The sequence below is a fragment of the Pseudomonas sp. P1_F1_2 genome, from assembly GCF_056405815.1.
Map to the genome: position 1 here is coordinate 1 of NZ_JBFUBK010000040.1, position 50,152 is coordinate 50,152.

46 protein-coding genes and 2 pseudogenes are annotated in these 50,152 nt (G+C 58.2%); 11 read left to right on the forward strand and 37 right to left on the reverse strand.

What is annotated here, in order from left to right:
* Positions 1–187, forward strand: a pseudogene (locus tag AC1D2P_RS13955) (IS256 family transposase); the annotation flags it as partial.
* Between the two features lie 124 nt (positions 188–311).
* On the opposite strand, the gene AC1D2P_RS13960 reads toward AC1D2P_RS13955, so the two are convergent.
* From AC1D2P_RS13960 to AC1D2P_RS13985, 6 genes and pseudogenes are all read right to left on the reverse strand, one after another.
* Positions 312–524: a tail protein X gene (locus AC1D2P_RS13960; protein WP_109788210.1), complete on the reverse strand. Its 213-nt coding sequence runs from the start codon at positions 522–524 to the stop codon at positions 312–314.
* Positions 517–774, reverse strand: a pseudogene (locus tag AC1D2P_RS13965) (phage tail protein); the annotation flags it as partial. The gene AC1D2P_RS13960 and the pseudogene AC1D2P_RS13965, both read right to left, overlap by 8 nt.
* Before the next feature lie 67 nt (positions 775–841).
* On the reverse strand, positions 842–1,453 hold the full coding sequence (locus AC1D2P_RS13970; RefSeq protein WP_223523877.1) for a phage baseplate assembly protein V: 612 nt from the start codon (positions 1,451–1,453) through the stop codon (positions 842–844).
* 3 nt (positions 1,454–1,456) lie between these two features.
* The gene (locus tag AC1D2P_RS13975; protein WP_223523875.1) at positions 1,457–1,978 is read right to left on the reverse strand and encodes a hypothetical protein; all 522 of its coding nucleotides are present in this window, start codon (positions 1,976–1,978) and stop codon (positions 1,457–1,459) included.
* Positions 1,979–2,025: 47 nt separating this feature from the next.
* Positions 2,026–2,376 (reverse strand): phage holin family protein, encoded by a 351-nt coding sequence (locus tag AC1D2P_RS13980; RefSeq protein ID WP_109788206.1) that lies wholly within the window; start codon positions 2,374–2,376, stop codon positions 2,026–2,028.
* 500 nt (positions 2,377–2,876) lie between these two features.
* On the reverse strand, positions 2,877–3,611 hold the full coding sequence (locus tag AC1D2P_RS13985; protein WP_109786100.1) for an XRE family transcriptional regulator: 735 nt from the start codon (positions 3,609–3,611) through the stop codon (positions 2,877–2,879).
* A 212-nt stretch (positions 3,612–3,823) separates the two neighbouring features.
* On the opposite strand from AC1D2P_RS13985, the gene mutS reads away from it, so the two are divergent.
* Together mutS and fdxA are read left to right on the forward strand one after the other, a co-directional pair.
* Positions 3,824–6,391 carry a DNA mismatch repair protein MutS gene (gene mutS / locus AC1D2P_RS13990; protein WP_477811476.1) on the forward strand — a complete coding sequence of 856 codons (2,568 nt, stop codon included), beginning with the start codon at positions 3,824–3,826 and terminating at the stop codon, positions 6,389–6,391.
* 142 nt (positions 6,392–6,533) lie between these two features.
* A complete protein-coding gene (fdxA, locus tag AC1D2P_RS13995) occupies positions 6,534–6,872 on the forward strand; it encodes a ferredoxin FdxA (protein ID WP_223523872.1) in 339 nt (112 codons plus the stop codon).
* Between the two features lie 463 nt (positions 6,873–7,335).
* On the opposite strand, the gene rpoS is transcribed toward fdxA, so the two are convergent.
* From rpoS to AC1D2P_RS14035, 8 genes are all read right to left on the reverse strand, one after another.
* A complete protein-coding gene (rpoS, locus tag AC1D2P_RS14000; RefSeq protein ID WP_059407844.1) occupies positions 7,336–8,343 on the reverse strand; it encodes an RNA polymerase sigma factor RpoS in 1,008 nt (335 codons plus the stop codon).
* A gap of 106 nt (positions 8,344–8,449) precedes the next feature.
* On the reverse strand, positions 8,450–9,307 hold the full coding sequence (locus AC1D2P_RS14005; protein ID WP_109785999.1) for a peptidoglycan DD-metalloendopeptidase family protein: 858 nt from the start codon (positions 9,305–9,307) through the stop codon (positions 8,450–8,452).
* Positions 9,308–9,518: 211 nt separating this feature from the next.
* A complete protein-coding gene (locus AC1D2P_RS14010; protein ID WP_175649021.1) occupies positions 9,519–10,154 on the reverse strand; it encodes a protein-L-isoaspartate(D-aspartate) O-methyltransferase in 636 nt (211 codons plus the stop codon).
* A gap of 41 nt (positions 10,155–10,195) precedes the next feature.
* Positions 10,196–10,945, reverse strand: a complete 750-nt coding sequence (gene surE / locus AC1D2P_RS14015) for a 5'/3'-nucleotidase SurE (RefSeq protein ID WP_046029231.1) — start codon at positions 10,943–10,945, stop codon at positions 10,196–10,198.
* The gene (gene truD / locus AC1D2P_RS14020) at positions 10,933–11,991 is read right to left on the reverse strand and encodes a tRNA pseudouridine(13) synthase TruD (protein WP_109786000.1); all 1,059 of its coding nucleotides are present in this window, start codon (positions 11,989–11,991) and stop codon (positions 10,933–10,935) included. Before truD ends, surE begins: the two co-directional genes overlap by 13 nt.
* Entirely contained in the window at positions 11,988–12,461 is a 474-nt protein-coding gene (gene ispF, locus AC1D2P_RS14025; RefSeq protein WP_046029226.1) for a 2-C-methyl-D-erythritol 2,4-cyclodiphosphate synthase, read from the reverse strand. The genes truD and ispF overlap by 4 nt, the downstream gene beginning before the upstream one ends.
* A gap of 53 nt (positions 12,462–12,514) precedes the next feature.
* Complete coding sequence (gene fghA, locus AC1D2P_RS14030) at positions 12,515–13,360, reverse strand: S-formylglutathione hydrolase (RefSeq protein ID WP_477811471.1); 846 nt, start codon at positions 13,358–13,360, stop codon at positions 12,515–12,517.
* 8 nt (positions 13,361–13,368) lie between these two features.
* On the reverse strand, positions 13,369–14,481 hold the full coding sequence (locus tag AC1D2P_RS14035; protein ID WP_477757770.1) for an S-(hydroxymethyl)glutathione dehydrogenase/class III alcohol dehydrogenase: 1,113 nt from the start codon (positions 14,479–14,481) through the stop codon (positions 13,369–13,371).
* A 107-nt stretch (positions 14,482–14,588) separates the two neighbouring features.
* Between AC1D2P_RS14035 and AC1D2P_RS14040 the strand changes: the two genes are divergently transcribed.
* Positions 14,589–15,485 carry a LysR substrate-binding domain-containing protein gene (locus tag AC1D2P_RS14040; RefSeq protein WP_046029220.1) on the forward strand — a complete coding sequence of 299 codons (897 nt, stop codon included), beginning with the start codon at positions 14,589–14,591 and terminating at the stop codon, positions 15,483–15,485.
* Here the strand turns inward: AC1D2P_RS14040 and ispD are convergent.
* The 23 genes from ispD to rpsB form a co-directional block, all read right to left on the reverse strand.
* Positions 15,482–16,189 carry a 2-C-methyl-D-erythritol 4-phosphate cytidylyltransferase gene (gene ispD / locus AC1D2P_RS14045; RefSeq protein ID WP_046029218.1) on the reverse strand — a complete coding sequence of 236 codons (708 nt, stop codon included), beginning with the start codon at positions 16,187–16,189 and terminating at the stop codon, positions 15,482–15,484. The genes AC1D2P_RS14040 and ispD overlap by 4 nt on opposite strands.
* The gene (gene ftsB / locus AC1D2P_RS14050) at positions 16,186–16,464 is read right to left on the reverse strand and encodes a cell division protein FtsB (RefSeq protein ID WP_109786003.1); all 279 of its coding nucleotides are present in this window, start codon (positions 16,462–16,464) and stop codon (positions 16,186–16,188) included. The genes ispD and ftsB overlap by 4 nt, the downstream gene beginning before the upstream one ends.
* Positions 16,465–16,635: 171 nt before the next feature.
* Complete coding sequence (eno, locus tag AC1D2P_RS14055) at positions 16,636–17,925, reverse strand: phosphopyruvate hydratase (protein ID WP_046029212.1); 1,290 nt, start codon at positions 17,923–17,925, stop codon at positions 16,636–16,638.
* Positions 17,926–18,088: 163 nt separating this feature from the next.
* Positions 18,089–18,934 carry a 3-deoxy-8-phosphooctulonate synthase gene (gene kdsA / locus AC1D2P_RS14060; RefSeq protein ID WP_046029210.1) on the reverse strand — a complete coding sequence of 282 codons (846 nt, stop codon included), beginning with the start codon at positions 18,932–18,934 and terminating at the stop codon, positions 18,089–18,091.
* Positions 18,935–18,939: 5 nt separating this feature from the next.
* On the reverse strand, positions 18,940–20,571 hold the full coding sequence (locus tag AC1D2P_RS14065) for a CTP synthase (RefSeq protein ID WP_046029209.1): 1,632 nt from the start codon (positions 20,569–20,571) through the stop codon (positions 18,940–18,942).
* Between the two features lie 274 nt (positions 20,572–20,845).
* A complete protein-coding gene (gene tilS, locus AC1D2P_RS14070; protein ID WP_477757769.1) occupies positions 20,846–22,159 on the reverse strand; it encodes a tRNA lysidine(34) synthetase TilS in 1,314 nt (437 codons plus the stop codon).
* A 123-nt stretch (positions 22,160–22,282) separates the two neighbouring features.
* On the reverse strand, positions 22,283–23,230 hold the full coding sequence (locus tag AC1D2P_RS14075) for an acetyl-CoA carboxylase carboxyltransferase subunit alpha (protein ID WP_477811472.1): 948 nt from the start codon (positions 23,228–23,230) through the stop codon (positions 22,283–22,285).
* Between the two features lie 152 nt (positions 23,231–23,382).
* Positions 23,383–26,904, reverse strand: coding sequence for a DNA polymerase III subunit alpha (dnaE, locus tag AC1D2P_RS14080; RefSeq protein WP_477811473.1), 3,522 nt, complete (start codon positions 26,902–26,904; stop codon positions 23,383–23,385).
* Between the two features lie 76 nt (positions 26,905–26,980).
* Complete coding sequence (gene rnhB, locus AC1D2P_RS14085) at positions 26,981–27,622, reverse strand: ribonuclease HII (RefSeq protein WP_046029204.1); 642 nt, start codon at positions 27,620–27,622, stop codon at positions 26,981–26,983.
* Complete coding sequence (gene lpxB / locus AC1D2P_RS14090; RefSeq protein ID WP_046029202.1) at positions 27,619–28,749, reverse strand: lipid-A-disaccharide synthase; 1,131 nt, start codon at positions 28,747–28,749, stop codon at positions 27,619–27,621. Before lpxB ends, rnhB begins: the two co-directional genes overlap by 4 nt.
* Positions 28,750–28,751: 2 nt before the next feature.
* A complete protein-coding gene (gene lpxA, locus AC1D2P_RS14095) occupies positions 28,752–29,528 on the reverse strand; it encodes an acyl-ACP--UDP-N-acetylglucosamine O-acyltransferase (protein ID WP_477757768.1) in 777 nt (258 codons plus the stop codon).
* Positions 29,525–29,965 (reverse strand): 3-hydroxyacyl-ACP dehydratase FabZ, encoded by a 441-nt coding sequence (gene fabZ, locus AC1D2P_RS14100; RefSeq protein WP_007907157.1) that lies wholly within the window; start codon positions 29,963–29,965, stop codon positions 29,525–29,527. The genes lpxA and fabZ overlap by 4 nt, the downstream gene beginning before the upstream one ends.
* Positions 29,966–30,073: 108 nt before the next feature.
* Positions 30,074–31,129: a UDP-3-O-(3-hydroxymyristoyl)glucosamine N-acyltransferase gene (lpxD, locus tag AC1D2P_RS14105; RefSeq protein ID WP_077430792.1), complete on the reverse strand. Its 1,056-nt coding sequence runs from the start codon at positions 31,127–31,129 to the stop codon at positions 30,074–30,076.
* Between the two features lie 2 nt (positions 31,130–31,131).
* Entirely contained in the window at positions 31,132–31,635 is a 504-nt protein-coding gene (locus tag AC1D2P_RS14110) for an OmpH/Skp family outer membrane protein (protein WP_008028980.1), read from the reverse strand.
* Positions 31,636–31,680: 45 nt separating this feature from the next.
* Positions 31,681–34,071 (reverse strand): outer membrane protein assembly factor BamA, encoded by a 2,391-nt coding sequence (bamA, locus tag AC1D2P_RS14115; RefSeq protein ID WP_223523860.1) that lies wholly within the window; start codon positions 34,069–34,071, stop codon positions 31,681–31,683.
* 74 nt (positions 34,072–34,145) lie between these two features.
* Complete coding sequence (gene rseP, locus AC1D2P_RS14120; protein ID WP_477757767.1) at positions 34,146–35,498, reverse strand: sigma E protease regulator RseP; 1,353 nt, start codon at positions 35,496–35,498, stop codon at positions 34,146–34,148.
* 53 nt (positions 35,499–35,551) lie between these two features.
* A complete protein-coding gene (gene ispC / locus AC1D2P_RS14125) occupies positions 35,552–36,742 on the reverse strand; it encodes a 1-deoxy-D-xylulose-5-phosphate reductoisomerase (RefSeq protein ID WP_477757766.1) in 1,191 nt (396 codons plus the stop codon).
* The gene (locus AC1D2P_RS14130) at positions 36,739–37,545 is read right to left on the reverse strand and encodes a phosphatidate cytidylyltransferase (RefSeq protein WP_109786010.1); all 807 of its coding nucleotides are present in this window, start codon (positions 37,543–37,545) and stop codon (positions 36,739–36,741) included. The genes ispC and AC1D2P_RS14130 overlap by 4 nt, the downstream gene beginning before the upstream one ends.
* Positions 37,545–38,300 (reverse strand): polyprenyl diphosphate synthase, encoded by a 756-nt coding sequence (uppS, locus tag AC1D2P_RS14135; RefSeq protein WP_046029189.1) that lies wholly within the window; start codon positions 38,298–38,300, stop codon positions 37,545–37,547. Before uppS ends, AC1D2P_RS14130 begins: the two co-directional genes overlap by 1 nt.
* A gap of 13 nt (positions 38,301–38,313) precedes the next feature.
* A complete protein-coding gene (gene frr / locus AC1D2P_RS14140) occupies positions 38,314–38,871 on the reverse strand; it encodes a ribosome recycling factor (protein WP_046029188.1) in 558 nt (185 codons plus the stop codon).
* Positions 38,868–39,611: a UMP kinase gene (pyrH, locus tag AC1D2P_RS14145; RefSeq protein ID WP_003172271.1), complete on the reverse strand. Its 744-nt coding sequence runs from the start codon at positions 39,609–39,611 to the stop codon at positions 38,868–38,870. The genes frr and pyrH overlap by 4 nt, the downstream gene beginning before the upstream one ends.
* Positions 39,612–39,820: 209 nt before the next feature.
* Positions 39,821–40,684 (reverse strand): translation elongation factor Ts, encoded by an 864-nt coding sequence (gene tsf / locus AC1D2P_RS14150; protein ID WP_027604480.1) that lies wholly within the window; start codon positions 40,682–40,684, stop codon positions 39,821–39,823.
* Between the two features lie 191 nt (positions 40,685–40,875).
* Positions 40,876–41,613, reverse strand: coding sequence for a 30S ribosomal protein S2 (gene rpsB / locus AC1D2P_RS14155; RefSeq protein ID WP_477811474.1), 738 nt, complete (start codon positions 41,611–41,613; stop codon positions 40,876–40,878).
* A gap of 371 nt (positions 41,614–41,984) precedes the next feature.
* On the opposite strand from rpsB, the gene map reads away from it, so the two are divergent.
* The 7 genes from map to AC1D2P_RS14190 form a co-directional block, all read left to right on the forward strand.
* Positions 41,985–42,767: a type I methionyl aminopeptidase gene (map, locus tag AC1D2P_RS14160; RefSeq protein ID WP_046029187.1), complete on the forward strand. Its 783-nt coding sequence runs from the start codon at positions 41,985–41,987 to the stop codon at positions 42,765–42,767.
* Positions 42,768–42,812: 45 nt separating this feature from the next.
* The gene (locus tag AC1D2P_RS14165) at positions 42,813–45,515 is read left to right on the forward strand and encodes a [protein-PII] uridylyltransferase (protein ID WP_046029186.1); all 2,703 of its coding nucleotides are present in this window, start codon (positions 42,813–42,815) and stop codon (positions 45,513–45,515) included.
* A gap of 153 nt (positions 45,516–45,668) precedes the next feature.
* Complete coding sequence (dapC, locus tag AC1D2P_RS14170; RefSeq protein WP_109786011.1) at positions 45,669–46,868, forward strand: succinyldiaminopimelate transaminase; 1,200 nt, start codon at positions 45,669–45,671, stop codon at positions 46,866–46,868.
* Positions 46,869–47,121: 253 nt separating this feature from the next.
* Complete coding sequence (locus AC1D2P_RS14175) at positions 47,122–47,862, forward strand: zinc metalloprotease (RefSeq protein ID WP_109786012.1); 741 nt, start codon at positions 47,122–47,124, stop codon at positions 47,860–47,862.
* Positions 47,863–48,179: 317 nt separating this feature from the next.
* A complete protein-coding gene (locus tag AC1D2P_RS14180; RefSeq protein WP_046029180.1) occupies positions 48,180–48,542 on the forward strand; it encodes an ArsC family reductase in 363 nt (120 codons plus the stop codon).
* Between the two features lie 33 nt (positions 48,543–48,575).
* Positions 48,576–49,610, forward strand: a complete 1,035-nt coding sequence (gene dapD / locus AC1D2P_RS14185; RefSeq protein WP_109786014.1) for a 2,3,4,5-tetrahydropyridine-2,6-dicarboxylate N-succinyltransferase — start codon at positions 48,576–48,578, stop codon at positions 49,608–49,610.
* Positions 49,611–49,747: 137 nt separating this feature from the next.
* Positions 49,748–50,152, forward strand: a 405-nt coding sequence (locus AC1D2P_RS14190) for an aminotransferase class V-fold PLP-dependent enzyme (protein ID WP_477811475.1), incomplete at its 3' end; no start/stop codon positions are given.

Sequence of the window (50,152 nt, forward strand, 5' to 3'; positions counted from 1 at the left end):
CGCTCAGCTGCGCAAGATCATCAAGACCCGAGGTCACTTCCCGACTGACGATGCGGCGACAAAACTGATCTGGCTTGGACTGCGCAATATCACAGCAAACTGGGGGGCCGCGGCCCATGACTGGAAAAGTGCGATGAATCAATTCGCGATTCTGTACGGAGATCGATTTATCAGGCCGACCTGGTAAAAGCATGGCCTGCCTAACGGCAGGCCGTTAACGGCCCGCACACAAAATATCTGACAGTCCCGAGTGTGGCGTTAGCACCGTAGATTTCCACGGCCGGCGTAAATCCAAGCGTCATACATCCCCCTTAATCCCAGGCCGAAACCGGGACAGTGACCTTAAGCTGCGTATCAACCTCGGGCACCGTTACCCAAATCCCCGCGGGCAGCACCGGCCCTTGTTCGGCCAGCAGTGGATTCAGGCGCCAAAGCGCCTCTTCTGTGGCGTCGTCGCACCGTCCGATCTCACGGAACAGCAGGAGATTTACCGAGTCACCGGCAATACTTCTGACCCTACGCATTGGCAAACTCCTTCAGCTCAATACTCCAATTGATCAACATCGCAGTCCCGTCATCAATCACAAAAGTTTGAGTCTCCGTTACATTATCGATCCGCCACAGGCCCCAATTACGCCCAATCCCGTCAATAAATGGCAGAGGCAGGCGCAAGGCCTGCAACGCCCGCAGTTCGTCGAGCCTGTCCATGGCCACTGCGTACATCGCCTTGCCAGTGACGGTCAAGGGAGTGGTCAGCGCCCGGGTCGCGCGCTGTACAAATTGCGGCCAGTCATCGACTGTCACGCCGGTGTTTCTTTCGATTCCGATCATGGAAAACTCTTTATGCAGAGCTAATGACTCGACCCTGGTGATCCACCAATGGGCCGCTCAGATGCACGCCGGCTGCGTCAATCAGCATGCCGACCGCCCCCAATTGCAGCTGGATTGCCTCAGGCGTCATGACCAACTTTGCCTCGCCGATGTTCAGTTCGAGCGATTCGCGAGAGCCGGTGAATGTTGCCGGGCCGTTATGCCAGCGCAGGGAATGACTGGCGTCGTCATAGCCACTTTCGGTGCCGTCCTGGTAGTGGCGACGCGTCAGCGAAGCCACTGTTGAGGCCGGAGGAAACTGACCACTATTGAGGCCGAATAGCGCGACGGACTGACCGCTGCTCTCGCCCCCCCCATGGTTCAGCAACACGCACTGTTCGCCGATGGAAGGAATGCGCGACTCGCTTTGCGCGCCGGCGCTTGGGTTGAAAAACCGGATAGCCGGGGTCAGCAACTCGCCGTGGCGAACCCGGCACGTGTTGCTCGCGGCATCGACTTGTTCGCACACGCCAATGCGACAGAGGCTGTCGGTACGCCGATTCAGGTCCTCGATCTCGGTTTCCATCTCGGCCAGACGCTCGATAATCGGGCCCAGTTGCTGGCTGATAAATGCATCCAACATGGGCTACTCCTCGAGTGTCGTGTATTGGTCCGGATCGTCGATATCCGACACCTCCCAGGTCCGGGCAAATTTCGGCGTGCCCAGCGGGTCGTCGAGCAGTAACGGTCCAAGGTACAAAGCCTGGGTAAATGAAACGGTCCAGGCGTTGTATTGCCGGGTTCCGCTGATGAATGTCGAGGCAACCCCGTCGATGTTCATCGGCAGGTCGCATTGGTCGCGGGGCAGGTTCCAGCGGTTATCGGTGATCAGGTTTTTCAACGCGCTGCCCAGATCACAAGCCTCCAGGCTGGAAGTGGGCAACACGGCTTGCAACGAAACCGTCATGACATGGGCGATGCGCCCGTCATTGGCGCGTTCACCCAGCGCATTGCGTTCCAGGGCAATCAAGACCCAGGCCGGATCACCCGTACTGTCAAAGTCTTGAAGACTCCCAACCCTCAAACCGGGAATGGCAATGCGCAATGCCTCGGCAATGGCGGTAAACAGCTGTGAAGGCTTTTCGATATTTTCAATAACAACAGGCATCAAAGGCCTCCTGTTCAGATTTCAGCGTGAAGGTCAGCGATGCTTGTTTACTGTTGATCGGGACGAGAATCGCGCGGCGGCACCTCGCAAACCCCGATCCGCTTGGCAGCCCAGCGTTCATAAAGCCCGATGGCGACATCCGCCCCGGCCATCGCGGTGAGGCATCCAAAAGCCCCCGCCGCCCAGATCGACACGCCGGCGGCGTACAGCAGCATGATTGCCGAGACCCCGCAGATCATGCAGGCCCCGGAACGCAAGGCCAGGCGCCGCAGCAGTGACCAGCCGCGAGCGCCGTCCTTGTCGGCGCGCCACATTTCGCCGGACACCCCGCCCACCAGGGCAAGGACGATGACGAGCCAGATCGGCATGTCCAGCAACGCTTGTTGCTCGTTTGTCATGTCACGCCTCCGGGAGTGATTGATGAGTGGTTCTTTAAAACGGTGTTTTCTTGAGGTGCCTGATGGAAGGTAGGCATTCCAAAAAGCCCGGCGTAGTTCCGGGCTTTTCAGTAATGCGGCCCTTCGTTGACCTTTCGGCGCTACTGGCGCGGTACGAGTCCATTCATATTGTTTTTCCGACCGCGGTCCCTGCCCGCCGGATAACTGCTTCTGGTGCTTTACGCTGCACACCCGGGTCAGTTGCCAACCCTCTGAACCGTTGAGGCCGGTTCATCGCTGCCTTTGTGGTGGAACTAAAGAACTTCGTTTCGAGCTGCTTTGTTGAGCGGCTTGAGACAAAGAATATGCATGGATGCATATACAGTCAATGCACAAATGCATTTATTTATGCACTGGAAATGCACTGACGCATTGAAACCCCCGCAAACAAAGGCGTTGCCGGTTTTCGATAGGCGAAAAAAAACCCGCCGGGTGGCGGGTTTTATCTGAACGTAGCGAGGTTAGCGGGCGTACATGCCCCACCAGAAGACATGGCCGAGGATGACGATCTGCTCTTCCTGGATTTCCTGGAAGGTGTAGTCCTCGTCCGGATGCTCATCGCGATTGAAGCTGCGCAGGCGAATGCCGGTCGGCAGGCGATATAGCTGCTTCACTCGCAGTTGGCCGTTATGGTTGATCGCATAAAGGTCGCCATCCACGATGTCGCCGATCCCGCACTTGCCCGCGTTCACCCCAACGGTTGCACCATCGCGCAGCACGGGCAACATGCTGTTGCCACGCACCGTCACGCATTTTGCCTGGTCGAATTGCACGCCGTTGTGGCGCAGGCTGCGTTTGCCGAAGCGCAGGCTAGAGCGCTCGCTCTCTTCGATGACGAATCTTCCTGATCCAGCAGCCAATTCAACCTCGCGAAGAAAGGGGACCGACACTTCGTCATCATCGACCGGCGTATCGTCGTCCCACAGACTTATGTCCTTGAGTTCGGAATGTGATTGATCGCGCCCGGCATTGGCGGTCGCCGACACGTCCGTACGGCCGCGCAACTGATCGGTGCTCACGGCGAAGTACTCGGCGATCTTCGAGATGTGTTTATCCGAGGGATCGACGATCTTCCCGCTGAGGATCCGCGAGAGAGTGGATTGAGGCACGCCGGTACGACGGTGAAGCTCCGTGGGGGAGATCCCGTGCTGATCGAGCAGTGCTCTTAAAACGGTAGAAACATTGCGTTTTTGCATAACGCGCATAGTGCTTGTTCTTTTCACTGAAGACAAATGCTGTTTTGCATAAAACGTGCATATCCAGCGCAAATGTGCCACAGGGCTTTCATGCCTGCGTCGGGCGGACCGCCCATGGTAATCTTGCGCCCATCGCGGAAAAGCCGGGCCAATGCCCCTCCTTTGCCCTACACCTTTCAACGAGTTTTCCTGAATTTCCGATGAATAAAGCCATCTCCGATTTGTCCTCTCACACGCCAATGATGCAGCAGTACTGGCGTCTGAAGAACCAGCACCCTGATCAGTTGATGTTCTACCGCATGGGCGACTTCTACGAGATCTTCTATGAAGACGCAAAGAAAGCCTCCAAGTTGCTGGACATCACCCTGACCGCTCGCGGGCAGTCTGCCGGCCAGGCGATTCCGATGTGTGGGATTCCTTACCATGCAGCGGAAGGTTACCTCGCGAAACTGGTCAAGCTTGGCGAGTCGGTGGTGATTTGTGAGCAGGTGGGTGACCCGGCCACCAGCAAAGGGCCGGTGGATCGTCAGGTAGTGCGGATCATCACGCCGGGCACGGTCAGTGATGAAGCGCTGCTGGATGAGCGTCGGGACAATCTGATCGCCGCGGTGCTGGGTGACGAGCGCCTGTTCGGCCTGGCCGTGCTGGACATCACCAGCGGCAATTTCACGGTGTTGGAAATCAAGGGTTGGGAAAACCTGCTCGCTGAACTGGAGCGGGTCAATCCGGTAGAGCTGATGATCCCGGATGATTGGCCAAAAGACCTGCCGGCGGAAAAACGTCGAGGGGTTCGTCGCCGTGCGCCGTGGGATTTCGAGCGCGACTCGGCGCTGAAAAGTTTGTGCCAGCAGTTTTCGACCCAGGACCTTAAAGGCTTTGGCTGCGAGAACCTGACCCTGGCCATCGGTGCCGCCGGTTGCCTGCTCAGCTACGCCAAGGAAACCCAGCGCACCGCCCTGCCGCATTTGCGCAGCCTGCGCCATGAGCGCCTGGATGACACCGTGGTGCTGGATGGCGCGAGCCGTCGCAACCTGGAACTGGACACCAACCTGGCCGGTGGCCGCGACAACACCCTGCAATCGGTGGTCGATCGCTGCCAGACCGCCATGGGCAGCCGTTTGCTGACCCGCTGGCTGAATCGTCCGCTGCGGGATCTGACCGTATTGCTGGCGCGCCAGACCTCGATCACGTGCCTGCTCGACGGCTACCGCTTTGAAAAGCTGCAACCGCAGCTCAAGGAAATCGGCGACATCGAGCGGATTCTGGCGCGGATCGGCCTGCGCAACGCCCGCCCTCGCGACCTCGCTCGTCTGCGCGATGCACTGGGCGCTTTGCCTGAGTTGCAAGTGGCGATGACCGAGCTGGAAGCACCGCACATCATTCAACTGGCCAAGACCACCAGCACCTACCCGGAACTGGCGGCGCTGCTGGAAAAAGCCATCATCGACAACCCGCCTGCGGTGATCCGTGACGGCGGCGTGTTGAAGACCGGTTACGACAGCGAACTCGACGATCTGCAATCGCTCAGCGAAAACGCCGGGCAGTTCCTGATTGATCTGGAAGCACGCGAGAAAGCCCGCACCGGCCTGTCGCACCTGAAGGTCGGTTACAACCGCATTCACGGCTACTTCATTGAACTGCCAAGCAAGCAAGCCGAATCCGCGCCGGCCGACTACATCCGTCGCCAGACGCTCAAAGGTGCCGAGCGTTTCATTACCCCGGAACTCAAGGCGTTCGAGGACAAGGCGCTGTCGGCCAAGAGCCGTGCCCTGGCCCGCGAGAAAATGCTTTACGAAGCGCTGCTCGAAGACCTGATCGCCCAATTGCCACCGCTGCAGGACACCGCCGCTGCGCTGGCCGAACTGGACGTACTGAGCAACCTGGCCGAACGAGCGCTGAACCTCGACCTGAACTGCCCGCGTTTCGTCGACGAGCCCTGCATGCGTATCACCCAGGGTCGTCACCCGGTGGTCGAGCAAGTGCTGAGCACGCCGTTCGTGGCCAACGACCTGAACCTCGACGACAACACGCGGATGCTGGTGATCACCGGTCCGAACATGGGCGGTAAATCCACCTACATGCGTCAGACCGCGCTGATCGTGTTGCTGGCGCACATCGGCAGCTTCGTGCCGGCGGCCAGTTGTGAACTGTCGCTGGTGGACCGGATCTTCACCCGGATCGGCTCCAGTGATGACCTGGCGGGCGGCCGTTCGACCTTCATGGTCGAAATGAGCGAAACCGCGAACATTCTGCACAACGCCACCGAACGCAGCCTGGTGCTGATGGACGAAGTCGGGCGCGGCACCAGCACCTTCGATGGCCTGTCCCTGGCATGGGCCGCCGCCGAGCGACTGGCGCACCTGCGGGCTTACACGCTGTTCGCCACCCACTACTTTGAGCTGACAGTGCTACCGGAGGCGCAACCACTGGTGGCCAACGTTCACCTCAATGCTACCGAGCACAACGAACGCATCGTGTTCCTGCACCATGTGCTGCCTGGGCCGGCGAGTCAGAGTTACGGCCTGGCAGTAGCGCAACTGGCCGGTGTGCCGAGCGAAGTGATCGTGCGTGCTCGCGAGCATTTGGGTCGCCTGGAAGCCACCGCCCTGCCCCACGAGGTTGCGCCACCCGTCAAAGGCAAACCGGCCGCGCCACAGCAAAGCGACATGTTCGCCARCCTGCCGCACCCGGTGCTCGACGAGTTGACTAAGCTCAACCTGGATGACATGACCCCGCGTCGTGCACTCGAAATGCTCTATACACTGAAGAACCGGATCTAACGCACTTGCCTGCAAGCTGTTAGAATCTCGCGCGGTTTGGGATGCTGCTGGCTAATAGCCTGGCCAGCAGACTATCGCTCCCAAACCTGGCGACCCCTACGTGAAGGGGCGCAGCAAGCCGCGCCTGAGGAGAAAATTAGAAATGACCTTCGTCGTCACCGACAACTGCATCAAGTGCAAGTACACCGACTGCGTAGAAGTCTGTCCGGTGGACTGCTTTTACGAAGGCCCGAACTTCCTGGTGATTCACCCGGATGAGTGCATCGACTGCGCATTGTGCGAACCAGAATGCCCTGCCGTGGCCATCTTCTCCGAAGATGAAGTGCCTGCCGGCATGGAGGAGTTCATTCAGCTGAACGTGGAACTGGCCGAAATCTGGCCGAACATCACCGAGAAGAAAGAATCGTTGCCTGATGCAGAAGAGTTTGATCGCGTCATCAACAAATCTGTAGGCAGTAAGCTCAAAGATCTCGAACGCTGATTACCCCCGCGTTCCGATAAAAGGCCCCACGAGGGCCTTTTTGCTTTTTTGCAGGCAAAAAAAGGGGCGGTTCGACCCGCCCACATTTTTTCCCTATTCCCTGTATTCCTTTTCATCGTCCTGATGAATCACTTCCTGTGATGTCCTTTCCCTTCATCCTTGAAAGGCGTGTCTGTCCGTCGACACAGTTCAGATAGTAGAGACTTCCTTACCAGGAGCAATCGGCCCGAATCAGGAAAACCTGTTGTCACATGCTCTTAACTTTAAAAAATATGCATACACATCAAATAGATAGATTTGATGTTGTAGGAAAATGGACGACTAGCGCCCTGTAAAAATAACGAACGCTTACGAAAGAGTAAGCAAAGACTTACAACGCAAGACTACAAACTTGCGGCAAACCCCCAGGCAATAAAAAACCCCGAACCAGTCGGGGTCTTTTACTACCGGTCAAGCGTATCGCCTATTGAAACAGCGACTCGCTCGACAGGCCGTTCTTCTCGAGAATCTCCCTAAGACGCTTCAGGCCTTCCACCTGAATCTGTCTGACCCGTTCCCGGGTCAGGCCGATCTCCAGGCCTACGTCTTCAAGCGTGCTGCTCTCGTGCCCCCGCAAGCCGAAGCGACGCACCACCACTTCGCGTTGCTTGTCGGTCAGCTCCGACAGCCATTGATCGATGCTTTGGGACAAATCGTCATCCTGCAGCAGCTCACAAGGGTCGGTTGGACGGTCATCAGTCAGGGTGTCCAGCAGGGTTTTATCCGAATCCGGACCCAGCGAGACGTCGACCGAAGAAACCCGCTCGTTGAGGCCAAGCATGCGCTTGACTTCGCCCACCGGTTTTTCCAGCAGGTTGGCGATTTCTTCGGGTGAGGGTTCATGATCGAGCTTTTGAGTCAGCTCCCGTGCAGCCCGCAGGTACACGTTAAGCTCCTTGACCACATGGATCGGCAACCGGATGGTCCGGGTCTGATTCATGATCGCGCGCTCGATGGTCTGACGAATCCACCAGGTTGCGTAGGTCGAAAAGCGGAAGCCGCGTTCAGGGTCGAACTTCTCCACTGCCCGAATCAAGCCGAGGTTACCCTCTTCGATCAGGTCCAGCAGCGACAGCCCACGATTGACGTAACGCCGGGCGATTTTAACCACCAGCCGCAGGTTGCTTTCAATCATGCGCTTGCGCCCGGCCGGATCGCCACTTTGCGACAGGCGCGCAAAATGAACTTCTTCTTCCGGGGAGAGCAATGGGGAAAAGCCGATTTCATTGAGGTACAACTGCGTGGCATCCAGTGCCCGCGTGTAATCGATGTACTTGTGCTGCTTTAGCGAAGCGGAGTGTTTGGATTTGGCACGAACGGAAGGTGGAGCTGCCCCTTCATCATTCGACATCGAATCCGTCCCGATGCCGGTCTCCATCAGGAGAACCTCATCGTCGATGTCAAACTCCGGCACTTCTTTACTGAGAGCCATTGTTATAGTCCTTTGGTGAGTTCGACCTCAAGCTCAAGCGGCGCCTTTATCCTTGGCAACGCTGGAGCCTGTTCCCTCTACGTGACGGAACAGGCTGGCTAACAAATCAACGACGTGGCAGGAATTGCAGCGGATCTACAGGTTTACCTTGCCGGCGAATCTCAAAATGCAGTTTCACCCGGTCTGTACCCGTTGACCCCATTTCGGCAATTGTCTGTCCGACCTTGACCTGCTGCCCCTCCCGAACCAACAGCCTGCGGTTATGTCCGTAGGCACTAACGTAGGTATCGCTGTGTTTGATGATGACTAATTCGCCGTAGCCCCTTAAGCCACTCCCGGCGTATACCACCGTCCCATCAGACGCAGCTAAAACAGGCTGTCCCAAATCTCCGGCGATATCAATTCCTTTATTCAAACTACCGTTTGAAGAGAATTTTCCAATCAGAATGCCATTAGATGGCCATCCCCAGCCGGTCGGGGCCGGTCCCGCAGGCGGCAATGGAGCGGGTGCCGGCTTGCTGGCGACGGACGGTGCAACCACCGTTGTCGTCGTAGTTGCGCCATTCGCCTGACGTCGGATTATCGTGGTTTTACTCGACGACGAAGGCGCCGAATCGGATGCGTTGGCCACCGCTGTCGGCGTTGATCCGGTGCGACCATCGAAGCGAATTATCTGACCCGGATGGATCGTGTAGGGCGTAGGAATGTTGTTCCGTGCGGCGAGGGCTTTGTAGTCCCATCCGTAGCGAAAAGCGATCGAGAACAGGGTGTCTTTTGGCCGAACGACATACTGACCCGTGGTCACTGCCGGACGTTGGGGCGTAGCGTTACTGCGATCGACGACACCGACGCTACTCGATTTGGTGCTGGAGCAACCGACCAGCAAGGTGCTCAAGACAAGGCCAGTCACCAGGCGCTGAAAGCTCGTTGTACTCATACGCTGCGCAATGACTGTGAGACTCACCCGCCGCTCCCTATGTGGTGGCTGAAATTGTGGTTTGCCGTGTCCCGGCTCGAGATGTCGCAAGTATAACGGGCCGAACAGGCTTTACCTTTAATGAAGCGAAATCGCGACGCGCACACGTTTGCTGACTGACGATAAATACCGTTTAACCAATCGATGCCGCTGTAAGACACGGCCAATCGAAGAGAATTCAGCGCGCCAAAACAAATGCTCAGGCCAGTGGTCCGTTGAGCAATGGCACGAAACGCACCGCCCCCAAAACCCGCCGGGAAAAGCCTTGTTCTTCGCGGATGATCAGCATCAGCTGTTGCACCTCGCCGGAGCCGACCGGAATCACCAGCCGTCCACCCGGTGCCAACTGATCGAGCAACGCCTGAGGCACATCGGTGGCCACTGCCGTGACGATGATGCCGTTGTAAGGCGCCAGCGCTGGCCAGCCCTCCCAGCCATCGCCCCACCGAAACACCACGTTGCGCAGGTTCAGCTCCACCAGGCGCTCCTTGGCCCGGTCCTGCAAAATCTTGATGCGCTCAACGGAAAACACCCGTTCGACCAACTGCGACAGCACCGCTGTCTGGTAGCCCGAGCCCGTGCCGATTTCCATCACCTTGTCCAAGGGACCTGCCTCCAGCAGCAACTCACTCATGCGAGCCACCATGTAGGGCTGGGAAATGGTCTGGTTGTGCCCGATAGGCAACGCCGTGTCTTCGTAAGCACGATGGGCCAGCGCTTCGTCGACAAACAGGTGACGCGGTGTACGACGGATGACTTCCAGCACCTTGGCATTGGAAACACCTTCTTCATACAGACGCTGAATCAGGCGCTCGCGGGTCCGTTGAGAGGTCATCCCGATGCCGCGACGCAGCATATCGTCTTGTTCACGAGACATTAGCGCAGCCCCTCCAACCAGCCATCGAGACTACTGAAGGCATCATTGAAGGTGCGATCCAGTTGCAGCGGGGTGATAGAAACATAACCCTGCATGACGGCATGGAAATCGGTGCCCGGGCCACCATCCTCAGCATCCCCGGCGGCGGCGATCCAGTAACCGGACTTGCCGCGGGGGTCGACCACTTTCATGGGTGCCGCGGCCCGTGCGCGATGCCCGAGGCGGGTCAGCTGAATACCGCGAATATGGTCCAGCGGCAAATTGGGAATGTTCACATTCAGTACCGTGCGCGGCGGCAGGTCGAGATCGCCATGGGCTTCGACCAGCTTGCGTGCAAAGTAGGCGGCTGTGGGAAGGTTCTCTACTTGTCGTGAGACCAACGAGAAGGCAAACGAAGGGCGCTCAAGGAAACGCCCCTCAAGGGCTGCCGCCACGGTGCCGGAATACAACACGTCATCGCCCAGGTTGGCGCCCAGGTTGATCCCCGAAACAACCATATCCGGTTCGCGCTCCAGCAAGCCGTTCAGGCCCAGGTGCACACAATCGGTGGGAGTGCCGTTCACGCTGATAAAGCCGTTGGCCAGAGTTTGCGGGTGCAACGGACGGTCGAGCGTCAGCGAGCTGCTGGCGCCGCTTTTGTCCTGGTCCGGGGCGATAACCACGCATTCGGTGTAATCCGCCAGCGCAGCATAAAGCGCGGCGAGACCGGGTGCGGTTACCCCATCGTCGTTAGAAATCAGAATACGCATGGGCTGTCCGTCTGCCCCACCGGCACCAGATCAACAAGCTCGCGCACCAATACGGTGGCAAAGCATCCGGCCGGTAGGACGAATTCCAGTTGCAGAATGTCAGGCTCGGGATAATGCCACGTCAACCCACCAATGGGCAGCCGCAGAATGCGACGTTCGTGGCTCATACCGGCGTTAATCAACCAATCACGCAAGTCCGCTTCGCGAGCGGCGATTTCCTGCTCCAGTACATGGACAACGCCGGTCGCCGGCGAGTCACCTTCGCCCCACTGCGGGCCTGTCGGATGCAGATCGAGTATCGCCAGTCGCGGGTCGTTGCATTCGGCCTCACCGGCTGGAAAGAAGCTGCGACTGTCGGTGAAGGCCAGCAGATCGCCGACCTGGGCCTGCTGCCAGGTACCATCGGCGACGCGTGCCGCCAACACCTGATTAAACAAAAAACTGCGCGCGGTGGAGAGCAGACGCGAGCGCACGTTGCGCTGCTCAGGCAACGCTTTGCGCGCGGCCCAGGCACGGGCATCGACCACATTGCCGCCGTCGAAGCCGAAACGTTGGGCACCGAAATAATTGGGAATACCCTGCTTGGCGATCAGTTGCAGTCGCTGTTCAATCGCCGTTTTGTCGCCAGCAAATTGAGTCAGGCGCAAGGTGAAACCATTAGCCGAATGAGCGCCGCGTTGCAGCTTGCGCTTATGCCGACCGGTCTTGAGAATTTTCAGCGTGTCGTTTTCGGCGGCCGACAAATCAGGATCAGCCTTGCCCGGCAGTTGCACGCTGAACCATTGGCGCGTCAGCGCCTGACGGTCCTTGAGCCCGGCATAACTGACGGTGCGCAATGGCACGCCCGCAGCCTTGGCGATACGCCGCGCCGCTTCCTCGGTATTCAGTCCGCGCTTTTCCACCCAGATCCACAAATGCTCGCCATCACCGCTGAGGGGGATATCGAGCACTTCATCGACCTGAAAATCTTCTGCCGTGGCTTTCAGAACCGCGGTGCCAAGCGCCTCACCATAGGCCCGCGGGCCAAGCAATTGCGATTCGTTCATGCGCGCAGCAACAAGGCAACGGAGTGCACGGCAATGCCTTCTTCGCGCCCGACAAAGCCAAGCTTTTCGGTGGTGGTAGCTTTCACGTTCACTTGATCCAGTTCAATTTGAAGATCCGCGGCAATCAGCGCGCGCATCGATTCGATATGCGGGGCCATTTTCGGCGCCTGGGCGACGATGGTGTTATCAACATTGCCGACTTTCCAGCCTTTGGCATGAATCAATGCGACGACATGACGCAACAGCACACGGCTGTCGGCGCCCTTGAAGGTCGGGTCGGTGTCCGGGAAATGCTTGCCGATATCACCCAGCGCGGCCGCGCCGAGCAAGGCATCGCTCAAGGCGTGCAGCAGGACGTCACCGTCGGAGTGAGCGAGCAGCCCGAAGCCGTGTGCAATGCGCACGCCGCCCAGAGTAATGAAATCGCCTTCAGCGAAACGGTGCACATCATAGCCGTGGCCAATACGCATAAAAAAACGCCCCGATTTTTGTCAGGGCGTGATTCTACCTGCTTTGTCGATCATTAGGCGCCTAGTGCACGCCCATGATGTTGCAAGTGATCGCCGATAAAACTGGCGATGAAGAAATAGCTGTGGTCATAGCCCGGTTGCAGGCGCAACGTCAGCGGATAACCGGCCAGTTTGGCCGCCTGTTGCAAGGCTTCAGGCTTGAGCTGGGTGGCAAGAAAATCATCGCGATCGCCTTGATCCACCAGCAGCGGCAACTGCTCGTCAGCCTCGGCAATCAATGCACAGGCATCCCATTCACGCCACTTCGAACGGTCTTCACCCAGGTAACGACTGAAGGCTTTCTGACCCCATGGGCAATCCATGGGATTGTTGATCGGCGAGAACRCCGACACCGATTGATAACGCCCCGGGTTGCGCAGCGCGCAGACCAGYGCGCCATGGCCCCCCATGGAGTGCCCGCTGATGCCACGCTTGTCCGATGCAGGGAAATGGGCTTCAACCAATGCCGGCAATTCCTGCACGACGTAGTCATGCATCCGATAGTGCCGCGACCATGGTTCCTGCGTGGCATTCAGATAAAACCCGGCACCCAGTCCGAAGTCCCAGGCCCCCTCCGGATCACCCGGCACATCCGGACCGCGCGGGCTGGTGTCCGGCGCCACAATAATCAGCCCCAACTCGGCGGCCATGCGCATGGCGCCGGCCTTTTGCATGAAGTTCTCGTCGGTGCAGGTCAGGCCGGACAACCAGTACAGCACCGGCAATTTGCCGCCCTGCTCCGCTTGCGGCGGCAGATACACGGCAAACACCATGTCGCAGCCGAGCACATCTGAACGGTGCCGATAGCGCTTGTGCCAGCCGCCGAAGCTTTTCTGGCAGGAGATATTTTCCAGGCTCATGACCGACCTCAGAAATGGATGACGGAACGGATGCTCTTGCCTTCATGCATCAGGTCGAACGCCTTGTTGATATCTTCCAGGCCCATGGTGTGGGTGATGAACGTGTCCAGCGGGATCTCACCGGTCTCGGCCATTTCAACGTAGCTTGGCAACTCGGTACGACCACGCACGCCGCCGAACGCCGAACCGCGCCAGACGCGACCGGTGACCAGCTGGAATGGTCGGGTGGAGATTTCCTGACCGGCACCGGCGACGCCGATGATGACCGACTCGCCCCAGCCTTTGTGGCAGCACTCAAGGGCGGCGCGCATCAATTGCACATTGCCGATGCACTCGAAGGAAAAGTCGACGCCGCCATCGGTCATGTCGACGATGACTTCCTGAATCGGACGGTCGAAGTCTTTCGGGTTCACGCAGTCGGTTGCACCCAGTTGCTTGGCGATCTCGAATTTGGCCGGGTTGATGTCGATGGCAATGATGCGTGCAGCCTTGGCTTTTACCGCGCCAATCACCGCCGACAGACCAATGCCGCCGAGGCCGAAAATAGCCACGGTGTCACCCGGTTTCACCTTGGCCGTATTGAGCACCGCGCCGATGCCGGTGGTGACACCGCAGCCCAGCAGGCAGACCTTTTCAAGTGGCGCTTCTTTTGCAATTTTGGCGACGGCGATTTCCGGCAGCACGGTGTATTCGGAGAACGTCGAAGTCCCCATGTAGTGGAAAATCGGCTGGCCCTTGTAGGAAAAACGAGAAGTGCCGTCGGGCATCAGACCTTTGCCTTGAGTCGCGCGAATCGCCTGACACAAGTTGGTTTTGCCCGACAGGCAGAATTTGCACTGGCGGCATTCCGGGGTGTACAGCGGGATCACATGATCGCCGACTGCAACCGAGGTCACGCCCTCGCCGATCGCTTCAACCACCGCGCCACCTTCGTGACCGAGGATTGACGGGAAGATACCTTCCGGATCAGCGCCGGACAGCGTGTAGGCATCGGTATGGCAGACGCCGGAAGCAACCACACGCAACAGAACTTCGCCGGCCTTGGGCATGGCGACATCGACCTCGACGATCTCGAGGGGTTTCTTGGCCTCGAAGGCAACGGCAGCGCGCGACTTGATCATGTGGGTTCTCCAGTGAATAAAAACGAGACAATGAGTGTAATACACCGTCGTTCGGTGAATAATCCGGACAAAAGCAAAACATTATTGCTACACAGGGATAATTCTAGGTGTCCGAGAATCGCTGGGAAGGTATCGACGAGTTCGTCGCCGTCGCCGAGTGCAGCCAGTTCACGGCTGCCGCTGAACGACTTGGGGTTTCTTCCTCCCATGTCAGTCGACAAATCGTACGCCTGGAAGAGCGCCTTCAGACACGACTGCTGTATCGCAGCACCCGCCGGGTCACGCTGACCGAAGCCGGGCAAACGTTTCTGCAGCATTGCCAGCGTTTGCAGGATGGTCGCGAAGAGGCGTTGCGCGCGGTGGGCGACCTGACCAGCGAGCCCAAGGGCATGTTGCGCATGACCTGCGCCGTGGCGTACGGCGAACGTTTTATCGTGCCGCTGGTGACGCGGTTCATGGGGCTTTATCCACAACTGCGTGTCGACATCGAACTGAGCAATCGCCCGCTCGATCTGGTGCATGAGGGCCTCGACCTGGCGATCCGCCTTGGGCGCTTGCAAGACTCCCGGCTGGTCGCCACTCGCCTGGCACCACGACGCATGTACCTGTGCGCATCGCCGTCCTATCTGGAGCGTTATGGTCGGCCACATAGCCTGTCGGAACTGAGTCGCCACAACTGCCTCATCGGCAGCTCGGACCTGTGGCAACTGGAACAGAACGGGCGGGAATTTTCGCAGCGGGTACAAGGAAACTGGCGCTGCAACAGTGGGCAAGCGGTGCTGGATGCAGCGCTGCAAGGCGTAGGGTTGTGTCAGCTACCGGACTATTACGTGCTGGAGCATTTGAAAAGCGGCGCATTGATTTCGTTACTGGACGCGCATCAACCACCGAATACCGCCGTATGGGCGCTTTATCCACAGCAACGGCATCTGTCGCCCAAAGTGCGCAAATTGGTGGATTACTTGAAGGAAGGGTTGGCCGAACGGCCGGAGTACGCGGCTTAGCGGCGATTGGCCCAACGCTGGCGCAGCCATTCAAGGTCTTCGGGACGAGTGACCTTGAGATTGTCGGATCGACCTTCTATCAACCGTGGCGCCATGCCCGCCCATTCCATGGCCGACGCTTCATCGGTGATGACCGCATCAGCGACGAGACTGTCCGCCAATGCCCGATGCAATGCGCCCAGGCGAAACATCTGCGGCGTATAGGCTTGCCAGATCACACTGCGATCCACGGTTTCGACGACACGACCGTGCTTGTCGACCCGCTTGAGGGTATCGCGTGCCGGCACCGCCAGCAGCCCGCCTACCGGATCATCGGCTAATTCACTCAGCAACTTGTCCAGATCATCACGATTCAGATTCGGCCGAGCAGCGTCGTGAACCAGCACCCAGTCTTCATCATCAGCACCCAGCGCATGCAAATGCAGCAAGGCATTGAGTACCGAACCGGAACGCTCGGAGCCACCCTCAACCCGCTGAATACGCGGATCGCAAGCACTTGCAAGGTTCGGCCAATACGGATCATCAACAGCAAGACTGACCACCACCCCCTTCAGGCAGGGATGATCAAGGAAACAGCCGAGGCTGTGTTCGAGAATAGTGCGCCCGCCCAGTTGCAAGTATTGCTTGGGACGGTCTGCGGCCATACGGGCACCTACACCCGCGGCAGGGATCACGGCCCAGAAGGCCGGTAACGAGGTGTTCATTGAGCCAACTGGTAAAGGGTTTCACCGTCCTTGACCATGCCCAACTCATGGCGAGCCCGCTCTTCAACGGTCTCCATGCCTTTTTTCAGCTCGCTGACCTCGGCGTCCATGACCCGATTGCGTTCCAGCAACCCTTCGTTCTCAGTCTGTTGATCCGCGATCTGCTGAGTCAGCTCAGCCACTTGCGCCAGACTGCCATTACCTACCCACAGGCGGTATTGCAGGCCAGCCAGCAACAGGAGCAAAACGAGGAACAACCAATTGGGACTGCGCATCGAATATCAGGTTTCCAGTGAAAAAAGACAGCCATGCAAAAACTTTGAAGCTTCTGATAGCACGAAGCCTGGAAAATCCAGGCTTGTGCTTATAAGGCATCAGATTAGTGGCAAAAACGTCGCTGTAGCGATTTTTCCGACACAATCCGGTGTCTTTTTACCATTTAGCAATTAACCGCGGAACTCGCTGCGGCCATTGTATTTGGCTTTGCCATTCAACTGCTCTTCGATACGCAGCAGTTGGTTGTACTTGGAAACGCGGTCCGAACGGCACAGGGAACCGGTTTTGATCTGACCAGCCGAAGTGCCCACAGCCAGGTCGGCGATGGTCGAATCTTCGGTTTCGCCGGAGCGGTGCGAGATCACAGCCGTGTAACCCGCAGCCTTGGCCATCTGGATGGCTTCCAGGGTTTCGGTCAGGGTGCCGATCTGGTTGAACTTGATCAGGATCGAGTTGGCGATCTTTTTATCGATGCCTTCTTTCAGGATCTTGGTATTGGTCACGAACAGGTCGTCGCCTACCAACTGAGTCTTCTCTCCGATCTTGTCGGTGAGGATTTTCCAGCCTGCCCAGTCGGACTCGTCCAGGCCGTCTTCGATCGAGATGATCGGGTAACGCTCGGTCAGGCCTTTCAGGTAGTCAGCGAAACCTTCAGCGGTGAACACCTGGCCTTCGCCGGACAGGTTGTACTTGCCGTCTTCGTAGAACTCGCTCGCAGCGCAGTCCAGAGCCAGGGTCACGTCGGTGCCCAGCTTGTAACCGGCGTTGGCTACCGCTTCGGAGATCACTTTCAAAGCGTCTTCGTTGGAGGCCAGGTTCGGTGCAAAACCACCTTCGTCACCGACAGCAGTGCTCAGGCCACGTGCCTTCAGAACAGCCTTGAGGTGATGGAAAATCTCGGTGCCCATGCGCAGACCTTCCGAGAAAGACTTGGCGCCAACCGGCTGAACCATGAATTCCTGGATGTCGACGTTGTTATCGGCGTGCTCGCCACCGTTGATGATGTTCATCATCGGAACCGGCATCGAGTAAACACCCGGGGTACCGTTCAGGTTGGCGATGTGAGCGTACAGCGGCAGGTCCTGGTCCTGTGCTGCTGCCTTGGCCGCGGCCAGGGAAACGGCGAGGATCGCGTTAGCGCCCAGGGAGCCTTTGTTTTCGGTACCGTCGAGCTTGATCATCGCGTGATCCAGCGCTTTCTGGTCGCTTGGGTCCATGCCTTTCAACAGATCGCGGATCGGACCGTTGATGTTGGCCACGGCCTTCAGAACGCCTTTGCCCAGGTAACGGCTCTTGTCGCCATCACGCAGCTCGAGTGCTTCACGCGAGCCAGTGGAAGCACCGGACGGCGCGCAGGCGCTGCCGATGATGCCGTTATCGAGAAGCACGTCCGCTTCCACGGTGGGATTGCCACGGGAGTCGAGAACTTCACGACCTTTGATGTCGACGATTTTTGCCATTGTTGTAAACACTCCAAAGTTGACGAAAACACTGTAGGAGCACGGCTTGCCGGCGATGGAGCCCTCAAGGACGCCATCGCTGGCAAGCCATGCTCCTACAAGAGCAGTGCGGCCAGCGGGCCAGAGCATAAATTCGTGCGGTACTTTACCGGAGAATTGAGGTTTACGCGGTTTCTACCGTCGGAAAACTCTTCACCAGTTCGTCCAACGCTTTGAGCTGGGCCAGGAATGGCTCCAGTTTGTCCAGACGCAAGGCGCAAGGGCCGTCGCATTTGGCGTTGTCCGGGTCCGGGTGGGCTTCGAGGAACAGGCCGGCCAGCGACTGGCTCATGCCAGCCTTGGCCAGATCCGTCACCTGGGCACGACGACCACCGGCGGAATCGGAACGACCACCGGGCATTTGCAGCGCGTGAGTCACGTCGAAGAACACCGGGTATTCGAATTGCTTCATGATACCGAAGCCGAGCATGTCGACGACCAGGTTGTTGTAGCCGAAGCTCGAACCGCGCTCGCAAAGGATCAACTGATCGTTGCCCGCTTCCACGCACTTGCTGAGGATGTGTTTCATCTCATGCGGTGCGAGGAACTGGGCTTTCTTGATGTTGATCACCGCACCAGTCTTGGCCATCGCGACCACGAGGTCGGTCTGGCGCGACAGGAAGGCCGGCAGCTGGATGATGTCGCAGACTTCAGCGACGATCGCGGCCTGATCAGGCTCGTGGACGTCGGTGATGATCGGCACACCGAAGGCTTGCTTGATGTCCTGGAAAATCCGCATGCCCTCTTCCAGGCCGGGGCCACGGTAAGAGGTCACGGAGGAACGGTTGGCCTTGTCAAAGCTGGCCTTGAACACATAAGGGATGCCGAGTTTTTCGGTGACCTTTACGTACTCTTCGCAGACCTGCATCGCCATGTCGCGGCTTTCCAGCACGTTCATGCCACCGAAAAGCACCATTGGCTTGTCGTTGGCAATCTCGATATCGCCTACGCGGATGATCTTCTGCGCCATCGGATTTACGCCTTCTTCTGGTGTTGAATCAACGCTGCTTTAACGAAACCGCTGAACAACGGGTGACCGTCACGCGGTGTCGAGGTGAACTCAGGGTGGAACTGGCAAGCGACGAACCATGGATGATCCGGAGCCTCAACCACTTCAACCAGCGCACCATCACCGGAACGACCGGAGATTTTCAGGCCGGCTTCCATGATTTGCGGCAGCAGGTTGTTGTTCACTTCATAGCGGTGACGGTGACGCTCGACGATGACGTCTTTGGCGTAGCAGTCATGTACCAGCGAACCCGGCTCCAGCAGGCAATCCTGAGCGCCGAGGCGCATGGTGCCGCCCAGATCGGACGATTCGGTACGGGTTTCGACCGCGCCGGTAGCATCTTCCCACTCGGTGATCAGGCCCACGACCGGATGGCCGCTGGCGCGATCGAATTCGGTTGAGTTGGCGTCTTTCCAGCCCAGCACGTTACGAGCGAACTCGATCACGGCCACTTGCATGCCCAGGCAGATGCCCAGGTACGGAACCTTGTTTTCGCGAGCGTATTGAACGGCGGTGATCTTGCCTTCCACGCCACGCAGACCGAAGCCGCCCGGTACGAGGATCGCGTCAACACCTTCGAGCAACGCAGTGCCCTGGTTTTCGATGTCTTCGGAATCGATGTAGCGCAGGTTGACCTTGGTGCGGTTGCTGATGCCGGCGTGACTCATCGCTTCGATCAGCGACTTGTAGGCGTCCAGCAGCTCCATGTACTTGCCGACCATCGCGATGGTGACTTCGTGTTCCGGGTTCAGCTTGGCGTCAACCACCGCTTCCCACTCGGACAGGTCAGCGCTGCCGCATTGCAGGCCGAAACGCTCGACCACGAAATCATCCAGGCCCTGGGAGTGCAGGATGCCCGGGATCTTGTAGATGGTGTCGGCGTCTTCCAGCGCGATCACCGCACGTTCTTCAACGTTGGTGAATTGCGCGATCTTGCGGCGCGAAGAGATGTCGATCGGGTGATCGGAGCGGCAAACCAGTACGTCTGGCTGCAGGCCAATGGAACGCAATTCCTTGACCGAGTGCTGGGTCGGCTTGGTTTTGGTTTCGCCGGCAGTGGCAATGTACGGCACCAGCGTCAGGTGCATCAGCATCGCGCGCTTGGCGCCGACTTCGAAACGCAATTGGCGGATCGCTTCCAGGAACGGTTGCGATTCGATGTCACCCACGGTGCCACCGATCTCGACCATCGCCACGTCGGCATCGCCGGCGCCCTTGATGATCCGGCGCTTGATTTCGTCGGTGATGTGCGGAATCACCTGGATGGTTGCACCCAGGTAGTCACCACGGCGCTCTTTGCGCAGCACGTGCTCGTAGACACGGCCAGTGGTGAAGTTGTTGTTCTGGGTCATGGTCGTGCGGATGAACCGCTCGTAGTGGCCCAGGTCCAGGTCGGTCTCGGCGCCGTCGTGGGTGACGAACACTTCACCGTGCTGGAACGGGCTCATCGTGCCCGGGTCAACGTTGATGTACGGGTCCAGCTTCAGCATGGTGACCTTAAGTCCCCGCGCCTCCAGGATGGCCGCCAATGAAGCCGATGCAATGCCTTTCCCCAATGAAGAAACAACACCGCCCGTGACGAATATGTAGCGCGTCATGAAAAACCCTAGAAGTCTGCGTTAAAGCGGTCCGAGCCGCCGGGGAAAGCGAAGGAAGGCCGAAGCCCCCGATCACCTGCATTAATCACAGTGCACCTTTCAAAAAAACCGCCGCGTTGGGACAGACCGGCAGATGAAACACCGGTACGTTGCTCGCTACACATTTTTTGGAATCGCCCAGCAAAGACTGCTTGGTAATCGGCAACTCCTGCAATTCAGGCGAATCCACAGAAGTTGTATCAAGAAGGGAGCGTAGTCTACCGGAAAGCCCCTTTCAGCTCAAACCTTGATCTTCGCTCGGCGGTTGCCAATGCAAATGCCAGCCATCTTGCCCACTGCCATTCAAGCCCCGTACGTTGGCCACTGCCAGCAATTGCCCCTCGCGGTAGACCAGCGGCAATCTGCCACGGATGAAGCCCGGAACCCCGCGTTCATTGAACAAACGCTTGAGATCGCGATGACCGCGATCGGGCAAATTCATGACCTCGCCTCCCTGACGATAGCGGATTTGCAGCGAGCCATCGGGGATTTGCCCGGTGAGTGTGAGCACGCCGTTATCCGGCAATTCCAGCGGTGTCGAAGGATCCGGCCAATCCACGGCAGGCGGCGAATTGCGGAGCCAACAGCCCGAGAGCCACCAGATACGTCCAGCCGAACGATGCACTTCGCCATCGGCCAGCTGCCAGACCGGACGGGCATCACCGGTGGCATCACGCAAATCCTCCCAACCCGACCAATGGTCACTGTCCGGCAACCGCGTCAGTGCTGTGAGCCAGTGGCTCAGCGCGTTACGCTGGCGAGCGGCAGAGTGCCTTGCAAGGCAAGCCAGCTCCAGAGATTGCACGCCCAGCCAGTCGAACTCATGGGCTGTTGCCGCTTCGACCAGATCAATTTCTGCCAACTCATCCAGCAAAGCCTGCGCTTCACTCAAGTGAGCAGCGCTACGCGCCATCGTCACCGCCGCTTGCGGCCAGCGCTCGGTCAATACCGGAAACACCTGATGCCGCAGGTAGTTGCGGGAGAACTGGCGATCCTGGTTCGAAGGGTCTTCGATCCAGCTCAGCCGGTGTTCGGTTGCGTAGGCTTCAAGTTCGGCGCGTGAGACATCCAGCAGCGGGCGCAGAAGATGTCCACGGCCCAAGACCCGCTCACGCGGCATTCCCGACAAACCTCTCACCCCGGCTCCGCGCAACAGTCGGAACAACAGGGTTTCAGCCTGATCGTCACGGTGCTGGGCGGTCAGCAGAATGTCCTCGGCATGAATCACCGCGCTGAACGCCCCGTAACGCGCCTCACGGGCGGCGCGCTCGATACTGGCGCCAGGTTGAACCTGAACACGAACCACCTGTAGCGACACACCGAGCGCATCACAGACCGACTGACAATGCTCCGGCCAGGCATCCGCCGCCGCTTGCAGGCCGTGATGAACATGAATGGCGCTGAGCGCCGGCAGGGATTCGGTTTTTGCCAGGTCGGCGAGAAGGTGCAGCAGGACGGTGGAGTCGAGACCACCGGAGAACGCGATGTGCCAGGTTGTGGCGTTGCGCCATGGAGCGAGTTGTTTGAGAAGCGTTGCACAAAGTGTCATTGACGCACCAAAACCTGTAGGAGCCGAGCTTGCTCGCGATGAACGTTAACGCGGTCGGTCTGTTAAACCGACGCGCCCCAATCGCGGGCAAGCCTTACTCCTACATGATGGAGGAGCGATCGATCAGAGACCGTAGCTCATCAGTCGCTCGTAACGACGGGCCAGCAGCGCATCATTGTCGAACTTCTTCAGCATCGCCAGTTGCGAGCTCAGCTCGGCACGGATCGACGCAGCCGCAGCAGCCGGGTCACGGTGTGCGCCGCCCAATGGCTCGCCGATCACCTTATCCACAATGCCCAGGCCTTTCAGGCGCTCGGCAGTGATGCCCATCGCTTCAGCGGCGTCCGGGGCTTTCTCGGMGGTTTTCCACAGAATCGATGCACAACCTTCCGGCGAAATCACCGCGTAGGTCGAGTACTGCAGCATGTTCAACTGATCGCAAACACCAATCGCCAAAGCACCACCGGAACCACCTTCACCGATCACGGTGGCGATGATTGGGGTTTTCAGACGCGACATGACACGCAGGTTCCAGGCGATCGCTTCGCTCTGGTTACGCTCTTCAGCGTCAATACCAGGGTAAGCGCCCGGGGTGTCAATGAAGGTCAGGATCGGCATTTTGAAACGCTCGGCCATTTCCATCAGGCGGCACGCCTTGCGGTAGCCTTCAGGACGCGGCATGCCGAAGTTGCGGCGAACCTTCTCGCGCACTTCGCGGCCTTTCTGGTGACCGATGATCATGACCGGCTGGTCGTCCAGACGGGCGATACCGCCAACGATGGCAGCGTCATCGGAGAAATGACGGTCACCGTGCAACTCATCGAACTCGGTGAAAATGTGTTCGATGTAGTCCAGGGTATACGGACGTTTCGGGTGACGCGCCAGGCGTGCGATCTGCCAGCTGGTCAGCTTGCCGAAGATGTCTTCGGTCAGCGTGCTGCTTTTGTCCTGCAGGCGGGAGATCTCATCGCCGATATTCAGCGAATTGTCGTTACCGACCAAGCGCAACTCTTCGATCTTGGCTTGCAGGTCGGCGATCGGCTGTTCGAAATCTAGAAAATTCGGGTTCATAGGCGTCCGTCTTGGGTCGACGTCCAAGAGAGCTTGGGCCGGCCGGTTGTCTATTCGCGCCCTACCTTAAGGGAGAGGCGCGTTCAGGTCGAGATTAAAAATTCGGGTCGAGATCAGGGCACGTTCCAAGGGGGACGAATGGCACCTGACCGTCAACGGTATTGGAGGAAGACGTTGTCTCGCCCGAACTGGTCACGCAAGGCTTGAATCAACGCATCCGCCGGATCGATTCGCCAGGTCTCGCCAAACTGCAGCAAGGCCTTAGCATCGGGGCTCGTGTACTCCATGGTGATCGGGCACGCACCGCGGTGACGCTTGAACAACTCACCCAGCCAGCGTAGCTGATCACCCTTCAAATCCTTGGTTTGCAGCTTCAGGCGCAGGCTCTCGGCGAGGTTGGTGCGCGCATCTTCCATGCTCATCACCCGCTTGACCCGCAGCTTCAGGCCACCGGAGAAGTCGTCATTACTGACCTCGCCCTCGACCACCACCATCGCGTCCGTCTGCAACAGCGACTGCGCCGTATGGAACGCCTCGGCAAACAACGACGCCTCGATCCGMCCSGAGCGATCRTCGAGGGTGATGAAGCCCATCTTGTCGCCYTTTTTGTTCTTCATMACCCGCAGGGCGATGATCATGCCGGCGACCGTTTGGGTATCGCGCGCAGGCTTCAAATCGATGATGCGCTGACGGGCAAAGCGACGGATTTCACCTTCGTATTCGTCAATCGGGTGGCCGGTCAGGTACAGGCCCAGGGTGTCTTTCTCCCCTTTCAACCGCTCCTTGAGGGTCAGTTCCTTGGCCTTGCGATGACTGGCGTAGACGTCCGCGTCTTCTTCGACAAACAGACCGCCAAACAGGTCGGCATGGCCGCTGTCCTGGGTGCGCGCGGTTTGTTCGGCGGCTTTGATCGCCCCTTCCATCGCGGCCAGCAAGATCGCACGATTCTGGTCGATGCTCGCCTGATAAGCCTTCGGTTCGTCATGGAAACAAGGCCCCAGACGATCCAGCGCGCCACTGCGGATCAAACCGTCCAGGGTGCGCTTGTTGATACGCTTGAGATCGACACGGGCACAGAAGTCGAACAGATCCTTGAACGGACCGTCCTGGCGCGCCTCGGTGATCGCTTCCACCGGACCTTCGCCCACGCCCTTGATCGCGCCGAGGCCGTAAATAATCCGGCCTTCGTCATTCACCGTGAACTTGAACTCGGAGGCATTCACATCCGGCGCGTCGAGACGCAGCTTCATGGTGCGAATTTCTTCGATCAAGGTCACAACCTTGTCGGTGTTGTGCATGTCCGCCGACAGCACCGCCGCCATGAATGGCGCCGGGTAATGCGTTTTCAGCCACGCCGTCTGGTACGACACCAGGCCATACGCCGCGGAGTGGGATTTGTTGAAGCCGTAGCCGGCGAATTTTTCTACCAGGTCGAAAATGTTACCGGCAAGGTCAGCGTCGATGTTGTTGGTCGCGCAACCTTCAATGAAACCGCCGCGCTGCTTGGCCATTTCTTCCGGTTTTTTCTTACCCATGGCACGACGCAGCATGTCCGCACCGCCGAGGGTGTAACCGGCCATGACCTGGGCAATCTGCATCACCTGTTCCTGATACAGGATGATGCCGTAAGTCGGCGCCAGTACGGGCTTGAGGCCTTCGTACTGGTAATCCGAGTGCGGGTACGCGAGCTCGGCGCGGCCGTGCTTACGGTTGATAAAGTCGTCCACCATGCCCGATTGCAATGGACCCGGACGGAACAGGGCCACCAGTGCGATCAAGTCTTCCAGGCAGTCGGGCTTGAGCTTTTTGATCAGCTCCTTCATGCCGCGCGACTCAAGCTGGAACACCGCCGTGGTTTCGGCTTTTTGCAGCAGTGTGTAGGTCGGCTTGTCGTCCAGCGGAATGAACGCGATGTCCAGCGGCGGTTCGTCGACCTTCGCGCGGTCGCGGTTGATGGTCTTCAACGCCCAATCGATAACGGTCAGGGTCCGCAGGCCGAGGAAGTCGAACTTCACCAAACCGGCCGCTTCAACGTCATCCTTGTCGAACTGGGTCACCAGACCGTCACCGGCCTCATCGCAATAAATCGGCGAGAAGTCCGTCAGTTTGGTCGGCGCGATCACCACACCACCGGCGTGTTTACCGACGTTTCGCACGACGCCTTCCAGCTTGCGGGCCATTTCCCAGATTTCGGCGGCTTCTTCATCGACCTTGATGAAGTCACGCAGGATCTCTTCCTGCTCATACGCCTTTTCCAGGGTCATGCCGACTTCGAACGGAATCATCTTCGACAGACGATCCGCCAGTCCGTAGGACTTGCCCTGCACCCGCGCCACGTCCCGGACCACGGCTTTTGCAGCCATGGAACCGAAGGTGATGATCTGGCTTACGGCGTTGCGACCGTACTTGTCGGCCACGTATTCAATTACCCGATCACGACCGTCCATGCAGAAGTCGACGTCGAAGTCGGGCATCGATACCCGTTCCGGGTTAAGGAAACGTTCGAACAGCAGGTCATATTCGAGCGGATCGAGGTCCGTAATCTTTTGTACATAGGCCACCAGCGACCCGGCGCCCGAACCCCGGCCGGGACCTACCGGGACGCCGTTGCTCTTGGCCCACTGAATGAAGTCCATAACGATCAGGAAGTAACCGGGGAACCCCATCTGGATGATGATATCCAGCTCGAAATTCAACCGGTCGACGTAGACCTGACGCTTGGCCTCGTAGTCTTCGGTGGTGTCCTTGGGCAGCAGAACGGTCAGCCGTTCTTCCAGGCCATCAAAGGACACCTTGCGGAAATACTCGTCGATGGTCATGCCATCGGGAATCGGGAAGTTGGGCAGAAAGTGTTTGCCCAATTTCACTTCGATGTTGCAGCGCTTGGCGATCTCGACTGTGTTTACCAGTGCCTCGGGCAGGTCACTGAACAACTCGGCCATTTCCTCGGCGCTTTTGAGGTATTGCTGATCGCTGTAATTCTTCGAACGGCGCGGATCGTCGAGGGCGCGGCCCTCACCGATGCAAACGCGGGTTTCGTGAGCGGCGAAGTCTTCCTGCTTGATGAAGCGCACATCGTTGGTCGCGACCAGTGGCGCACCGATTTTGTCGGCCAGGGCCACGGCACCGTGCAACTGCTCTTCATCGTTGGGGCGATTGGTGCGCTGGATTTCCAGATAAAAACGGTCCRGAAACACCGCCATCCATTCGCGCGCCAGGTTTTCCGCTTCAGCCGGGTTGCCACTGAGCATGGCCAGGCCAATTTCGCCCTCTTTCGCCGCTGAGAGCATGATCAAGCCTTCGCTGGCTTCGGCGACCCATTCGCGCTCGATGATCACCGAGCCATTGCGCTGGCCGTCGATGAAACCACGGGAAATCAGTTCAGTCAGGTTGCGATAGCCGACAGCGTTCATGGCCAGCAGGCTGATCCGGCTAAGGGCGTTGTCCGGATCCTTGTTCGACAGCCACAAGTCGGCGCCACAGATCGGCTTGATCCCGGCCCCCATGGAGGCTTTGTAGAATTTGACCAGGGAACACATGTTGTTCTGGTCGGTGACCGCTACGGCAGGCATGTTCATGCCGACCAGGGTCTTGACCAGCGGTTTGATCCGCACCAGACCGTCGACCAGGGAATATTCAGTGTGCAGGCGTAGGTGAACGAATGAAGCCGGCATAGTGATCCTGTCTAGAAACGTGAAGACAACAAGGCCCGGATTGTACCGGGCCTTGAGTAAAACATCAGCCTTGCGACTAACTCTCGATCAGACTTTCCCGCGCCTCGTACGCCAGGCGCACCGGGGCGAACGAGCGGCGGTGAATCGGCGTTGGCCCCAAGCGGGCCAGCGCTTCCAGATGAACGGGGGTCGGATAGCCTTTGTGCCCGCCGATGCCGTAACCCGGGTAAATCAGTTCGAACGCGGCCATTTCGCGGTCGCGGCTGACCTTGGCCAGAATCGATGCCGCGGCAATGGCTGGCACCTTGCCGTCGCCCTGCACCACCGCTTCAGCGCGCATCGACAGTTTCGGGCAACGATTGCCGTCGATCATGGCCAGTTTCGGCTGGATGTGCAGACCTTCGACCGCGCGCTGCATCGCCAGCATGGTGGCGTGCAGGATGTTCAGCTCGTCGATTTCCTCGACTTCGGCCCGGGCGATGCACCAGCTCAGGGCTTTTTCGCAGATTTCGTCGAAGAGCTTTTCGCGACGGGCTTCGGTGAGTTTTTTCGAATCGTTCAGACCGAGGATCGGACGGTTCGGATCGAGGATCACCGCAGCCGTGACCACTGCACCGCAGAGCGGGCCGCGACCGACTTCGTCGACACCGGCCACGAGGTCTTCGACTTCGGCGACCAGGGTGAAGTCCAGGCCCATCTGTGTGCTGGTTTTGCTCATTGTGTTTTGCCGATCAAGTTCAGTACTGCATCCGCCGCCTGATTGGAGGCGTCCAGACGCAAGGTACGGTGAATTTCGTCGAAGCCGCGAGTCTGTTCCTCGCCGCCTTCGATCAGAGGGAACAGCGTTTGCGCCAGCGCTTCGACTGTCGCGTCGTCTTGCAGCAACTCAGGCACCAACAGGCGCTGGGCCAAGAGGTTCGGCAAGGACACGTAAGGGCTTTTCACCATCCGCTTGAGGATCCAGAACGTCAGCGGCGCCAGACGATAAGCCACCACCATCGGTCGCTTGTAGAGCAACGCTTCCAGCGTAGCGGTCCCGGAGGCAATCAGCACCGCATCACAAGCGGCCAGGGCCAGATGGGATTTGCCGTCAAGCAAGGTCAGCGGCAGATCGCGACCGGCCAACAGCTCTTCAAGCTGCGCGCGCCGTTCAGGGTTGGCGCATGGCATGACAAAGCGCACACCTGGGCGCATGGCCCGCAAACGCTGGGCAGTATCAAGGAACAAGGCGCCGAGACGGCCCACTTCACCGCCACGACTGCCGGGCATCAACGCGACCAGAGGTCCCTCTGGCAATCCGAGCTCAGCCCGCGCGGCAGCCCTATCGGCCTCCAGCGGGATCGCATCGGCCAGGGAGTGCCCGACAAAACGCACCGGCACGCCCTTCTCTTCATAGAATTTCGCTTCGAACGGAAACAGCGTCAGCATCAGGTCGCAGCCTTCGCGGATCTTCAGCACGCGCTTCTGACGCCATGCCCACACCGACGGGCTGACGTAATGCACGGTCTTGATCCCGGCCTGACGCAGCTTGAGTTCGATATTGAGGTTGAAGTCCGGAGCATCGATACCGATGAACACGTCCGGCTTCTCAGCGATCAGGTCGGCGATCAGCTTCTTGCGACGCGCCAGCAGCTCACGCAACCGTCCCAGCACTTCCACCAGGCCCATGACCGAAAGCCGTTCCATGGGGAAGTATGAGGTCAGCCCCTCGGCCTGCATCAACGGACCACCGACACCGATGAATTCCACCGCCGGATGTCGAGCCTTGAGTGCGCGCATGAGGCCTGCGCCCAGAATGTCGCCGGAAGCCTCACCCGCTACCAGCGCAATACGCAGATTAGCCATGATTAACGAGTAATGCCGCGGGTCGAAGACTGGATGGAATCACGGAACACCGCGACTTCCGGGAACTGATCCGAAGGTTCGGTCAGTTCGGCAAGCGCTTGCTCGACGGTCAGGCCTTGGCGATAAACCACCTTATAGGCGCGGCGCAGCGCGTGGATCGCGTCTTCACTGAAACCGCGGCGACGCATGCCTTCGAAGTTCATGCTGCGGGCTTCAGCGGGGTTGCCAAACACCGTGACGTACGCTGGAACGTCCTTGCCGATGGCTGTACCCATACCGGAAAAGCTGTGGGCACCAATGTGGCAATACTGGTGAACCAGGGTAAAACCGGAGAGGATCGCCCAGTCTTCAACGTGTACATGGCCAGCCAACGCGGTGTTGTTGACCAGGATGCAGTGGTTGCCGATGACGCTGTCGTGGCCGATGTGGGCATAGGCCATGATCAGGTTGTGATCACCCAGGGTCGTTTCCGAACGGTCTTGAACGGTCCCGCGGTGAATCGTCACGCCTTCACGGATGACGTTGTGGTCACCGATGACCAGACGGGTTTCTTCGCCTTTGTATTTCAGATCGGGCGTGTCCTCACCTACCGAAGAAAACTGGTAGATGCGGTTGTGCTTACCGATACGGGTCGGGCCTTTGAGAATCACGTGCGGCCCGATCACTGTCCCCTCGCCGATTTCCACACCTGCGCCGACGATCGACCATGGGCCGACCTCAACGTCGTCGGCCAGTACAGCCGTCGGATCGATGATTGCGCGAGGGTCAATCAAACTCATAGTTTGCGTTCCGCACAGATGATTTCAGCAGAGCAGACTGGCTTGCCGTCGACCGAAGCCTGGCATTCGAACTTCCAGATCTGACGCTTGCAGCTCAGGAACTTGGCTTCAAGGATCAACTGATCGCCCGGCAGCACAGGCTGGCGGAAGCGCAGCTTGTCGGAGCCGACGAAGTAGTAAAGGGTGCCGTCCGCCGGTTTCACGTCGAGCATTTTGAAACCAAGGATCCCGGCAGCCTGAGCCATCGCTTCGATGATCAATACGCCCGGCATGATTGGATGCGCAGGGAAGTGACCATTGAAGAACGGTTCGTTGATGCTGACATTCTTGTAGGCGCGAATGCGCTTGCCTTCCACATCCAGATCCACAACCCGGTCCACCAGCAGGAACGGGTAACGGTGAGGCAGGTATTCGCGAATCTCGTTGATGTCCATCATTTCGGGGGGAAGCCTATGTAAAGATTGGGAACGCACGAGTGACGCGCGCTCCTCTAGCAAATCAAGGAGGCAGTCTAACGGCTGTGCACACTTGATATGGAAATGGTATCAGCCATCTGAAGAAGCATTACCGTCAGGGGTCACTTCCCCTACGTGCTTTTCCAGTTGTCGCAGTCGCCGCGCGATGTCATCGAGCTGACGGATGCGTGCCGCGCTTTTGCGCCACTCGGCAGCCGGTTGCATGGCTGTACCGGAAGAATAGGCGCCCTTTTCGGTAATCGAGTGGGTCACCATGGTCATCCCGGTGATGAAAACGTTGTCGCAAATTTCGATGTGCCCCACCAGCCCCACACCACCTGCGAGCATGCAATGCTTGCCGATCTTGGTGCTGCCGGAGATCCCCACACAAGCGGCCATGGCGGTGTGATCACCGATCTGCACGTTGTGGGCAATCTGGATCTGGTTGTCGAGCTTCACACCATTACCGAGAACGGTATCGGCCAACGCACCGCGGTCGATGGCGGTATTCACGCCAATCTCCACATCGTCACCGACCAACACGCCACCGATCTGGGCGATTTTCTGCCAGACACCTTTTTCGTTGGCAAAACCGAAACCTTCGCCACCGAGCACGGCACCCGACTGAATGACCACTCGCTTGCCGATGCGCACGTCGTGATACAGCGTGACGCGCGGGGCCAGCCAGCCGCCTTCRCCGATTTCGCAACGCGCACCGATGAAGCAATGAGCGCCGATGGTCACGCCCGCCGCAATACGCGCACCGCTTTCGATCACCGCAAAGGCACCAATACTCGCCGCTGGATCAACCACTGCATCCGCGGCCACTACCGCTGTCGGGTGAACACCTGCGGGCGCCTTGGGCTTGGGATCGAACAAATGGGAAATACGCGCGTAGGCCAGGTACGGATCCGGCACTACCAGCGCATCACCGGAAAACCCTTCGGCATCAGCGGCCTTCAGCAACAGCGCTGCGGCCCGGCAGTCGGCCAGGTATTTACGGTATTGAGGATTTGCGAGAAAGCTCAACTGAGCTGGGCCAGCCTCTTGCAAAGTGGCTAGCCCAGTAATTTCTTTCTCCGGGTCGCCACGTAGCGTGGCGCCGAGGAACTCGGCCAACTGGCCGAGCTTAATAGTCGCTGTCATGGTTACTTCAGCTGATTCATGCGCTCGATAACCTGGCGAGTGATGTCGTACTGAGGCTTGACATCAATCACTGCGCCACGCTCGAAGACCAGGTCAAAAGCACCTTTCTTGATGACTTCTTCCACAGCGCTGTCCAGTTTCGGCTTGAGCTGCTTCAGCATTTCACGGTCGGCAACGGCTTTGGCTTCGTTCAGTTCCTTGGACTGGAACTGGAAGTCACGGGCCTTTTGCTTGAACTCGAGTTCAAGGCGCTCACGCTCACCTTGTTGCATCTTGTCGCCACCGGCCATCAGACGATCCTGAATACCTTTGGCGCTGCTTTCCAGCGTCTTGAGCTTGGTCAGTTGCGGGCCAAATTTCTTCTCGGCATCCACGGCATATTTCTTGGCCGCGTCGGATTCCAGCAGAGCCATCTGATAGTTCAGAACGGCGATTTTCATGTCGGCAAAAGCCGGACCTGCTACCAGTACGGTCGCCAGGAGAACCAATTGAGTCAACTTACGCACGATGTACTCCTACAAAATCCATTGTCGTTATTTTGGGACAAACGCTTAGAACGTCTGGCCAAGAGAGAATTGGAACACCTGGGTTTCAGCGTTATCCGGTTCTTTTACTGGCATGGCCAATGCAAAGCTCAGAGGACCCAGCGCGGTGACCCATGTCACACCCACACCGACGGAACTGGCCAGGTTGCTCAGACTGATATCGTTGCACTGCGTATTGGACTTCACATTAGCGTTAGTGTTGGAAGTCTGCTGGCACTTGGAGTCGAAGACGTTACCCACATCCCAGAATACCGAGGTACGCAGCGAGCGCTGATCTTTGACGAATGGCAGCGGGAACAGAATCTCCGCACCACCTTGAATCAGGACGTTACCGCCAAATGGCAGTGGATCCTGATCCGGGTCAGCAAGCGTGCCCGGGTTGCCAGTGACGCCTTGACCGCGGCTCGGAGTACTACGCGGCCCCAATGTGCTGTCCTTGAAGCCACGAACCGAGTTGAAACCACCAGCATAGTAGTTTTCATAGAATGGCAAGCCATCGGTCGAACCGTAACCGTCGCCATAACCCAATTCAGTGTGCAGGCGCATGGTGTAGTTCTCGCTCAGCGGCTGGAACAACTGGCCACGGTAGTCGAGCTTGTAGAACGACAGGTCGCTACCCGGCACGGTCACTTCCGCTGTCAAGCTTTGAGAATGACCACGGGTCGCCAGCACACCTTTGTTCAGGGTGGACTCGGACCAACCGGCCGATGCCTTGAAGTTCAGGTACTGGTCGCCTTCGGTGTTTACGAAGTCGAAGATTTCATCGACGGTGTACTGACCGGTCTTGATCTTGTCTTGCTGTGCAGTCAGGCCAAAGGTCAGACGCGAAGTCTCACTGATCGGGTAACCGACACTTACGCCGGCACCCAGGCTATCTACGGCATAGCTCGCTACGTCGACATCAAGGTCTTTGTAGTCGGTGGTGCGATAGAAAGCGTTGTAACCCAGGCTCACGCCATCGGCTGTCCAGTACGGGTCGACATAACCGAAGTTATAGCGGCTCTGGTATTCGCTTTTGGTCAAGCCGATGCTGACCTTGTTACCGGTACCCAGGAAGTTGTTCTGAGTGATGGAACCACCGAGGATCAGGCCAGCACTTTGAGCGAAACCAACGCTGGCAGTGATCGAACCGGAAGCCTGTTCTTCAACGCTGTAGTTCACATCAACCTGGTCATCGACACCTGGCACAGCAGGTGTTTCGACGTTCACTTCCTTAAAGAAGCCCAGACGCTCAAGACGAGTCTTGGATTGGTCGATCAGGTAGGTCGAAGCCCAGCCGCCTTCCATCTGACGCATTTCACGGCGCAGCACTTCGTCTTCAGACTTGGTGTTGCCACGGAAGTTGATACGGTTCACGTAAGCACGCTTGCCTGGATCGACCGCGAAAGTAATGTCGACGGTGTGGTCGTCTTCATGCGGCTGAGGCACACCGCTTACGTTGGCGAAGGTATAGCCCTCGTTACCCAGACGGCGAGTAATCAGCTCCGACGTGGTGGTCATCAGCTTGCGCGAGAACACCTGGCCTTTCTGCACCAGCAGCAGGGATTTGATCTGGTCTTCAGGGACTTTCAGGTCACCGCTCAACTTGACGTCACGAACGGTGTACTTATCGCCTTCGTTGACGTTGACGGTGATGTAGACGTGTTTCTTGTCCGGAGTAATCGATACCTGAGTCGAAGCGATATCCATATTGATATAGCCGCGGTCCAGGTAGTAGGAACGCAGGCGCTCCAAGTCACCGGAAAGTTTTTCCCGCGCGTACTTGTCGTCGTTCTTGAAGAAGGACAGCCAGTTGGTGGTCTTCAGTTCGAACAGGTCGATCAGGTCTGCTTCAGGGAAGACGGTGTTACCCACCACGTTGATGTGCTGGATGGCAGCGACGGTGCCTTCGTTGATGTTGACCTTCAATCCGACACGGTTACGCGGCTGCGGGACCACCTCGGTGTCGACGGTGGCCGAGTAGCGGCCCTGAGCGACGTATTGGCGTTGCAGCTCGTTACGCACACCTTCAAGGGTGGCGCGCTGGAAGATTTCACCTTCGGCCAGACCGGACTGCTTGAGGCCCTTCATCAGGTCTTCAGTAGAGATCGCCTTGTTACCTTCGATCTCGATACTGGCGACCGATGGACGCTCGACTACCGTGATGACCAGGACGTTGCCATCGCGGCCCAGCTGGATATCTTGAAAGAAACCGGTTTTGAACAACGCACGAGTGGATTCCACCAGGCGACGATCGTCCGCCTGTTCGCCGACGTTCAACGGCAAAGCACCAAAGACGCTACCCGCGGAGACCCGCTGGAGGCCATTGACGCGAATATCAGAGATAGTGAAGGACTCGGCGTGAACTTCGGCGATCATCAATACGGTGAGAACCGCAGTTAGCAGCAGACGTTTCATGAAGTCCTTTCTTATTCCAACTGGCAATAAACAAACTGCCGCAAAATGCGGCAGATTCGCAATTCAGCGAAGTGTTACAGACGGCCCAAATCATTGACCAGAGCAAGCAACATCACCCCGACCACCAAACTGATACCGATCTGTATCCCCCAACCCTGCACCCGATCTGACAAGGGGCGACCACGCGCCCACTCGATCAGATAAAACAACAAATGCCCCCCATCCAGTACAGGAATGGGCAACAAATTCAGAACTCCCAGGCTAATACTCAGATATGCAAGGAAATTCAAGAAATCAGCTACGCCCGACTGGGCAGAAGCGCCCGCCACTTTAGCAATGGTTATCGGTCCACTCAAGTTTTTTACCGAGAGCTCACCGAACAACATTTTCTTGAGTGAATCGAGGGTCAGCACGCTCATGGTCCAGGTGCGTCGCGCGCCCTCTCCAATCGCAGCCAATGGACCGTAACTGACTTCTCGAACCATCTCTGGCGGCCAATCGACCGCTTTCACTCCGGCCCCCATGTAACCGGTAGGTGCCTTGCTCTCGCCGCGAGAGGCCAACGTCACAGGGACGTCGATTTGAGCACCATCGCGCTCGATGCGCAGCATGATTTTGGTATCTGGATGCATACGCACGGTGTCGACCACTTGCTGCCAGTCATCCAGCGCCTTGCCGTCAAGGGCAAGCAAGCGATCACCGGTTTTCAGGCCCGCAGCCTGTGCCGGCCCCTTCGGATCGAGTTCGGCGAGCACTGGCGGTAACGCCGGGCGCCAAGGACGAATGCCCAGCGAACGAATCGGATCTGGCTCGTCGGCACCTTTAAGCCACTTATCCAGCACCAGCTCACGTGGGGAATCCGTCGTGGAACCCTGCTCACGCACCAATAATTGAAGGGTTCCGCTCTCACCAAGACGACGAACCAATTGCAGATTCACCGAAGCCCAACCGGACGTTGGTTCGCCATCAATGGCAATGATTTCCTGACCTGCGCTCAAACCAGACCGGGCGGCAAGACTGCCAGACTCGACCGCACCAATGACGGGCCGTACCTGCTCGCTGCCGAGCATGGCCAACACCCAGAAAAACACCATTGCCAACAAGAAGTTGGCGATCGGGCCTGCCGCCACGATCGCAATACGCTGACGGACAGATTTGCGATTGAAAGAATGTTCGAGCTGATCGACCGGCACTTCGCCTTCACGCTCATCGAGCATCTTCACGTAGCCACCCAATGGAATGGCAGCCACTACAAACTCAGTACCTTTCTTGTCGTGCCAGCGCAGCAGCGGCATACCGAAGCCTACGGAGAAACGCAGCACTTTGACCCCACAGCGACGTGCGACCCAGAAATGGCCGAATTCGTGGAAGGTAACCAGCACACCCAAAGCCACCAGGGTGCCGAAAATCATATAGAGCGCGCTCATCTACTTTCTCCGCAATTCTATCCGGTGCTGCATGGGCCAACATATGGCAGCACTTACCGCCCGTGACGACTCAACCATTGCCCGGCCAGCACTCGCGCTTTCTCGTCAGCCGTAAACACGGCCTCGAGATCTCCCACTGCGACGACAGGCTCGAGGTTCAACACTTCTTCGATAATACTCGCGATTTCCAGGTAGCGGACCCGCCCGTCGAGAAAGGCTGCAACAGCCACTTCATTCGCTGCATTCAGCATTGCTGGCGCGCTGTTGCCAGCCTCGGCTGCCTGGCGCGCAAGGCGCAGGCAAGGGAAACGCTCTTCATCGGGCGCCTGGAAATCCAGACGCGCAATAGCGAACAGATCCAGCGGTGCCACGCCGGAGTCAATACGTTCTGGCCAGGCCAGAGCATTGGCGATAGGGGTGCGCATGTCCGGATTGCCCAACTGAGCCAGCACCGAACCATCGATATAGTCGACCAGGGAATGGATCACGCTCTGAGGGTGAACAACCACTTCAACCTGGGACGGCTTGGCGTCGAACAGCCAGCAGGCTTCGATCAACTCGAGCCCTTTGTTCATCATGCTCGCCGAATCGACCGAAATCTTGCGTCCCATGGACCAGTTCGGGTGCGCACAGGCTTGCTCAGGGGAAACATGTGCCAATTCGGCCATCGGCGTCTGTCGGAACGGACCACCAGAGGCTGTCAGCAGAATCCGGCGTACGCCGACCACGCCAAGCCCACGGGCGAAATCCTGCGGCATGCACTGGAAAATCGCGTTGTGCTCGCTGTCGATCGGCAGCAATACCGAACCGCTTTTGTGCACGGCTTGCATGAACAGCGCCCCGGACATCACCAGCGCTTCTTTGTTAGCCAGCAGGATTTTCTTGCCGGCTTCAACTGCTGCCAGGGTCGGGCGCAAACCCGCAGCACCCACGATGGCCGCCATGACGGCATCGACTTCAGGATCGGAGGCCACCTGACACAACCCCTCCTCGCCCACCAATACCCGGGTCGACAGGCCGGCAGCGCGCAAGTCGTCCTGCAAGCCACGAGCAGGGCCCGCCTCAGGCACGACGGCGAATCGCGGGGTGTGGCGCACACACAGCGCCAGCAATTCACTCAAACGAGTAAAACCGCTCAAGGCAAAGACTTGATAACGCTCGGGATGGCGAGCAATGACATCCAGAGTGCTCAGACCAATCGAACCGGTCGCCCCCAGAACAGTAATCTGCTGAGGGCGACTCACGGTGCAGCCATCCACAACAATACGGCGAATACCGGGATCGCTGCCGTCAGGCTATCGATTCGGTCAAGGACACCGCCATGCCCTGGCAGCAGGTTACTGCTGTCCTTGATGCCTGATTGACGTTTGAACATGCTCTCGGTGAGGTCACCCACCACCGAAATGAAGACGATGACTGCAGCACCGACCAACCCCATGAGCATCTGGGCGAAACTCCAGTCGCGCACCAGGCCGACGATCGCTGTGATCACCAGGCTCAGCACCAGGCCACCGTAAACGCCTTCCCAGCTCTTGCCGGGACTGACCTGTGGCGCCAGCTTGCGCTTGCCAAAGGCACGGCCGGAAAAATACGCACCAATATCCGCGCCCCATACCAGCACCATCACGGCCATGATCAACCAGTTACCCAAGGGTTCCTGCTTGATCTGGACCAGACCTTGCCAGGCCGGCAACAGGATCAGCAAACCGATCACCAGCTTGCAGGCGGCACTGGCCCAGTGTTCGCTGGAACGCGGGTAGGTCAGCACCAGATACGTCGCCACGCCCCACCAGAGCACTGAAGCGCCCAGAACCCAAGGCGCAAGCCCCGGCAGGATGTGCATGACAAACAGCATCAATGCGACCACGACGGCATAGGCAACGCGAACCGGCTGAGCGGTGAAACCGGCCAGCCTGGCCCACTCCCAGGCACCGAGCGTCACTACTAGCCCGATAAACAGCGCAAAGCCGGAACCTTCGAGCAGGAAAAAACCGCACAAAGCGATCGGCAGCAGGATCAGCGCAGTAATGATTCGTTGTTTAAGCATTAAAACCGGGCTCCAGCCTCGACCTGCTCGCTCGTTTTACCGAAGCGGCGCTGGCGAGAAGCGAAATCGGCCAGCGCGTTTCGCATGGCGTCGTGTTTGAAGTCCGGCCAGAACAGGTCGGAGAAGTACAACTCGGCGTAGGCCAACTGCCACAGCAGGAAGTTACTGATGCGGTGCTCGCCACCGGTACGGATGCACAAGTCCGGCAACGGCAGATCACCGGTGGCCAGACAGGTCTGCAGCAATTCAGGGGTGATGTCTTCCGGGCGCAGATGCCCGGCCTGAACTTCCCGCGCCAGACGCTGGGCAGCCTGCGCGATATCCCACTGACCGCCGTAGTTGGCGGCGATTTGCAAGACAAAGCGGTTGGCCCCGACGGTCATCGCTTCCGCTTCACGCATGGCAGCTTGAAGTTCGGGGTGAAAACGCGAGCGATCGCCGATGATGCGCAGACTGATATTGTTGTCGTTGAGGCGCTTGGCCTCACGACGCAACGCTTTGAAGAACAAATCCATCAAGGCACTGACCTCATCAGCCGGGCGCTGCCAGTTTTCACTGGAGAAGGCGAACAGGGTCAACACCTCGACCTTGGCCTCAGCGCACACCTCGATTACCGCACGCACCGCGTCCACACCCGCTTTATGCCCGGCAACACCCGGCATAAAGCGCTTCTTCGCCCAGCGATTATTACCATCCATGATGATCGCGACATGGCGCGGCACCGCGGACGGTACAGTCTGCTTGGTCTTATCCATGAAAACTCGACCCTTATACGGCCATCAGGTCTTTTTCTTTCTCTGCCAGCTTCGCGTCGATTTCAGCCACGAATTTCTTGGTCAGATCATCAATCTCGCCGGTGGCACGACGCTCTTCGTCTTCACTGATTTCTTTTTCCTTGACCAGGTCCTTGAGCTGACTGTTCGCATCACGACGGATGTTGCGCACTGCAACACGGGCGTCTTCAGCGACATCGCGAGCCTGCTTGGTGAAACCGCGGCGGGTTTCTTCAGTCAGGGCCGGCATGCTGATCAGCAGCAATTCACCCAGGTTGGTCGGGTTCAGGTTCAGACCGGCACTGCCAATGGCTTTGTCGACAGCACCCAGCATGTTGCGCTCAAAGGCAACGACTTGCAGGGTACGGGCGTCTTTGACAGTAATGTTCGCCACTTGCTTGATCGGCGTGTCGGAACCGTAGTAAGGAACCATCACACCCTCCAGAATGCTTGGGTGCGCCTGGCCCGTACGGATACGGCCAAAGTTGTGCGCCAGCGATTCCACGGATTTTTGCATACGCTCTTTAGCGTCTTTCTTGATTTCGTTGATCATTGTTGGCCTTCCTCGATCAGGGTCCCTTCAGCGCCGCCATGCACGATGTTCAGCAAGGCGCCGGGCTTGTTCATGTTAAAGACGCGCAACGGCATCTTGTGGTCGCGACACAGGCAAATAGCCGTCAGATCCATCACGCCCAGCTTGCGATCCAGCACTTCATCGTAAGTCAGATGATCGAACTTCTCGGCATGCGGGTCTTTGAACGGGTCAGCGGTGTAGACGCCATCGACCTTGGTCGCCTTGAGCACGACATCGGCGTCGATTTCGATCGCTCGCAAGCAAGCTGCCGAATCCGTGGTGAAAAACGGATTACCGGTACCGGCCGCGAAAATCACGACCTCTTTGGCGTTCAGATGGCGCATGGCTTTGCGGCGATCATAGTGATCGGTCACGCCTACCATGGAAATGGCCGACATCACGATGGCCGAGATATTGGCACGCTCCAGCGCATCGCGCATGGCCAGGGCGTTCATCACAGTGGCCAGCATGCCCATGTGGTCGCCAGTTACCCGATCCATGCCGGCCGCGCTCAGCGCCGCACCGCGGAACAGGTTACCACCACCGATCACCAGACCGACCTGAACACCGATGCCGACCAATTGGCCGACTTCCAGCGCCATGCGATCCAGAACTTTCGGATCGATCCCGAACTCTTCCGAGCCCATCAGGGCCTCGCCGCTAAGCTTGAGTAGAATGCGTTTATAGCGAGCCTGATAACCACTGCCCTGCTGAGCCATTGCGAATCTCTCCTGCGGCGTATTTTAAAAATTCTTTGCGAGCTGTTTACAGCTGCGCTCACTCTAGCTTGGCGCTGCTTCAGCGCCATCGGAACATGGCTTTGTAAGCCAGTTCCAAAGGGAAACCAATTAAAAATTGGTGCCCCATCTGAAAAGAGGCTGCGCGCGTAAGCGGGCAGCCTCTTCAGGGCGACAGTTAAAAAACCGTCTTACTGCTTGGCAGCAGCCAGTTGAGCGGCAACTTCTTCAGCGAAGTTGTCGACTGGCTTCTCGATGCCTTCGCCTACCTTGAAGTAGGTGAAAGAAACGATTTCAGCACCGGCTTTCTTGGCCAGCTCGCCGACCTTGATTTCAGGGTTCTTGACGAACGCCTGCTCAACCAGGCTGGCTTCGGCCAGGAACTTGCTGATACGGCCTTTGACCATGTTTTCAACGATGTTTTCTGGCTTGCCTTTGATTTTTTCTTCGTTCAGCTGCAGGAACACAGCTTTTTCACGCTCGATCGCTTCGGCAGAAACTTCCGAAGGCAGCAGGAACTCTGGGTTGCTGGCCGCTACGTGCATAGCGATGTCTTTGGCCAGTTCAACGTTGCCGCCTTTCAGGACAACTGCAACACCGATCTTGTTGCCGTGCAGGTAACCACCAACAACATCACCTTCAACGCGTACCAGGCGACGGATGTTGACGTTTTCGCCAACCTTGCCAACCAATACCAGGCGATCAGCTTCTTGAGCGGCGATCAGCGGAGCGACGTCAGTCAGTTTGTCGGCGAACGCTTTTTCAACGCTAGCAGCAACAAATGCCTTGAAGTCGTCCTGCAGGGCCAGGAAGTCAGTCTGCGAGTTTACTTCCAGCAGAACAGCAGATTTGCCGTCTTCTTTCAGAGCGATAGCGCCTTCTGCAGCCACGTTGCCTGCTTTCTTGGCAGCCTTGATTGCGCCGGAAGCACGCATATCATCAATGGCTTTTTCGATGTCGCCGTCAGCCTTTTCCAGGGCTTTCTTGCAATCCATCATGCCTTCGCCGGTACGCTCACGCAGTTCTTTAACCAACGCTGCAGTAATTGCTGCCATTTTCAAAATCCTCTTGGATAGGTTTTCAACCATTCCACCCGATCGAACGGGCGATCAATTCTTCCCGAACCACCGTTGTAAGCCGCTGCACGTTACAGCTCTGCAAGTGCGGGGCCGACAAACGGTTTTCGAGGTGGCAAAAAGGGGGCCAAGCCCCCTTTTTGCTTACTGAGTCAACGCCAAGGCGTCAATTACTCAGCTGCTGCTACCGGAGCTTCTTCAACGAACTGCTCGGTGCCGCCAGCAACGTGGTTGCGACCGCGGATTACAGCGTCAGCCATCGAACCCATGTACAGCTGGATAGCGCGGATTGCGTCATCGTTGCCTGGGATGATGTAGTCAACGCCTTCCGGGCTGCTGTTGGTATCGACTACGCCGATAACCGGGATGCCCAGCTTGTTGGCTTCGGTGATCGCGATGCGCTCGTGATCAACGTCGATAACGAACAGTGCGTCTGGCAGACCGCCCATGTCCTTGATACCACCCAGGGAACGATCGAGCTTCTCAAGATCGCGAGTGCGCATCAGCGCTTCTTTCTTGGTCAGCTTGGCGAAAGTACCGTCTTCGGCTTGCACTTCAAGGTCACGCAGACGCTTGATGGAAGCACGGATGGTTTTGAAGTTGGTCAGCATGCCGCCCAACCAGCGGTGATCGACGTACGGCGAACCGCAACGTGCTGCTTCTTCAGCAACGATCTTGCCAGCGGAACGCTTGGTGCCGACGAACAGAATCTTGTTTTTGCCCTGGGCCAGACGCTCTACGAAAGTCAGAGCTTCGTTGAACATTGGCAGGGTTTTTTCAAGGTTGATGATGTGGATCTTGTTACGCGCGCCGAAAATGTATTTACCCATTTTCGGGTTCCAGTAACGGGTTTGGTGACMGAAGTGCACACCGGCCTTCAGCATATCGCGCATGTTGACTTGGGACATGATAGTTCCTTAATAAGTCGGGTTTGGCCTCCACGTATCCCAATGACCAACCAGCAGCATCAGCTGAAGGCACCCAGGTCATCGTGTCGACACGTGTGTGGATTTAAGCCTTTCGGGGTATCCCCGGAAAGCGGCGCATTTTATACCACAAGGCTCGCAAAAACGGAACCCGGATTCTCAAATCCGGACGCGCGTCTTAAATCGCCCCTTGGAATCATCAAGAATGCGCCTATCTATAGAGAGATGCTAAGCACTGAGGCTCAGATTTGCGCTGATCGTCTGATAGAATCAGGTTTTTCAGGGCTGCGCAGATCAATCGCACACCGCCCATTTCGTTTTGACAAGCGCCATTGAGCGCAGAGAGAGCCTGTATGACCGTCACCCTCAAAACCCCAGAGGACATCGCAAAAATGCGCATCGCCGGCAAACTGGCCGCCGATGTGCTGGAAATGATTGCCGAACATGTCAAACCGGGCATTACCACCGAAGAGCTGGATCGCATCTGCCACGACTACATCGTCAACGAACAGAAAGCCATTCCTGCGCCGCTCAACTACAAGGGTTACCCGAAGTCGATCTGCACTTCGATCAACCACGTTGTCTGCCACGGCATTCCGAACGAGAAGCCGCTGAAGGATGGCGACACGCTGAACATCGACGTCACCGTCATCAAGGACGGTTATCACGGTGATACCAGCCGCATGTTCCACGTCGGCACCGTGCCGGTCTGGGCCGAGCGCCTGTCGCAAGTGACCCAGGAATGCATGTACAAGGCGATTGAAATCGTCAAACCCGGCTGCCGCCTTGGCGACATCGGCGAAATCATCCAGAAGCACGCGGAAAAGAACGGTTTCTCGGTGGTTCGCGAGTTCTGCGGTCACGGTATCGGCAAAGTGTTCCACGAAGAGCCGCAGATCCTGCATTACGGCCGCGCCGGCACCGGCATGGAACTCAAGGCGGGCATGACCTTCACCATCGAACCGATGATCAACCAGGGCAAGGCCGACACCAAAGTGCTGGGCGATGGCTGGACCGCGATCACCAAGGACCGCAAGCTGTCGGCCCAGTGGGAGCACACCCTGCTGGTTACCGAAACCGGTTACGAGATCTTCACCCTGCGCGCCGACGACACCATCGCGCGCGTTTCGGCCTGATCCGTTCCGCAAAGCTCTCAGCCTTATAGACAGGAAAGCCAATCGATGCCGCAGGTGGATCCCGAACTCTTCGACCGCGGCCAGTTCCAGGCTGAACTGGCCCTGAAGGCAAGCCCGATTTCAGCCTTCAAGAAGGCGATCCGCCAGGCCCGCGAGGTGCTCGACGGGCGCTTTCGCAGCGGCCGCGACATTCGCCGGCTGATCGAGGACCGCGCCTGGTTCGTCGATAACATCCTGCAAAAGGCCTGGGAGCAGTTTAACTGGAGTGAAGACGCCGACATCGCGCTGGTCGCGGTCGGTGGCTATGGTCGCGGTGAACTGCACCCTTATTCCGACATCGATTTGCTGATCCTTCTGGACAGCGCCGACCACGAAGTTTTCCGCGATTCCATCGAACGTTTTCTGACCTTGCTCTGGGACATCGGCCTGGAAGTCGGTCAGAGCGTGCGCTCGGTGGACGAGTGCGCCGTTGAGGCCCGCGCCGACCTGACGGTGGTCACCAACCTGATGGAAAGCCGCACCATCTGTGGCCCTGAGCGCCTGCGCCAGCGCATGCTGGATGTCACCAGCACCGCGCACATGTGGCCGAGCAAGGACTTCTTCCTGGCCAAGCGCGCCGAGCAGAAGGCCCGCCACCACAAATACAACGACACCGAATACAACCTGGAACCCAACGTCAAAGGCTCGCCGGGCGGATTGCGGGACATCCAGACGATTCTCTGGGTAGCCCGTCGTGAATACGGCACCCTGAACCTGCGTGCACTGGCTGGCGAAGGTTTTCTGGTAGAGAGTGAAAACGCCCTGCTCGCCTCGTCCCAGGAATTCCTGTGGAAGGTCCGTTACGCGCTGCACATGCTCGCCGGTCGCTCCGAGGATCGCTTGCTGTTCGATCACCAGCGTTCGATTGCCGGGCTGCTGGGCTTCGTTGGCGATGACGCCAAGCAAGCCATCGAAAACTTCATGCAGCAGTATTACCGGGTGGTCATGAGCATTGCGCAGCTCAGCGACCTGATCATTCAGCACTTCGAAGAAGTCATCCTCGCCCCGGACGATGAAGCGCCGCCGCAGCCCATCAACTCGCGGTTCCAGCTGCACGACGGTTATATCGAGGCACGCAACGACAACGTGTTCCGTCGTACGCCGTTCGCCATGCTGGAAATCTTCGTGTTGATGGCCCAGCAACCGGAAATCAAAGGCGTGCGCGCCGATACCATCCGTCTGCTGCGCGAGAACCGTCACCTGATCGACGACGAATTCCGTAACGACATTCGTAACACCAGCCTGTTTATCGAGCTGTTCAAGTGCAAGATCGGCATCCACCGCAACCTGCGCCGGATGAACCGTTACGGCATTCTCGGGCGCTATCTGCCGGAGTTCGGCTTGATCGTCGGGCAGATGCAGCACGACCTGTTCCATATCTATACGGTCGACGCGCACACCCTGAACCTGATCAAACACCTGCGTAAGTTGCAGTACAGCCAGGTATCGGAAAAATTCCCGCTGGCCGCCAAGCTCATGGCCAAGCTGCCCAAGCCCGAGCTGATCTACATGGCCGGGCTCTACCACGACATCGGCAAGGGCCGCCATGGCGACCACTCGGAAATCGGCGCGGTGGATGCAGAGGCTTTCTGCCAACGCCATCAGTTGCCGGTGTGGGACAGCCGCCTGATCGTCTGGCTGGTGCAAAACCACCTGGCGATGTCGACCACCGCCCAGCGCAAGGACTTGTCCGACCCGCAGGTGATCCACGATTTCGCACAGGCCGTCGGTGACGAAACCCGCCTCGATTATCTGTACGTGCTGACCGTAGCCGACATCAACGCGACCAATCCGACCCTGTGGAACTCGTGGCGCGCCAGCCTGTTGCGCCAACTGTATACCGAGACCAAGCGCGCCCTGCGCCGCGGCCTGGAAAATCCGGTGGATCGTGAAATGCAGATCCGTCAGACCCAGAGCGCCGCCCTGGACATCCTTGTGCGCGGCGGAAACGATCCGGACGATGTCGAACAGCTGTGGTCACAACTAGGCGATGACTATTTCCTGCGCCACACCGCTGGCGACGTCGCCTGGCACACCGACGCGATCTTGCAACAACCTGCCGACGGCGGGCCGCTGGTGCTGATCAAGGAAACCACGCAGCGCGAGTTCGAGGGCGGCACTCAGATCTTCATTTATGCGCCGGACCAACACGATTTCTTCGCCGTGACCGTGGCGGCGATGGACCAGCTCAACTTGAACATTCACGACGCCCGGGTCATCACCTCCAGCAGCCAGTTCACCCTCGACACCTATATTGTGCTCGACACCGACGGCGACTCGATTGGTGATAACCCGGCGCGGGTCAAACAGATCCGTGATGGACTGACCGAAGCCCTGCGCAACCCGGACGACTACCCGACCATCATTCAGCGCCGGGTGCCGCGCCAGCTCAAGCATTTTGCCTTTGCGCCCCAGGTTACGATTCACAACGACGCTCAACGTCCGGTGACCGTGCTGGAACTCACCGCCCCCGACCGTCCAGGCCTGTTGGCGCGGATCGGCACGATCTTCCTGGAGTTCGACCTGTCGCTGCAAAACGCCAAGATTGCCACGCTGGGCGAGCGGGTGGAGGACGTGTTCTTCATTACCGACGCCAATAACCAGCAGTTGTCTGACCCGCTGCTGTGCAGCCGCTTGCAGGATGCAATCGTTGAACAACTGAGCGTCAGCCACGAACCCGATATCAAACTGTCACGACTCAGTATCTGAATTAACCAACTTTCCCTGTGGGAAAACGCTTATGTAGGAGCCGGGCTTGCCCGCGATAGCATCACCTCGGTGCACCTGACAAACCGAGGCGCCTGCATCGCGGGCAAGCCCGGCTCCTACAAAAGCCAGCGCCCACATTGAACGAGGCCCCCGATGAACAACGCTCTGACCCAGTTGCAGCCCTACCCGTTCGAGAAGCTCCGCGCCCTGCTCGGCAGCGTCACGCCAAACCCGGACAAGCGCCCTATCGCGTTGTCCATCGGCGAGCCGAAACACCGCTCGCCAAGCTTTGTCGCCGAAGCCCTGGCCAGCAATCTGGATCAGATGGCCGTGTACCCGACCACCCTCGGCATCCCGGCCCTGCGCGAAGCCATCGCCGCATGGTGCGAACGGCGTTTCAGCGTTCCGGGCGGCTGGCTCGACCCGGCGCGCAACGTGCTGCCGGTCAACGGCACCCGTGAAGCGTTGTTCGCCTTCACCCAAACCGTGGTCAACCGTGGCGAAGACGCGTTGGTGGTCAGCCCGAACCCGTTCTATCAGATCTACGAAGGTGCTGCGTTCCTCGCCGGCGCCAAGCCGCATTACCTGCCATGCCTTGACGAAAACGGCTTCAACCCGGACTTCGACGCCGTTTCGCCCGACATCTGGAAGCGCTGCCAGATCCTGTTCCTGTGCTCCCCGGGCAACCCGACCGGCGCACTGATTCCGGTCGAGACGCTGAAAAAGCTGATCGCTCTGGCCGACGAATACGACTTCGTAATCGCCGCTGACGAGTGCTACAGCGAACTGTACTTTGACGAGCAAACGCCGCCGGCCGGCCTGCTCAGCGCTTGCGTGGAACTGGGTCGCAAGGATTTCAAGCGCTGCGTGGTGTTCCATAGCCTGTCCAAACGCTCCAACCTGCCGGGCCTGCGCTCGGGTTTCGTGGCGGGCGATGCCGACATCCTCAAGGGCTTTTTGCTGTATCGCACCTACCACGGTTGCGCGATGCCGGTTCAAACCCAACTGGCCAGCGTGGCCGCGTGGAATGACGAAGTGCACGTGCGCGCCAACCGTGTGCTGTATCGCGAGAAATATGATGCCGTGCTGGAAATCCTCAGCCCGGTGATGGACGTACAGCGCCCGGACGGCGGCTTCTACTTGTGGCCGAATGTTGAAGGCGATGACGAAGCGTTCTGCCGTGACCTGTTTGTCGAAGAACATGTAACGGTGGTGCCGGGTTCTTATCTATCCCGTAACGTCGATGGGGCCAATCCGGGCGCGGGTCGAGTGCGCATGGCACTGGTTGCGCCGTTGGCGGAATGTGTTGAAGCGGCAGAACGCATTCGAAACTTTGTAACTCGCAACAAGTAATAAGCAACAGGCCTGTACCGTGCAACGCGGTGCAGGTCTTATTTGCAAAAGCAACTAACACATAGCAACTTTACGCCACGCCACATACACCACTAATCTCCAAGCCGAACAAAACAGAACCGCTCACCCGCAAGTGCCGACAAGGCATTCACAACGCCTTATTTGCGGCCATGTAAATTTTACCCCCCCTTACAACAACACCTTCTTCAAAATAAAACAGATACATTAATTTAATGACAACAAGGATGTTCACATGAACAACGCACATAATTGCGTCGCCAAACAGCCAGACAACATGCAAGCCTCTTACGACGTCGCGGTCTCCGAGAACCCTGCCAATCGCCCCACCTCGGCATCGGGTCGGCAAAAGCGCGCCGTCGGCAGCCACAAAAAATTCTGGGCCCCCGGCCGCACGTTGCGCATTGCGTTTCTGAACGGCGATCAAGCGTTCAAGGATGGCGTCAAGGCGGCTGCCAGCAACTGGCTGCCCTATATCAACCTCAAATTCGACTTCGTCGACGGTGAAGTCGGCGATATCCGTATTCGCACTGAACCGGCAACCTACTGGTCCAACATCGGTACCGACGCTCTGCTGACAGTAGAAGGCCCAACCATGGTGATATCGGACTGGATGCTTCAGCCTCGGCTTTTCGCCCACTACGTCATGCACGAGTTTGGTCATGCATTGGGCGCCCAGCACGAGCACCTGCACCCTGAATCGAATATTCCGTGGAACAAGCCTGCGGTCTATCAAGACCACGGGGTACCTGAAGACGCCGATGAAAATTACTTTGGACGAAAGACCGTTGATGATCGCTATTTCAACTTGCTCGACCCCAGCGAAGTCAACTATTCGCCCTATGATCCAAAGTCGATCATGCACTACGAAATCCGTCAGGCCTGGACCCACGGCGACTTTAAAATATTCCTGAACTTGGCAATCAGTGAAAAGGACAAGGCGTTCATGGCCGAGGCTTATCCTTACCCTGAATAAACAAGTGACGGACACTGTTGATTAGTTGAAAGTTATTTGACCTGACCCGGTTTCGCCTCACTTAAATCCAATCCCCCCTAATACTTCCCTGAGTACGTCATCGCCCATCGGGTGATGACGACTGAGGCGATGCAATCGACAGCATTGAAGTGCCATATTAGCCGCTTAGACTGCAGGCTGGCCGTTACTTCAATGACGCACACCACCCCTGATCGTCATGACGAACGGACAAACCCGACCACAGCCGACGCGAAACCGTCCGGTCATGGCATAATCCGTCACCTTCGATTCCCAGCACCTGCAAAGGGGGCAATTCCTTGACCGTTTCAAGCAAAACGTTGCACCTTTTCGGCATCAAAGCCTGCGACACCATGAAAAAGGCGCGCACCTGGCTCGATGAACACGCTGCCAGCTATGACTTCCATGATTACAAAGCGGTCGGCATCGACCGTGAACACCTGACCCAATGGTGCGATGAGCACGGTTGGGAAGTGGTGTTGAACCGTGCAGGCACGACCTTTCGCAAGCTCGACGACGAACGCAAAGCCGATCTCGACCAGTCGAAAGCCATCGAACTGATGCTCGCACAACCCTCGATGATCAAGCGCCCGGTGCTTGATCTCGGTGACCGAACCCTGATTGGCTTCAAGCCAGATATCTACGCGGCAGCGCTCAAGTAAGCCAGCCCGTTCAATTTTGTTAGAGGTATTCACATGTCCAATTCCCTGTTCAGCCTGGCCTTCGGTGTCGGCACCCAAAACCGTCAAGGCGCATGGCTGGAAGTGTTCTACGCCGCCCCTGTCCTGAATCCATCGGCTGAAGTCATCGCCGCCATCGCGCCTGTTCTTGGCTACACCGAAGGCAATCAGGCCATCGCGTTCAGCACGGCCCAGGCTTCGCAACTGGCCGAGGCACTCAAAGGCGTCGACGCTGCCCAGGCTGCACTGCTGACCCGCCTGGCCGAGAGCCACAAGCCGCTGGTCGCGACGATTCTGGCCGAAGACGTTCAACTGACTTCCACGCCTGAGGCTTACCTCAAGCTGCACTTGCTGTCCCACCGCCTGGTCAAGCCACATGGCCTGAACCTGGCCGGCGTGTTCCCGTTGCTGCCGAACGTGGCATGGACCAGCCAGGGCGCGATCGACCTGGCCGAGCTGGCCGAGCATCAACTGGAAGCCCGTCTGCGCGGCGAGCTGCTGGAAGTGTTCTCGGTGGACAAGTTCCCGAAAATGACCGACTACGTGGTACCCGCCGGCGTACGTATCGCTGACGCGGCACGTATCCGCCTGGGCGCCTACGTGGGCGAAGGCACCACCGTGATGCACGAAGGTTTCGTCAACTTCAACGCCGGCACCGAAGGCCCGGGCATGATCGAAGGTCGTGTTTCGGCAGGCGTATTCGTCGGCAAGGGTTCGGACCTGGGCGGCGGTTGCTCGACCATGGGCACCCTGTCGGGTGGCGGCAACATCGTGATCAAGGTCGGCGAAGGCTGCCTGATCGGCGCGAACGCCGGTATCGGTATCCCGTTGGGCGACCGCAACACCGTGGAGTCTGGCCTGTACGTGACCGCCGGCACCAAAGTGGCGCTGCTGGACGAAAACAACAAGCTGGTCAAAGTCGTCAAGGCGCGTGAACTGGCCGGTCAACCTGACCTGTTGTTCCGTCGCAATTCGGAGACCGGCGCCGTGGAATGCAAAACCCACAAATCGGCCATCGAACTGAACGAAGCGCTGCACGCTCACAACTAAGCTTCGTCACGATCACCTGTGTAGGAGCAGAGCTTGCTCGCGATGGGGCCCTTAAGGCCGCCAAAAAGCTTCGCGAGCAAGCTCTGCTCCTACATGGTCAGGCGTCTACCCGCCCATGTTTACCAGGGCCGAATAACATGATGATCCCCTCTCCCTGGCGCGCCGATTTTCCGGCCATCGCCGCTTTGCAACGGCAAGACCAGACCTATCTGGACAACGCCGCCACCACGCAAAAACCTCAAGCCCTGCTGGATGCCCTGACGCATTACTACGCCAACGGCGCGGCCAACGTGCATCGGGCGCAACACTTGCCCGGCGCCCATGCCACCCAGGCGTTCGAGGCCAGCCGCAGCAAAGTCGCGCAATGGCTGAATGCCGGCGATTGCGGGCAGATTATTTTTACCCACGGCGCGACGTCAGCGCTGAACCTCCTGGCGTACGGCCTGGAACATCTTTTCCAACCGGGCGATGAGCTGGTCATCAGCGCTCTGGAGCATCACGCCAACCTGCTGCCATGGCAGCAACTGGCACACCGCCGCGAG

What these genes read in the sequence shown, in the direction of transcription:
- AC1D2P_RS13960 (WP_109788210.1), bottom strand. Translation starts at nt 524, where the DNA reads ATGCGTAGGGTCAGAAGTATTGCCGGTGACTCGGTAAATCTCCTGCTG.
- AC1D2P_RS13970 (WP_223523877.1), bottom strand. Translation starts at nt 1,453, where the DNA reads ATGTTGGATGCATTTATCAGCCAGCAACTGGGCCCGATTATCGAGCGT.
- AC1D2P_RS13975 (WP_223523875.1), bottom strand. Translation starts at nt 1,978, where the DNA reads ATGCCTGTTGTTATTGAAAATATCGAAAAGCCTTCACAGCTGTTTACC.
- AC1D2P_RS13980 (WP_109788206.1), bottom strand. Translation starts at nt 2,376, where the DNA reads ATGACAAACGAGCAACAAGCGTTGCTGGACATGCCGATCTGGCTCGTC.
- AC1D2P_RS13985 (WP_109786100.1), bottom strand. Translation starts at nt 3,611, where the DNA reads ATGCAAAAACGCAATGTTTCTACCGTTTTAAGAGCACTGCTCGATCAG.
- fdxA (WP_223523872.1), top strand. Translation starts at nt 6,534, where the DNA reads ATGACCTTCGTCGTCACCGACAACTGCATCAAGTGCAAGTACACCGAC.
- rpoS (WP_059407844.1), bottom strand. Translation starts at nt 8,343, where the DNA reads ATGGCTCTCAGTAAAGAAGTGCCGGAGTTTGACATCGACGATGAGGTT.
- AC1D2P_RS14010 (WP_175649021.1), bottom strand. Translation starts at nt 10,154, where the DNA reads ATGACCTCTCAACGGACCCGCGAGCGCCTGATTCAGCGTCTGTATGAA.
- surE (WP_046029231.1), bottom strand. Translation starts at nt 10,945, where the DNA reads ATGCGTATTCTGATTTCTAACGACGATGGGGTAACCGCACCCGGTCTC.
- truD (WP_109786000.1), bottom strand. Translation starts at nt 11,991, where the DNA reads ATGAACGAATCGCAATTGCTTGGCCCGCGGGCCTATGGTGAGGCGCTT.
- ispF (WP_046029226.1), bottom strand. Translation starts at nt 12,461, where the DNA reads ATGCGTATTGGCCACGGCTATGATGTGCACCGTTTCGCTGAAGGCGAT.
- AC1D2P_RS14035 (WP_477757770.1), bottom strand. Translation starts at nt 14,481, where the DNA reads ATGATCAAGTCGCGCGCTGCCGTTGCCTTCGAGGCCAAGAAACCCCTC.
- ispD (WP_046029218.1), bottom strand. Translation starts at nt 16,189, where the DNA reads ATGAACACCTCGTTACCGGCCTTCTGGGCCGTGATCCCTGCCGCGGGT.
- ftsB (WP_109786003.1), bottom strand. Translation starts at nt 16,464, where the DNA reads ATGCGCAGTCCCAATTGGTTGTTCCTCGTTTTGCTCCTGTTGCTGGCT.
- eno (WP_046029212.1), bottom strand. Translation starts at nt 17,925, where the DNA reads ATGGCAAAAATCGTCGACATCAAAGGTCGTGAAGTTCTCGACTCCCGT.
- kdsA (WP_046029210.1), bottom strand. Translation starts at nt 18,934, where the DNA reads ATGGCGCAGAAGATCATCCGCGTAGGCGATATCGAGATTGCCAACGAC.
- AC1D2P_RS14065 (WP_046029209.1), bottom strand. Translation starts at nt 20,571, where the DNA reads ATGACGCGCTACATATTCGTCACGGGCGGTGTTGTTTCTTCATTGGGG.
- tilS (WP_477757769.1), bottom strand. Translation starts at nt 22,159, where the DNA reads ATGACACTTTGTGCAACGCTTCTCAAACAACTCGCTCCATGGCGCAAC.
- rnhB (WP_046029204.1), bottom strand. Translation starts at nt 27,622, where the DNA reads ATGAGCAAAACCAGCACACAGATGGGCCTGGACTTCACCCTGGTCGCC.
- lpxB (WP_046029202.1), bottom strand. Translation starts at nt 28,749, where the DNA reads ATGGCTAATCTGCGTATTGCGCTGGTAGCGGGTGAGGCTTCCGGCGAC.
- lpxA (WP_477757768.1), bottom strand. Translation starts at nt 29,528, where the DNA reads ATGAGTTTGATTGACCCTCGCGCAATCATCGATCCGACGGCTGTACTG.
- fabZ (WP_007907157.1), bottom strand. Translation starts at nt 29,965, where the DNA reads ATGATGGACATCAACGAGATTCGCGAATACCTGCCTCACCGTTACCCG.
- bamA (WP_223523860.1), bottom strand. Translation starts at nt 34,071, where the DNA reads ATGAAACGTCTGCTGCTAACTGCGGTTCTCACCGTATTGATGATCGCC.
- rseP (WP_477757767.1), bottom strand. Translation starts at nt 35,498, where the DNA reads ATGAGCGCGCTCTATATGATTTTCGGCACCCTGGTGGCTTTGGGTGTG.
- AC1D2P_RS14130 (WP_109786010.1), bottom strand. Translation starts at nt 37,545, where the DNA reads ATGCTTAAACAACGAATCATTACTGCGCTGATCCTGCTGCCGATCGCT.
- uppS (WP_046029189.1), bottom strand. Translation starts at nt 38,300, where the DNA reads ATGGATAAGACCAAGCAGACTGTACCGTCCGCGGTGCCGCGCCATGTC.
- frr (WP_046029188.1), bottom strand. Translation starts at nt 38,871, where the DNA reads ATGATCAACGAAATCAAGAAAGACGCTAAAGAGCGTATGCAAAAATCC.
- pyrH (WP_003172271.1), bottom strand. Translation starts at nt 39,611, where the DNA reads ATGGCTCAGCAGGGCAGTGGTTATCAGGCTCGCTATAAACGCATTCTA.
- tsf (WP_027604480.1), bottom strand. Translation starts at nt 40,684, where the DNA reads ATGGCAGCAATTACTGCAGCGTTGGTTAAAGAACTGCGTGAGCGTACC.
- map (WP_046029187.1), top strand. Translation starts at nt 41,985, where the DNA reads ATGACCGTCACCCTCAAAACCCCAGAGGACATCGCAAAAATGCGCATC.
- AC1D2P_RS14165 (WP_046029186.1), top strand. Translation starts at nt 42,813, where the DNA reads ATGCCGCAGGTGGATCCCGAACTCTTCGACCGCGGCCAGTTCCAGGCT.
- dapC (WP_109786011.1), top strand. Translation starts at nt 45,669, where the DNA reads ATGAACAACGCTCTGACCCAGTTGCAGCCCTACCCGTTCGAGAAGCTC.
- AC1D2P_RS14175 (WP_109786012.1), top strand. Translation starts at nt 47,122, where the DNA reads ATGAACAACGCACATAATTGCGTCGCCAAACAGCCAGACAACATGCAA.
- dapD (WP_109786014.1), top strand. Translation starts at nt 48,576, where the DNA reads ATGTCCAATTCCCTGTTCAGCCTGGCCTTCGGTGTCGGCACCCAAAAC.